The following is a 57,671-nucleotide window of genomic DNA, read 5'->3' as shown; positions in this document are numbered from 1 at the left end:
TTAGGTCTGTGAATAGCCAGCATCAGTTCCCCTTCGAACGTGGCAAACAGCATGCCGTGACCGCCGTCTTGTCCGAATAAAGGCTCGCGGTCTTGCACCCATGGCCCTCTGATGTTACCTGTGTCCGAACGAGCGATACCGATCGCATAACCGTTTACTCCGTGGCTTGACCACAGCATCAGGAGCTCTCCATTTGCCGCGCAGTGCAAGAAAGGTCCATCCGTTACGTAGTTCTTTTTCTCGCCTGCAGCACTATCGCTTCCAATGGTCCACGGCGCATCTGAAGCATGAAATAACAGCACTGGCTCTCCGGCAGCCGATTTCAAATCCTTGGTGAGGGGGATGGCACACATTTCGCCGTCCTGCACCTGCAGCCATTCATGACAAAAGATCATCCAAGGATGGCCGGCTTCGTCCACATACAGTGTACCGTCCAAGCATTCCCAATCCCCGGGAGTAACAGGTCCGTCCGAATGAGGAAGGAAGGGCCCGACCGGATCGTCGGATACGAGAATTTGTGTGCCCCTGCATTTGCCGTCCGCCTTAAAGCTTGCAAACATATAATACTTGCCGTCATAAAGGTACACTTCCGGTGCCCAATAATTCTGATCCGCCCAGAAGCCTTCTTCAGGCCGAAAAGCGGGGAACGGCCCTTCCCATTGTTCAAGGTCGTTGCTTACATACACATCAAAGCCGGTCGCCTTTCCTTCCCATGCATTTTTATCCGTTGTTCCGTAAAGGTAGTATTTTTTTTCATCTTTGACAGCCAGTACAAACGGATCGCGAATTTGAATTTGTTCTTTGGTAGGCATAGTGCACTCCTTATCTACATGAGACAATATAAAAGTTCGTTTTTATTATAACAGAGGTTTTAGGTAAGTTTTAACATCACAGAAGAAAAAGCTAGCCCGTCGGTCATGAAACCGGGGCTAGCCGCCTGACTTCTTGCTCGCTGCTTACTGTTCCGTTATTGTGATATCGGCGCCGCCTATTTAGAATGGAATTTTTGCGCTTGTTTTTTTCATAATTATCCCTCATCCCGGTGATCTGTATGAGCTTCATCACAATAGTTCGTTTTCTCATTTATCCGCCCCTCATTTACGATTGCAGTAATATAACGATTTCCTTGTGCTATTCACTATATCGTGATTACAATTTCACAGGTATAGGGTGAAGTTACGATTTGATCGGGTAATATTACGGTTTATGCATCCGGCTGCTGCAGGGGTAAACTAAACTGCACCGATGTGCCGCCCATCAGTTCGCTTTCGATTCGGATCCCCGGATTATCGGGAAAATGAAGCTTCAGCCGTGCGCATACGTTTTTCAGCCCAATACCGCTTGACCCTTCCTGCGGGCCCAATCCGTCATTCGTGCCATTCAAAGCGGCCTTGACCTCCGCCAATCGTTCCTCGTCCATGCCAATACCGTTATCGCGGATTTCGATATGCAGAAGCTTCTCTTCGCGTCTAGCGCTAATGACAATGCAGGCCCCTTCTTTATATCCGACAAAAGCGTGTTTCATGCTGTTCTCTACGATCGGTTGAAGGGAAAATCTCAGGACGGACGCGTTCATTAAAGGCTCCGGAATTTCAATCATCAAATCGACGATATGGCCGAGCCGCATATTGTGGATCGCGATAAAGTTTTTCACGTGATCGATTTCTTTCTGCAGCGGAACCATAACGGAACCTTTGCCCACACTGTAGCGAAACATATCCGATAAAGTACGGATCATGATGCTGACGTCGTGCATGCCGTGGCGGATGCTTTTCATATTGATGGACTCCAAGGTGTTGTAAAGAAAGTGCGGATTGATTTGCGACTGCAGCATGTCAAATTCGGCCTTAACCTTGAGTGTGTTCATTTCTTTTTCCTTCAGCTTAGATTGAGCGTTTTCTTCGAGAATCGTCATGTTTTCCTGAATCAGATGATTCATTTTGTGAACCATCTCATTGTAATTTTCAATCAGCATCCCGATTTCGCTCTTCGAGCCCCCTTGAACCAGATGGTCGAAATGAACCTTTGAACTATGGTTAATCGATCCCATCAGCCGCTCAATCGGTCTCGACATCAGACTGCTCAGCAAACTTGCGAGCAGAAAGGAAAACAACGATACGCCTAATAGAACAAACAAGAACCGATAAAAATATTCCTGGTACTGCGCCTTGAACTCCTCTTTCGGATACTGAAAGGTCGCGACCATCCCCGTATTGGCGATCGGATAGGAATAGGAGAACATCTTCGGTTCGTAATTATTGGAGTAACTGTGAAAATGATACAGTTCTTTGTTCTGCCCGTTCGTCACCAAAAATCCCGAGGATCCGAATTCCATATTTTCGAAAAGGTTGTCTTTGGGAACGGCCAGCAAATAGTAAGACTGCCCTGTACCAAGAGCTTTGTTCAGGAGCGGAATTCTTTTCACAATTGCCGCACTGTTATGGGCGGTGATGTCCATATAGTCGGACACCACCCAATAGGATGAATCGGTATCCTTGAAGTGTGATTTATTGACCGTAAACAAATTGAGATTATTCGAAAAGATCGAAGAGTAAATCGCCGATCCTTTATTGTCGTACAGAACAAAGTAAGAAAAATTATTGACTCCCGGAAAAGCGGCTATAGAGGCGTAATTGACCTCGAACTCCTCGTAGTAGGGAATATTAAGCGCATAGTTCGGCTTAGTCTGAATTTCCTGCAGCTCCTGGCTGATCGTCATGCGGTTGATTGTATTTTCCAGCCTCTGGACATTAATATGGGCGGAAGTTTCCGTCAGCTCGCCGATCCGGCCTAGAAACTGGTCGGCGGTGTTATTAATGCTTTGCGTCAGCGTGAAGGAAATTAGCATTCCGCTCGCAAGCGTCGGAACAAGTACGGATAGGATAAAGGTGATCAGGATTTTATTTTTCAAGGACAATTCCCGGGAGCCGTTTTTGAACAAATCAGCCGGGATCACCTTCAGGTTCAGGTCATCCGATAAGGATTGCCTGCGTACCGCCATTGAAAACTTGCGAAGGGGCAGAAAAATTTTCTTGGAGCGTATGAAACTGACTCCGAAGGAAAGCACAAGAGCGGCAGCTGCAATCGCAATTAAGAAGGCCGTAACTCTGAGTATAGGGAGATTGAGGTCATTTGCAGCATACAGATAAGTGACCTGATAAGAAAACATGTCCAGCTTGTTTCTGACTGCGACGTAAGTTTCGTTTCCATACGAGAGCCTGCCGCTGCTGACTGTCGCGGCGTGAAGCACCAGGTCCGGATCAGTTATGCTGCTCCATATCGGCTGGCCGCCCTCATCACTCACCACTACGGGCATGTGAACGTCGCCGCGGGCCTCTTCTGCAGCATTAAACAAGTCATCCTGCAATACAAAGATGACAAAGATCCCGATATTCCCGTTATTGATCACCAGTCTGTCGGAGGTTTGAGATACAAAGTCATTCAAGTCATCGTTCATCAACGCCTGATTGTTCCCCCGAAGCTCATCCTGATCGAATCTTACGATTTTTCGCCTATTTTCTAACAGATTATTAGTCCATCCCTGCGAATCGAAGGCTTCCTTATTCAAATTAGGCAGCACATGCAGATCAGGCACGCCGATTTCCTTCCTGAAGGACATCTGGTTTCGGTCCGCGCCGATCAGATAGACGGTTTTATAAAAGGAAGGCGACAGGTTCAGCGCGTTTAATTTATTGTTAAGCTCCTCCGTTGCCTGTTGAATCGTATCTTTTTCCCTTAAAGGCAGGAAACTGGTTGAGTATTTGCGCAGGTCGTTTTTCTCAAACAGGTCCATCGTATTGTTGATTTCGGATATAATTTCTGTCAGGTTTTGCCCAAAAAACGTTTGAAAGCCTTGTTTTTCACTCGCTTGGAGCACTTGGCTGTTTTTATTTAAATAGGAAAATCCGGTCCATACTAGAATCAGCTCCGCGATAAGGCTTAACAGCAGGGCAAGCACAGTTATGCGTTTCGCCGTAGGTTCAAACCTAATAGTTCTTAACAGTTCTTTCATGGATGATCGTCTCCGATTGATGTCTTTTGTAAACTCGTATTATGGTTCCATAGACAATCTGTATTCCAGAGGCGTTTTCCCGACATATTTCTTGAATGTTGCAGAGAAATAAGCCGGGTCAGAGTAGCCGACCATCTCTACAATTTCGTAGATCTTATTCCTGGGGTCTTTAAGCAGCGTCTTCGCCTGCTCGATTCGCAGAGTGGTCATATACTGGATGAAATTTTCGCCTGTTTCTTTGAATAAGGCGCTAAGATAATTCGGCGTCACATGGACATGCTCAGCCACTTTCTTCAAGGTGACGTTGATCGAATAATTTTGGCGGATATATTTCTTCGCTTCCTCGATCATGTAGTGCGTGCCTTTGGTTGTCGGCAGCTCCTGCTTCAGCGGCTCCAAGATCTCGGTGCGACTGTTAACCTCTACATAAGTGCCCATACAAAGCCGATTTCCTTCGCCGGATGAAGCATGGGCGAGCTCGGCAGAGCGGCATGAAACGTGCAACTGCTCTATATTCGTAACGGAGACGCCGATACTGATCGTGAATGTCGATTGCCATAGCCCCATGCATGCAGAGAGCTGCTTTTTCACCTTAAGCATTTCCGTTTGGGAGTCGATATCCCGTCCGATGAAGTAGCATCGGGCGGTTTCTGGATCGACATAGTGGTAACCAAGGTCTCTCGCTTCCCATAGCTCTGACAGCATGTTGTTAAGAGAATAGACAATCAATCGCAGTTCTTTTTTACTGACGCCGGAAAGTCCATTCCGCATGCGATCCAGAGACAAGATGGACACTTGGTAGGCAGATTCCTGCGACAATATGAACTCGGCTTCTGCCGCTGCTTGTTCGATATCTTCCGGGCTCACCATCCCCGCTAGCAGCTCTTTCAAAAATTTCATTCTCAGCATGCGGGAAAGAAGCCTTTCTTTCCGTTCAAGGGTTGCTTGGCGATATTCGACTTGCTTCTCGTTAATCATTTTCTGATGCAGCTCTTTAAAGATGGCGAAAAGGTCCTCGATGATCGTCGGCTTCAGCAAGTAATCCGTCGCTCCCAATCTCAACGCTTTCTTGGCATATTCAAAGTCATCATACCCGGACAGTATGATGACTTTAACATAAGGATATTTCTCTTTCACAGCCTCGAGGAGCTGTATGCCATCCATAAAGGGCATTCGAATATCGGTCAGAATCACGTCGGCAGGTCTTTCCTCCATCAAAGCAAGAGCTTCCAAGCCATGGGCGCCGACTCCAGCAATTTCATAGTCTATTGATTGCCAATCAAGCGATGCAAGGCCATCGCGAATTTCCGCTTCATCGTCGACAATTAATATTGAAAACATAGCAGCACCTGCTTCTTATTGAAAGAAACTGTTTTTTCGTCATCGTTCGACATTAATCGACACAACTCTAGTTTAGCCTTTAACGGCTCCCGCGGCAATGCCATCCACTAAATACCTCTGCCCGAAGAAGAAGGCGGCAATTGTCGGAATCATGAACAGAATCGCCGCAGCCGAGCTCGGCTGCTGGAACACGACTTTCGGGTTTTCAGGCAGGGTATAACCGATCGTGGCTAGTGCGGTGGCTAGCGGATAGTTCGCTTCCTTCAGAAACATGAAAGGCGTAATGAAGTCTCCCCAGGTCCACTGGAAGCACATGATCGCCGTCGTCCAGGTTGCCGGTGTTGCCAAAGGCAGAAAAATCGTCCAGAACATTCTGGGCGTGGAGCAGCCGTCGATCCGTGCCGCTTCTTCGAGCTCCCGGGGGATCGAAGAAAAGAACTGCCGGTATAGAAAAATGAAGAACGGCGCCCCGCCAATACCCAACAGAAGCCATGGAATAAAAGTATTAATAAGATCCAGCTTATGGAACAGAATATAAGTCGGAATTTGCGTCACGATCTGGGGCAGCATCATGGTGGAAGTAATCACTACAAAGAGCAACTTCTTCCCCGGTGCGTTAAGCCGCGCGAACCCAAAACCGGCCAGTGCGCTGGATATTGTCGTCAAAGGCACATAAATTGCACAAATGATGAGCGAGTTTTTCAGAAAGGCCGGAAACTCGATCATGGTCACGGCGAGCTTATAGTTCTCCCAATTGAAAGCCGTCGGCAGAAGGGTCGGCAAGGATTTGAGCGGATTTAACGAATTGATGACCGTCAGAACGAAAGGATAAACAAAAATAACCGTCAATAAAGCGATGAGGCCATACACTGCAATTCGAAGCTGCAGTTTATTGATTCCCGCGTTAACCATACCTACACCTCCTGCTCGGTCTCATAGTAGACCCAGTAACGGCTTGAATAAAAGATCAGTACGGTTAGAAGCAGGATCGCGACAAATAAAACCCACATGAGCGCCAAGCCGTAACCGAAACGTTGAAATGCAAAGATTTGCTGAAAAGCGTGAACCAAGTATAAATAATTGGGTTTAATCGGCGGATCCAGAAGCTTTTGGCCTGTCAATAGGATCGGCTGAATATATATTTGGAGCGATCCGATAATACCCATTATTAAATTAAAGAACAGGATATGGGTCATTAGCGGTAAAGTTACGGTAAAGAACTTACGTACCGGGTTTGCCCCGTCAATCTCGGCCGCTTCATACAAGTCGGCAGGAATACCCTTCAAACCTGCGAGATTGACGAGCAAACTGCCGCCAGCCCCCCACAAAAGCATTACAATCAGTGAAGTTGTCGCATAATCATAGCTTAGCCAATTGACTGCGGGAAGATTAAAACGGGTGAACAGTGCATTGAGCAGTCCGTCGCCGGCAAAAATAAATTTCCACATCAATACGGTGGAAATGATCGGCACAACGGAGGGCATATAGAAAGCAGTCCTGTACCAGGAAAGCCCCTTAATCTTCTGGTTTAGCAGAATCGCCAGAAGCAGACCGATGCCGAGACTGAGCGGGACGTTAATCGCCGTAACCAGCAGCGTGCGGCCGAGCGCATACATGGATTCTGAATCCTGAAACACCGTATTATAATTACTGAGCCCCACAAATTTCAAATGGTTCATGTTAAAGCCCGTGAAATTCGTAAAACTCAGATATAGGCCGTACAGAAGCGGGAATAACCCGAGGAAAATAAAAATAATAAGCCAGGGCGAAAGGAAAGCGTAGAAAGTCCAGTATTGTCTCCATTTTTTTGATTGCAGCATGATTCATCACTCCCATAAATGAAAAAGGGAGAATGCCTTCTCCCTTTTTCCTCTTTAACCGCGCCTTTTACTGAGCGGCATTCATACTTTCTTGAATGATCAGGTTCGCGTTTTTCGTTAATTCCTTCAAGGCGTCATCGAGGTTGGCTTTGCCGAAATAAACCGGCGTCACGTATTTGTCCAGAATGGTTTGGCCGTTAAGAAAGAACGGATTGCTTTCCAAAGGAGTGTTCGAGTACTTCAATTCTTCCTGAAGTTGGTTGTAGACCCTTTTGTCGAAATCGGTTTGCTGCGGCATTAACGGAAGCAGCGATTTAAGCGCCGGTACTCCCCAGCCGGCAGTTGCGCGGTTTTTCGCCGGAGTGCCCCCCATGACAAATTCGAACACCTTCCAGGCCTGCTCTGGATACTTCGTGTTCTTGCTGATCATAAAGCCGGTAGCTGCACCCGTCGGCGACACTCGCTCACCATTCTCGGCAATAGGCGCCGCAAGCATGCCGTAATCTTCGAGGTGCGTCTTCATCTTCTCATCGCCCCGAATCAAGCCGGAGAACCAGTAGCCTGCCATGATCATGGCTGCTTTATTGTTTATGAACAAATCTCCGCCCCATGGAGCGGGATCCTGGTTCACGTCGTTTTTACCCAGGTTATTCTTGACGGCATCCACCCACATGGAAACAGCTTCCTTCACTTCCGGTTTGGTGAAATCGACTGTTTGCATATCTTCGGAGAAAATTTTGACGCCTTTACTTGCCAGATAAAGCATGATGGACTGAAGGTCGGCTTGCGTTTTTGAACCCAATGCAAAGCCGTACTGCTTCACCTTGCCGTTTTCCGTTAGGGTCAATTTTTTGCCCAGTTCCATCAATTCGTTCCACGTGAGCGGCGTATTCGAATCCGGAACCTCCACGCCCGCAGCTTCAAACAACTTTTTGTTGTAGAAGATCGTAAAATCCGGCGACCAATCTTTCGGCATACCGTATATAGGACCTTGTCCTTGAACCTTCCCGTCGAAGCGGTACAGATTCACCGGCGGGAGGAAATCGTCTTCTTTAAGCACCTGGCTCTTCTCTAGATACGGAGTAAGGTCCAAAGCCAGACCCTTAACGACAAACGAAGTCAGGTCTACTGCGCCCTGCACCCGAATCAGGTCCGGCGCATCGTCCGTGGCTAATTGGGCCGCCAGCTTCTGCTGGTCGAGATCTTCCCATTCGATATTGATATCAGGGTTATTCTGTTCAAATTCTATAATTTCGTCATCCGAAATATCTCCCTTATTCGTAGCAACACGAATCGTAACCGGGCCTTCGGATTTGGCAGGCGTTTGCGTCTCGGCGGCAGTCTTCTCCCCCTGATTTTCCTTGCCCGTGTCGGAAGCAGCCCCGCATCCAGCTAATAGCACGCATGTTGCAATGATTGTTGCGATCGATGTCATCATTCTCTTTTTCATGTTAACCCTCCTGTGTTTGACTTCTACATAAGCATAACTTGTACACGCCGAAACAGGTATTCGACAAAACTACAATAACTATGGCTAGATTACAAACTTGGCAGACAAAAGAAGGAACGCGATTGCATTCCTTCTTTTGTCAAATGAAATGATCTATTAAAATCCTACCTTGAACTCTGTCCTTGTTTCGTTAGATAAACAAATTTACTTTAGCATCTGTAGCATCCCCAAGATAGGCAGCTACCCCCGCGTATTCGATTCCATCCAGAAGCTCCTCTTGCTGCAATCCTAGGAGATCCATCGTCATCGTGCAGGCAACAAGCTTAATTCCTTGTTCTTGAGCCAGTTCAATAAGCTGAGGCAAGCTAAGGGCATTATGCTTTTTCATGACATGCTTAATCATTTTGGGTCCCGCTCCACCGAAATGCATTTTCGATATACCCAGTTTATTCGCGCCCCGCGGCATCATCCAAGCAAACATTTTTTCTAGCAATCCTTTTTTTACAGGTACTTGTTCCTCCTTACGAAGTGCGTTTAGCCCCCAGAAAGTAAAGAATATAGTCACCTCATGATCGTATGCTGCCGCACCATTTGCAATAATAAACGCAGCTATAGCTTTATCTAATTCACCGCTAAATAGTACGATTGTTGTTTTTTCAATATTATGTGTCAATATTATTTGTCCCCTTTACATGAACTGCACAACGGTTGGGCCCGATTTCCATTTCACGCTGCTCATCTTCATTTGGGTTAATTTTTCCCGTATTGGTTTGACGAATTTCCTGATACGCATTCGGTTGAGGCGGTAAATTTTCGGTTACCGTTTTACGGAATTCATTCTCATCGTGAATTTGCAGAGCTGGATTATTTTTGTAAAGTTCACCCAGTTTACAAGATACAAGCCCAAACTCTCCAAGCTCGGTTATTTTACCGAAATGAGCGGGAAGAACGATCAAATCCTCGGACATATTTTTATAACGTACATAGAGCGTCTCACGAAGATCTCCTACCCAATCTTCTGCAAGACCGGCCAAATCAGGACGACCTATTGATTGTACAAAGAGAATATCTCCAGATAAAAGGTATTGGTTATCTATGATAAAGGAAGTCGAACCAATGGTGTGTCCAGGTGAGTAGATCGGCTGTACAACAATTCTTTCTTTTCCGACTGTGATGTCTTTACCTTGCTCGAGCTTGTTGTAGTCAAACGTTACTTCAGTTGCATCTTTAGGCGGCAGATGGTACATTGCACCAAATTTCTGAGCAAGCTCTCTTCCTCCAGAAATATGATCGGCGTGAAGATGAGTATCAATCGTATGAACAAGCTTTGCGCTCTTTGCTTGCAAGAAGGTTTCATATTGGCCGATCATACGGCTTGTATCGATAATCGCCGCTTCACCACCAGAGAGTATCATATAGGACAAGCATCCTTTACCTATTCTCACGAACTGATAAAGCTCTCCTCCTCCAATAAGGTCGGCTACTTTTACAGGCTCAAGATACTCGCTCCATGACTTCATCCCACCTTCAAGATAGGCGACATTACTTCTACCTGCTTCAACAATTTGCTCGGCTACGAACAGGGACGATCCTTCTTTTGCACAAACAACTAACACGGGTTTGCCCTCTGGAATTTGTTCAAGAGCAGGATCGATCCCGTCCAACAGATCAAAGTAAGGAATGTTAATGACTTCGACACTTTCGCCCTCAATCTTCCAATCGATAAAATCCGTTTCATTACGTACGTCTAGAATGAAAAGCTCCTCTTTACCGAGAACCATTTTCGTAACTTCTTTTGCACTCATTTTCTTTATCGTATTTGTCTTCAATGTTTCTCCTCCTCACGTTTTTTGTTGGGCTTAGTCTTTTTCCACTTCGCCCGTCCAATCTGTCATTCCCGGGAGGACATTCTTCACATTCTTAAAGCCTTTATCAGTTAAGGTTTGACATGCCCGATCACTGCGGCCGCCAGTGCGACACACAATCAGATATTCATTAGCTGGATTTAATTCTTGAATACGCATATCCAGATCCCCTGCCGGAATCGATAGGGCTCCTGGAAGACGCCCAAACGCATATTCAGCCGGTTCGCGAACATCTACAATATTTAACTTTTCCCCCGCCGACAATCTATTCTTAAGGTCATCTAATGAAATCGTATGAGGGAATTTGCTCTCATTCTTGGTTTCTGAAGGATCTGACTTACGAATATAATGAATGAATACACCATTCTCTTCCTTTAGTCCGATATATTGATGCCCTGTTCCCTTCGCCCATCCTTTGAGATCTGCAACTGACCCTTTGTCGGTTGTCCTAATTTCTAATACCTCACCTGTTTTTAATCCATCCATCGCTTTCTTGGTGCGAACCACTGGCAACGGGCAAGCCAAACCTTCGCATTCCAACGTTCGATTAACCTGTAATGTTGTCATTTATATAACCCTCCTAAGTTAGAATATCAATCCAGATTTTTATGACAGTAGCAACAATAAGAGCAGCCAAGATCCACTGTAATACCTTCGTATTTAACTTTTTGCTAATATTGGCTCCGATCGGCGATGCAATGACACTGGCAATCACCATAGCTGCGGATGGAATTAACAGCATGTGTCCTCCCATTAATTTCCCTGCCGTCGAGCCGATTGACGCAATGAAAGTAATCGCTAATGATGATGCAATAGCTACACGCGTTGGGATTTTCAAGATAACTAGCATCACGGGTACGGTTATAAAAGCGCCAGCCGCACCTACAATCCCGGATAAAATTCCTATAAGAGCGGCCAATCCTGCAGCGAGAGGCTTATTAAATATAAGCTTCGAATAGTCAGCATTGTCATCTCCCTTTTTGGGAAGGAACATCATGATTCCAGCGATCAGAGCGAGAATGGCATAGGTTAGGTTAATCACATCATCAGGGATAAACTTGGAACCGTAGGCTCCAATGAAACTGCCGATGATAATCGCTATCCCCATCGATATGACTAACGATTTATTAATATAGCCGCCTTTGCGAAAGGCGAAAATTCCGGCAAGAGTAGCGAAGAATACTTGTACCGCGCTTATTGCGGATACCTCTTGAGCTGAGAAAGCCACAAATCCTAGAGCAGGCGGAATATAAAGCAGCATAGGGTACTTGATAATAGAACCCCCTATACCAACCATTCCTGATATTAATGAACCAACAAAACCGATTGCAACTAAGATTAAGATCCATGCTATATCCATTGAGCTGTTCCTTTCTACGTTGCAATTCTAAAGTCGAATTGTTTACCTCCTTTTCATCAAATACATATACCCCTATAGGTATGCAAATAATATAATCGATTCCGCCTCATTCGTCAACTCATGCGATATAAGGAAATGCAAAATAAAAAACCGCTATCGGGCTTAAGTTAATACCCCTCAAACGGTTTGTTATTTGTAATTATGAATTCGACTTATCGACTTTTCACAAGTAATTCAACAGCTTCTTGAACCATCTTGCTTGGGTCTCTTCCTGCAGCTTGCTCTTCCATCAAACATCGCTGTAAATTCTCAGCGACAATTTGTGCGATTGCCTTATCGGACGCATTCCGTACGGCAGAGAGTTGATTGACAACCTCTTTACAGGACTTGCCTTCCTCCATTAGACGAAGTACTCCGCGTACTTGACCCTCAATTCTTCTCAACCGTTTTTTCAGTTCATCATTATATTCGTAATCCATCCTCTATCACTCCGTTTCTTATGACCCATACACCTATAGGTATAGTATAAATCAAAAAAATAAACAATACATTCTAAATTAGTTTTCACTAATATTATCGTTTACTAATATAATCATTTGTGTATAATAAAATTTAGCTTAGTTTTAAGTAATGAAAGGAGTGATTCGAAATGACCAATGTCGAGGAAATGTTGGAGTCCCTCAAACTCCTCTCAGATAAAAGCAGATTGACCATACTCGCTCTTCTACGGGAACAGGAAATGTGTGTTTGCGATATTGTCGAGATCTTGGAAACCACGCAATCAAATGTGAGTCAGCACCTTAAGAAACTGAAAACCGGCGGACTTATTAATGAAAATAAGAGAAGGCAGTGGGTTTACTATTCATTGAATTTGGATGACAAGCCTTATTTAATTGAACTTCTAGCCCAGCTCCCATCCATGAATGATAGAATTACCGCACTAAATACACAAAGCTGTAACTAACCTGGAGGACTTATGCTAACGATCGCTTCAATTATTTTTTTAGTTACACTGGTATTTGTTATTTGGCAACCTAAAGGGCTTAATATCGGTTGGTCTGCATGCGGGGGTGCTGTGATAGCCCTAATCTTCGGAGTTGTTAACTTTAATGATGTATGGGATGTCACTCAGATTGTCTGGAATGCTACCCTAGCCTTTGTCGCAGTCATATTAATTTCGCTTATCTTAGATGAGATCGGATTCTTTGAATGGGCTGCACTTCATATGGCCCGCTTTGCTAAAGGTAATGGTAATCTAATGTTTGTGTATGTTATTTTACTTGGTGCAGCTGTAGCGGCATTCTTCGCGAACGATGGAGCTGCATTAATATTAACTCCAATTGTCCTTGCAATGGTAAGGGCGTTAAAATTTGACCAAAAGATGATTTTACCGTTCATTATGGCCAGTGGGTTTATCTCAGATACGGCATCCCTCCCACTCGTTGTAAGTAACCTAGTAAACATTGTATCATCGGACTTTTTCGGGATTGGATTTGTTGAATATGCAAGCCGAATGATTGTGCCTACAATATTCGCTATTGCTTCTAGCTTGTTGGTCCTTTACCTCATGTTTAGAAAAAGCATTCCCAAACAATATGATTTGACTCAATTAAAGAAACCAAGCGAAGCTATTAATGACATTCGATTGTTTCGGATCTCATGGATCGTTCTTGCTGTGCTTCTGATCGCATACTTATCAAGTGAATTTATCAACGTACCCGTATCGATAATTGCCGGTGCAGCAGCGATTGTATTTCTCCTGCTAGCTAGACAGAGCAAGGGCATACATACATGGAACCTAGTTAAAGGAGCACCTTGGGCAGTTGTCGTTTTCTCCATCGGAATGTATGTAGTCGTGTACGGATTACGTAATGTTGGACTAACGGATAAGTTAGGGACTGTGTTCGAATGGGTCGGGGATCAAGGGCTCTTCATTGCAACGATCGGCTCTGGATTTATTGCAGCTATTCTTTCCTCTATCATGAACAACATGCCAACAGTAATGATTGATGCTCTGGCCATTCAGGGTACAAACTCAACCGGAGTCATTCGGGAAGCATTCGTCTATGCCAATGTTATCGGATCTGATTTGGGACCTAAGATTACACCGATTGGATCTTTGGCCACCTTGCTTTGGCTTCATGTGTTATCTTCCAAGGGCGTCAAAATAGCTTGGGGCTATTACTTTAAAATCGGAATCGTCCTCACTGTTCCAGTCTTATTCATTACATTATCTAGCCTCTATTTTTGGTTAAAGCTCATCAATTAACTTCCCTTAAAGGAGAATTTCAAAATGGATAAAAAACTAGTGTATTTCTTATGTACAGGTAACTCTTGCCGGAGTCAGATGGCCGATGGATTTATGACTGAAATAGGTGGACATCTTTATGAAGTGCACAGTGCTGGACTGGAAGCCCATGGACTTAATCCTCGAGCTGTCAAAATCATGGCGGAAGCTGGTGTCGACATTTCGAATAACACTTCTAAGACAATCGACACAGAAATTTTAAATCGTGCGACTTATGTTATCACCCTATGTGGACATGCTGATGAACACTGCCCTGTTATCTCCAATCCGAACGTAATCAAATGGCATTGGGGATTCGACGATCCGGCTAAAGCAACTGGTACTGAAGAAGAAATCATGAACCAATTCCGCACAGTTCGTGATGCCATTAAATCTCGAATCGAGACATTCGTTCTGGAGGGCAAATAAACATGGCAACGATCAGAAGAATGCATGTTGCTGTTAATTGCTCCGATCTTGACAAGTCCCTCACCTTCTATCGGTCCTTCTTCGGGGTTTCACCAACAAAGGTTAAAGACAATTATGCGAAATTTGAGCTGGACAATCCTGCTTTGCATTTCTCTCTGAATGTCCGTCCATTTGAAGATAACGGTGTATTAAATCACCTTGGCTTTCAAGTTGACAACACAGAGGACGTTTTAGCTATGGGTGAGCGGTTGCGGCAGTCTAATCTACTGCTCATCGATGAGATGAACACGACCTGCTGCTATGCGGTACAAGATAAAGTCTGGGTATACGACCCAGATGGCAATGCTTGGGAAATCTTCTACACCAAAGAGGATTCAGAGTTTGAGTCCGCGGGCGACACTCGGGATTTGTCTCTATGCTGCGCCCCTCCTGCCGCACCGGTTGCAGTAGAATTCACAAGTTTTCGCAAAAACAAATAACTTTGGAGGTTGAACTAAATGGAATATAACTACCATTCTCTCCTTGATAATCGAATTTTCATGGGGGGGTCTGCTGATGTTGAAGCAATGGAAAAGAACGAGGGAATCGAGGTTGTAGTAGACTTACGTGCTGAATCGACAGGATGTGCTTATCCGGAGTCTAAAGCGAAATGGATTCAAATCCCTTTAGGGGACAACTCCATAGAAAGTGAACATCTATTATTTAAGCAAGCGATCGATGAAGTCGTTAATGCGTATCATAGTGGTAAAAAAGTGGCGTTCCATTGCGGCGGAGGTAAGAGCAGAACAGGAACTGTTGCTGCAGGTACACTCCTTTCTCTTGGTTTATCGAAAGACATTGAAGAGGCTGAGTCAACAGCAAAGAGTATTCGTCCTAAAATCGATATCAAGCCCATTCAAAAAGAAGCTCTAACCAAAATATTTGTAAAGTAATGATCTGTGCAGCTATTGCGTCCGTCGTAACTTTCCACCTTTAAACACAAGCCAAAAAGCTAATGACAATTCCCCAATAACCCCAGGCACGGCAACAATAAGTAAGAATATAGATTCGTAGTCGGTGTAGTTGGATAAAAGAAAATGAGCAAAACTATCTATTAGATAGCCAAAGCATGCAATCATCAGCAAGACGCCAATTATTGTTGGCATGTAGCCTGATTTAAATATTAAATAACCAATGACAAGCAAATGTAAGCCGAAAAATACTAATCCAATTAGCCATACATTGCTAAACGCATGGATAGATAACATCACCTGAGCGTTTAATTGATCTGCTTCAAATACCTTCAAGTATTCAGCACCACTTAAAAGTTCCAAAACACTCAAAAAATGATAGATGGCGATTCCAAAAATAACTGTGTATATCAACCTTAACCACGCTGCCAGCAATGCAAGATTCTTATTTACGGGCAGGAGAAAAATATAAAGTGCCCAGGCCACCAACACATCAAGAATAAGCACGATTATAAAGCCAATAATACCGCTGCGGAATAATAACCCATTGGTCTTGATGTTATTTGCAGTTGTTGCAGCATCTCCTGGGATAATAAGACTCTCGATAACAAAAAAATTAGCGAACATAGCAAGTATAGCCATGAGCAGCAATCCAAACCCTGCAACTTTTGCATACATACGTGGTGATGTTTCGGCGATACGGTTTGTCATTTCAATGGCTCCTAATCAGTTAGGTTTTTATTATTGTGATCCACGGTAATTACCACATTTCCCTTTTTGCGTCCTGTCTCAACATACCTGTGAGCCTCGGCAGCCTGTTCCAACGGATAGCATCTATCGATGACCGACTTTACCATTCCCTCCTCAAAAAGGTCTTTGAGGAAGGCAAGATTTTCTTTACTCTGCTGTAAGCCCGAGGCTGTGAAAATGGCTTTTTTACTTCCGAGCTTTGAAGTCCATAACATTTGGAGCATAATTCCCAGTGTAGGGACAGTTGAGAGGTAGAACCCTCTTTGCTTTAGCGAGCCTTTACAACTTGAGAATGAACTCTTGCCTACCGCGTCGAAAATAACGTCATAGGTTTGACCGCCTTTGGTAAAGTCCTCTTTGGTATAATCAATGACCTTATCGGCTCCGAGAGACTTCACCAACTGTACATTCGCGGTACTGCATACTCCGGCAACTTCTGCCCCATAGTACTTGGCAAGCTGAACAGCATAAGCACCTACTGCTCCAGAAGCGCCATTGATAAGGACTTTTTGTCCGCGCTGAATCTTTGCCTTATCTCTAAGGAAAGTCAATGCGGTTGGTGCTCCATCACAGATACCGACGGCTTCTTCATAAGTCGCATTGGCTGGCTTTATGCTCACAGGTTTATCTTCGGGCAAACACATGTACTCGGCATGGGTGCCAAAGCTATTCGGACTTATACCAAAAACCTGATCACCTTTCTTAAATAACTTCACATCTTTCCCTACCGATTCAATTTCCCCGGCTAACTCAACCCCTAATATCGTATATTTGGGTCTAGTGAGACCATAAAGTAATCTGACAATAAAGGGGTCTACCTTCGAAAGGCACAGTCCGATGGTGTTACTACTCCCGCGTGTATTCTTATCCGTACCTCATTATCCTTGGGAATAGGTTTTGCTACCTCTTGGAGCTGAAGAACATCCGGCGATCCATATTTGGTGCATACCATCGCTTTCATACGTTTCCCTCCCCGATTGAATTAATTTTGTTCCTCATAAGAGAATACCTCTTCCAACGGTAAGTTGAAGACGTGAGCAATTCGGAAAGCCAATTCCAGAGAAGGGGAGTATTTTTCTTTTTCGATAGCTACGATGGTTTGTCGTGTCACACCTACTTTATCTGCCAATTGTTGTTGGGTCATTTCGTTATGGTTAAATCGTAAGCTCCGAATGTTGTTGTGAATAAGCCATTTGCCCATTTTAGACTCCTCTCTGATAACAATAAAGCTTTGTGATAGTACCGACCACCTCTGACACAAATCCTGAGAAAATAAGGATGATGAACATCACAGAGGGCTGTATTTCCAAGACCAGAGATCCCATCGCTAGAAGAAAGCCTAGTACAAACACATAATGAGAATACCTTGTGGCTTTCAATTCAATTAATTTGTCTAGTTCATCAGCAAATGATGGTTCTGCTTCCTTAGTTGTTATTCTGTAAATGATATTGAATACAATATCAATGATGATCTTTGCAACGATCGTCACTGGAATTAGGATTAAGATAACTGCCCCCCAAAATTTGAAGGTGTCTGTCGTATCCATGCTCCCTACTTGGTACCTTTGAAACACATACAAACAATAGAATCCAAAAATCAATATGGTGCTAGCTAAAGATACGATATTCTTTTTTTCTTGATAGGACATACTTAAATCCTCCTGTACGTTAAGTTTTACTCAGAGTAAAGTAATATATACACAATGTAATATCATTCATACATAATGTCAAGTATTTTTTACACGATAATTCAGATTGATAAAGTTAAACAGCAAAAAAAACGAACCTCTTCAGTAGTGAGGAATCGTCTTTTTGTCTCTGTTAAATTCAGTTGGGGCCATGTTCCAGTGTGATGACTACATTTCCCTTTTTACGCCCTTTTTCTACATATCTGTGAGCCTCGACAATCTGTTCCAGCGGATAACGTCTGTCAATGGCCGACTTTATCTTTCCCGTCTCAATAAGCTCTTTGAGAAAAATTAAGTCTTCCGTACGTTCCTTTGCTACCCCCTGCCCTTCAACCGACACGTATGTCCCGCCCGGAGCTAATGCTTTCTTGCAATTTGATTTTGAATTTTTCCCAACTGCATCAAAGATAATATCATAAAGCTCATCTCTTTTCGTAAAATCCTCTTTCGTGTAATCAATTACCTTATCGGCTCCCAAAGATTTCACCAATTCTAAATTTGTGGTACTGCATACCCCGGTAACTTCTGACCCAAAGTATTTGGCAAGCTGCACCGCTGAAGTCCCTACCGCTCCGGAAGCTCCATAGATAAGAACTTTTTGTCCATTCCGGATATTTCCTTTTCTAAGAAAATGCAACGCTGAAGTTCCTCCAAAAAGAACAGCAGCGGCTTCCTCATAGGTCGTGTTGACCGGTTTCAATGCCACCACACCTCCTTCAGGCAAACATGTGTACTCGGCATATGCACCAAATCTTAATCCGGTTAATGCAAAAACCTGATCACCTTTTTTAAATCGTTTTACATCTTTGCCTATTGCTTCGATTTCTCCGGCTAATTCCACTCCCAGTATAGGTTTTCTTGGTTTTTTGAAACCTAAGACTATTCGCATGGGGATCCAGTACAAGATAGGACATTCGAAATTTCGAACTCTACAGTCCGCTGATGTTACAGTTGTCGCATGAACTTTTACCAGTACTTCATTGTTCTTGGGAACGGGTTTTTCCACCTCTTTAAGCTGAAGAACATCCGGTGATCCGTATTTTGTGCATACAATTGCTTTCATTTGAAGCTCCTTTCATTAAAACCTTTTACTATCAGCCATATTGGAAAAATGATTTCAAATGCTGCCCCAGGAAGATACAGGATCATTCCTGCATTAACGCCGAAAATTTCTAAACAGCTGCTTGCAATTAAAGCTGCATATCCAATAAAACCAATGACTGATATTAACCGCGGAATAAGCTTTGATGTATATAATAAATAACAGAACATCAGGCTGCCTAGGCCAAGAACTAGCATAGCTAATTGAAAGGCTATCTCATGTCCATTTATTACCAGAGTCCCAATAGTTTGATAATATGAACCAGCTGTAGCTCCTATGTTTATGAATTCATTACTTAATGGTATTAATATTAATAAGCTAAGAATACTCACGACGAGAATTACAGACTCCATAACCCTGGTACCAAAGTACCCAAGTGCAATAGCTTCATTATGTTGTTTAAGAATTGGAAACATCAACATTCCAATACCAAAAACTAATGCGGCATCCATGAGCTCAAGGAACATTCCTGCTATTAGTTTTGTTTTGTTGGGATAGACATGGTTAAGATACTCTGGATTGCTAAGGACAGAATCAATAAGCCCGCTTCCTATCATAAATGCAACCGTTGCACCAAGCATTAATATACCCACAGTTATTGCAGTCTTTCTGTATGAATTCATCTTATCTCTCCTACTTGCTCGATTTACAAGTAGTGTACCTAGAAAAAGGTACTGGCGAATATATACTAAAGTATTGTTTAAGGTATTGTTTTAGGTTCTACAATAGACCCAACTCTCGGGCACGTGCTACAGCTTCGGTGCGTCTTTGGACGTTCAATTTACCAAAAATATTACGGTTATGCCCTTTTACCGTACTCATGGCGAGATAAAGGCGCTCGCAAATCTCATGATTTGAGAGACCTTGGGCAATTAGCTGCAGTACGTTTAGCTCGCGCTCGCTTAATGGCTCGATTAGAGGCTGAGCAGGCGGAAATAAACGTAAATCTGATTTATCTTCGCTTTTCTGCTCTTCAGCAGCGAACACATCCAGAAGCCTACCTATATACTCCGGCATAATCCCATGACTAGCTGCTTCTGACAATAGCTCAGCCATCAAAGTACCTTCATCGACAAACATACGGATGAAGCCGCCTTTCTCAGCCTGCTCCAGCGCGGCGGCCAACAATTGCAGAGCCTTGTCCTTTTGGCCATGCCTATATAGAGCAACAGTCTGTAGAACCATAACCTTGAGCTGTTCATCTTTCCAATCCTTTGCTTCCACCTGCTCTTGAAATAACTCCAGCGCTGCCAATGCTGCGGATGTGTCTCCACGGGCAAGGTCCACCCGTGCCTGACTCATGGAGAGATTATATGTTTGAGAAAGATGAGCGGCTGCAGCAAGATTGCCCCGGTGAAGCAACATAAGCACTTGCGCTGCAGCAATCTCAGGTATTCGATAAATAAAGTTATGCTTGCGCACGAAATGACCAGCCTTAGCTAGAATAGCTTCCGCGCCGGCCCAATCTTTTCTTGCAAACTTTACACGAGCGAGAAACACCTCACACGATACGAATCTGTCCGTGTTTTCTAACTGTTGCGCCAGCTGTAAGCTCTCTTGTGCGTGCTGCTCCGCGGAATTCAGGTCATTCCATTCATAGCTTATACGAGCCAATCCAAGATGTGCTTCGAAGGTAACTGGCTGTGGCGGAAAACCTGCTAGTTGCAGAACACGGCGGTAAGTTTGGTCGGCCAGATAGAGCTGATTGTCTCCTTCCAATACGTTGCCAAGTCCTATTGTAGCCGCTAGAGTTACGATATTAGTTTCAAGCTTTAGGCTAATAGAAATAGCATCGGTATAGGCTTGTATGGCCGCGGCACGGTCTCCCCGAAGCTGGTACGCTTGCCCTAGCATCCAGGTAGCAGCAGTACGAACTGGCAGGTTATCAGGATGCAGATACTCTAGAGCGAGGAGCGACTGGACAATGATGGTTTCCACCTGATGCTGATTGACAGCCGAAGTGGCCTGTTTGGGGGCAATAAGTCCTACAAGGTCATTGGTCTTGTCGTCTGACTCCGTTCCTTGGAGGGTTGCTTCGGTAGCTTCAAGTATCTGTTCTACTCCGGTGGTCGGTTGGCCGGTAATGACTAACAAAGCCAAAGTGGCACGTCCTGAGGCAATAAGTCCTATAAGGTCTTTGGTCTTATCGTCTAGCTTGGCGCCTTGCAGGCCAGCTTCAGCAGCTTGTAGTTTCTGTTCGATCCCGGTTGGTTGGCCGGCAATGATTAGCGCCGAGGCGTACATTACCCACAACGAGGGTCTGGCATCCAGCACCGCCGTCGGCAACGACTTCAGCCAGTTCAGTACAGGGGTCACCGCACCGCGAATATGCAGGGGAGTCCCCTCACCTTCAACCAGCCTAGCGGCGCGTTCGATATCATTGGCCGCTGCAGCATGGTGAAAAGCTTCTATATCTAGACCATTATTTTCATACCATTCACTAGCACGTTTGTGTAATTCGGCTACGCTAATACCCTCATTATGTGTAGACAAAGAGAGTTTCTGTTGCAATCTCTGGCGCAATAATTCACCGAAGAGATGGTGATAACGATACCAACGCCGATCATTGTCCAGGGGGACGATGAACAGGTTGGCACGTTCGAGATATTTAAGGGTTTCTTGCCCGGATGATGAGGTGTCAAGCAGAATGGCTTCACAAAGGGGACCGCACAGCCGGCCGAGGATAGAGGTGTGCAGCAAGAAAGTCTGAACGTTTTCGGCTTGCCGTTGCAGAACTTCTTCCATTAGATAGTCCAGCACGTGATGGTGGCTTCCACTGAAGGATTGGATGAAGCTAGTAGCATCTTTATGTCCTTGGATCGAGATCGCGGCCAATTGCAGGCCAGCAATCCAGCCTTCGGTGTGGGTTTCTAAGGCAGCGATGTTATCCGATGAAAGGCTTAGACCCATCACCTGGTTGAGAAATCCGGCGGCTTCGAATGAGTTAAATCGCAAATCGGCGACTCGTAACTCGGTTAATTGATTCCGGACACGCAACCGGACTAGGGGAAAAAGTGGATCCTCGCGAGTAATGATAACCAGGTGCATCTGTGGAGGCAGGTGCTCGAGCAGAAAGGTGAGTGCATGGTCAATTTCTGGGACATCTATAACATGATAGTCGTCTAGGACAAGGATAATATCGTTCGGAATCATGTTGATTTCATTGAGCACGACCGTCAATATCGATTCAATTGACGGTGGTTGAGGGGATTGGAGCGCACTAAACACGCCCTCTCCAATGTTCGTCTCAACCGACTGCAGAGCAGTGAAGAGCAGAGTCAGAAAGCGTGCGGAATCATTATCATTTTCGTCTAACGACAGCCAGGCGGCTGGTCGTCCGCAAACGGCGAGCCATTCGCTGACCAGCGTGGTTTTACCAAACCCGGCAGAGGCAGAGACTAAAGTCAGTTTGCTGTGCAGACCCTCGTTCAGTCGCTCAATCAGTCGTGGACGTAGGACTACTTTATGCCGAGGCGGTGGGATATAAAGCTTAGTTGCTAAAATGGGTGGATTCATAGATCGATTATATCACCATCCTCCTTATTTGAGGTTTGTTGCTGCAGATAAGTTGAATCCTTTAACTATGAGCCATACCGCGAGGATCATTTCATTAGCCGCTATTGGCACCGCCAATAGCCCCCAAACAGAGATTTGTTCAACTACACCGAACATTACTAACAAGGCATTAATAAAAACAAGCGTTGCCCCTGTCATACCCAAGATGGGTATAAACCTAGGTACGAGCTTGGATTTATAAAATATATAACTGTACATCATCGTGTTGATGCCCAGAAAGAAAAGAGGCCCAAGCAGAAAGGTCCAGTCATGTACTGCTTTTAATAATGTACCTGCGGCATGAAAAGAGGCAGTATCCGGAGCCGCTGCTGCTGCAAATTCCCGGCTTAAGGTCAACAGGGACAGTACGCTGATTACACCAATAGTAATAATAACGGCTTCAAGAAACCTAAAGCAAACATGCCAAAGAGCTATAGTTTCATTATATTTTCTTAAAAATGGATACATTGTAGTTGCAGTACCAACCGCTGAAACGACAAGAATTAACTCCATAAGCGCTCCCAGTATCACTTGGTTGGCATGTTCGGAACCTTTCATCAGGTAATCCGGACCATTTAGGATAGGATCGTATAAAATAAGACCTATTATCGCCGTAACCGCCGCAAGTATAAATAGTACCCCCACAATTATTCCAGCTTTTTTGTTTGAAAAATTCATTTGTTTGTCTCCTATCTATAAATAGATTTGATAATCAGATGCGGTTGAGGGCTGCGCTGTCCATCTTCCCTCAGCGCCACCGATCTCCGCGCTTCTTTACATAGTGTGCAAACACAAAGCGCCAAGGAATGACGAAAGGAATAATCACGACCCACAAGCAAGATGAGACGATCGCCCAGGTTGATTCGTCCATTTGACCGGCGGACCACAATGGGAGCGCGACGACGATCAGCCAGATCAACTTCCACACCAATTCCCATAGGAGCAAAGGCAGCATCTGCAACGGATAACGCAGGCCCAGGACTGACAGAGCCGAGAAGGCGGCCAGCATACATTGAACCACTCCTTCCATCAGTTCCCACGGCTCCTCTCGGTAGATGACTCCAGGCCATACAACGATACCGAGCCCCACGACGATAAGAAGGTACATCGCCCTCAGCAAATATAGACGAAACAATGAGACCTCGTTCATACTGGTATCACAGTTATAACCACGTTCCCCTTCTTGTGTTTTTTTTCGACATAGCGATGAGCATCGGCAATCTGTTCAAACGAATAGCGTTTATCGATAACCGGGCTAATCTTTCTCGTCTCACTAAGCTCTTTGAGGAAGATTAGATCTTCAACACGAGGCTTTTGTGACATGTCCACATTCACATATTTTCCGTTCGAACGAAGTGCTCTCTTACATGTTGATTTTGTGATTTTCGATATTTTTTTCCCAACGGCATCAAATATTAAGTCATAACGTTCACCATTTGCTATGAAATCCTGCTTCGTATAATCAATTACCCTATCGGCACCTATCGATTGCACCATTTCAACATTCTTGGTACTGCAAACCCCTGTTACATCCGCCCCATAATATTTGGCAAGCTGTACCGCATAAGTACCTACACTTCCAGAAGCTCCATAAACAAGAACCTTCATTCCACTCGCGATTTTTCCTTTCCTAAGAAAATTCAACGCGGTTATTCCTCCAGTAGGAACAGCGGCGGCCTCCTCATAGGTCATATTGGCCGGTTTTATGGCCACTATTCCATCTTCAGACATACATTTGTACTCGGCATATGCACCAAAGCCAATACCACAGAACGCAAAAACTTGATCACCTTTCTTAAATCTTTTTACGGCTTTGCCTACTGCTTCAACTTCCCCAGCTAACTCAAACCCTAATATCTTTACTTTTTTTGGTCTTATGAGACCATTGTAAAGTCTTGCAAGGAATGGGTCGGCCTTTCGCATGCGCCAGTCCCCCGCTGTTACTGTTGTCGCATATATCTTCACTAGTATTTCATTGTCCTTGGGTGAAGGTTTTACTACCTCTTTCAGATGAAGAACATCGGGCGAGCCGTATTCGGTGTACACAATTGCTCTCATATTCGTTTATCCTCCTTTAGACATAAGTCTTCTTCATCCAATCCGTGATACCAAGACCCTCTGATTCATGTAATTCCGCGACATCAGTCATTCTAATCAATGACCCGTCTTTGATTGCTATGAAGCTATCTAATATCGATTCGATTTCCGTAATCTCATGGCTCGTCATGACTAGTGTCTGAGATTCCAAGTCGACATAGGAGATTATTCCCTTCACGATAGATTGTCGCACTAACGGATCAAGTCCTGATAACGGTTCATCAATTAGGATGAAAGGCACTTCTCTAGCTAGAGTAAGAACGATTTTAAATCGGCCGCGATTTCCTTTGGAGAGATCTCTGATTTTCTTATCAGGTTCCAGCTGCATATCTTTCATGATTTCTTCAGCCTTAGCTAAATTGAAGTCAGTAAATTGTGAAGCCTGAAAGGCCAGCGCTTCTCTTATCGTGAATAGGGGGTAGAAAGAATCATCCGATAAGTAAGAAACAAGCTTACTGATACTTCGATTCGCAGTCTCTCCATTAATGGTTACCGATCCGCTCGTCGGATGCGAAAGTCCCGCAATAAGCTTCAATAATGTTGACTTTCCGCTGCCGTTCTCGCCCACAATGCCTATAATCTTACCTAAGGGCAACGATAATGAAATGTTCCTAATTGCAGAACGCTTCTTATACGTCTTAGATACATTAGTCAATTCAATCACATTACGCATCTCCTTTATCCATTTTGTTTAAGTGGTCTTGTAGCCCTGAGATGATTTCATATGAGCTGTAACCCATTTCCTGCATGACCTGGATAAACGTTTGAATCTGCTCCTCTTTCAAATTCCCACGCAGTTGAATCAGGCGATCCTCTTGTTCTGTGACGAATGTACCTTGACCTCTTCTCGTTTCCAGAATGCCCTCACGCTCCAGTTCACTGTAAGAACGCTGAATTGTATTCGGGTTGACGTTGTAGGTTAGCGCCATTTCACGGACAGATTGCAGCTTCTCGCCAGCCTTTAACTCTTTGCTTACAATCAGTCGATTGATCCGATCTGCCAATTGCAGATAGATTGGTTTTGTAGTATTAAATTCATCCATCCATCGTTACACCTCGACTTTCTTGTCAATGATCCAAGCACTCAAATAAAATAGTCCGATAATACCAATAAAGTGATACAGATATTCTCCTGCAAATGCTGGTATAGGATCTACCCGGAATGTCGGGAAATTCATTTCAAGGCTTCCCCATTGCGTTAATAGCTTATATAGGTTAGAGGATTCGAATAGGGCACCAACCCAGCTTGGTACGATGACCGCACCAAGAAGAGCTAACCAGGTCCAACGCCCAATTCTATATTTTAGCGCATGGTATAGGGACCATAAGAGGATCACCCAGACACCAATCATCATGGAGATCATCATAATATGAGGAAAAATCAATAGTCCCGCCATCCAAGTATCCGTCCAATACGCTTCAATTAAACTGAACCTTGAAATAATCAACGATCCCGCCATTGAATATAGAACAACTAAGGATACAACCATCATGACAAGCCCATTCAATACCTTACTTAGGAGCAAGGTGGCGGCCGGGCGGGGATTATGCATCCAGAGGTGTAGTTGATCGGCCTCAGTTCTCAAGCTGATAAACAACATGACCGGAAGATATAAAATATGAAACACAATAGCAGCTGCCAAGGGTATAAATAGGTAGAGGTTATCACCAGTATTCATATCCACGGACAACGTTAACAATAAAACCAAGAAATTAATGACAAGCCCTACGAAAAAAACAGTTCGTGTTAATCGAAAATCCTTTTTAAATAAAGCTGACCAACTGGTCATTTAAATTTCCCCTTTGTATTTGAATATGAACAATGAATCAGTGTCTTAATGTGATAGTACACTAATCCATTAGTTCATGTCAATAGGCATTAAAAAGACTGACCAGAATCAAATCTGGGCAGTCCGGAGTAAGACGTGACGGATGAAGCTATCGTATAAACTAGGATTTAGCCATTTCAATAATATCTTTGCTATCTAGAATAGATTTGTCATATCCTTTAGTAACGGTATGAATCATTGCAACACCAAGCTCTCTTAAAGACACCGCAACTTTTGGGAAAAATCTTCTGAGAATGGGATAAAGCCAGAGAATTGCGTAATAATATTTATTCGTATTTTTTAATCCCTTAGTTCGATGAATGTAGGCAGGGCGAAACATGTATGCTTTTTTGAAAGGCAGCTGTAAGAGGCGATTTTCTGTCCTGCCTTTCACTCTTGCCCACATGCTTTTTCCTTTCTCTGTGCTATCCGTCCCCATTCCTGAAACATAGCAGAACACCAGATCTGGATTCAAGCTTGCGAGTAACTCAGCCATATATATAGTAAGATCAAATGTTAATCGTGAGTACTCTTCTTCCTTCAAGCCTACTGAGGTTACACCCAAGCAAAAGTAGCATGCATTATAATTGCTTAGTTGAGACTTGATTGCTGATAAATCAAAAAAATCTTTGTGAATGATTTCAGTTAATTTGGGATGTGAAACTCCGCATGGTCTGCGGTTAATTACTAAAACATGTTCCACATCAGGATGCTGCAGGCATTCATGCAACACACCCTCTCCAACCATTCCCGTAACACCCGTAATGATCGCTCTTATTTTCACTATGGATCCCCCTTTTTCCCCATTACTTCTTCTGAATGTACCCTTCCGCTTTAAGAAGCTCGGCAATCAGGACGGCTCCGCCTGCCGCACCGCGCAGCGTATTATGTGATAGTCCAACAAATTTATAATCGTATAGGGAGTCCTCGCGTAATCTGCCTGCCGAGACCCCCATTCCGTGCTCAATGTCGCGATCAAGATTCGTCTGAGGTCTGTTTTCTTCTTCGAAATACGTGATGAATTGCTTAGGTGCACTTGGCAGACCAAGCACCTGTGGACGCCCCTGAAAGTTACGCCAACGATGGAGAATATCCTCTTTCGAAGGTTTGTTCTCGAACTCTACAAAAACCGTAGCCAAATGTCCATCTGTTACCGGAACACGAATACATTGTGTGGTAATTAACGGCGAGCTTGCTTTAATAATTTGATCATTTACGATGCTGCCCCATATGCGCAAAGGTTCTTGCTCGCTCTTCTCTTCTTCACCGCCGATATAAGGGATGACATTGTCTAGCATTTCGGGCCAATCAGTGAAGTTTTTGCCTGCTCCGGAAATGGCCTGATACGTTGATGCAACCACTTTCGTTGGTTTGAAATCCAGCAAGGCATGAAGAGCCGGTACATAACTCTGAATGGAACAGTTGGGCTTAACGGCAATAAAGCCTGTCGATGTCCCCAATCTATTTCTTTGCGCTGCAATCACTTTAATATGCCCTGGATTCACTTCCGGAATGACCATCGGAATATCGGGCGTCCAGCGATGAGCAGAGTTATTCGAGATAACGGGCGTTCCTGTCTTCGCATAGGCCTCCTCCAACGCTTGAACTTCTCCCTTATTCATATCAACCGCACAAAAGATAAAATCGACGGATGAAGCAACCTCTTCTACTTTCGACGCATCCTGAACGACGATCTTTTTCACGCTCACGGGAATCGCAGTGGATAATTTCCATCTTCCTTGCACCGATTCCTCGTATGTTTTCCCCGCCGAGCCGGCACTCGCCGCGATCGCAGTTACCTTAAACCAAGGGTGTTGATCCAGCAACTGTACGAACCTCTGTCCAACCATGCCCGTTCCGCCGACAATACCGACTTTCAGTTTCTCTGTCATCCGATCGTTCAATCCTTTCGTGTCATAGATTTGTGATAACAAAAAAAACCCATCCCTAAGACATAAGTCTCAGGGACGAGATATCATTACTAAAGTTTATTGATTATTTTCCATCCATTGGAAGTGAAAGCTTCCCTTCCGATCAAGCCGCTCGAAAGTATGCGCACCGAAATAATCCCTCTGCGCTTGCAGCAAGTTAGCCGGCAGCCGCTCTGTGCGATAGCTGTCATAGTAAGCTAAAGCGGAAGCGAATGCGGGAACCGGTATCCCCCTGGTCACGGCAATTGCGATGACTTTTCTCCATGCTTCCTGATAGTTACCGACGATTCCGCTGAAGTAATCGTCCATTAACAGGTTGGTCAGAGCCGGATCGCTGTCATAAGCATCCTTGATATTTTGCAGGAACCTTGCGCGGATAATGCATCCCCCGCGGAAGATCATTGCTATCCCGCCGTAATTTAGATTCCAATCGTAGCTATCCGAGGCGGCTCTCATCTGCGCGAAGCCTTGCGCGTACGACGCGATTTTGCTGGCATACAAGGCTTTGCGAACGGCTTCGATGAATTCTTGAGAATCGCCGTCATAGCTTGATACCGCAGGTCCGATCAGTTTCTTGCTTGCGGCCACTCGTTCTTCTTTCATTGCGGAGATAAACCGGGCGAACACGGATTCGGTAATGATGGACAACGGAACTCCCAAATCCAATGCGCTTTGACTCGTCCATTTACCGGTTCCTTTTTGACCTGCAGAATCCAGGATGACATCCACCATCGGCTTGCCTGTGTCTGGATCTGTCTTAGCGAAAATATCTGCCGTAATTTCCATCAAATAACTATCCAATTCGCCGTTGTTCCACTCGGTAAAAATATCATGCAGCTCGTTTGTATTCAAGCGCAATACGTCCTTGAGCAAGTGATACGCCTCGCCGATTAGCTGCATATCGCCGTATTCGATGCCGTTATGCACCATTTTGACATAATGTCCGGCTCCGCCTTCTCCGATATAGGTTGAGCAAGGGTCGCCATTCACTTTGGCTGAAATCGCGGTCAAGATCGGTTCCACAAGCTCATAGGCATCCTTCTGCCCGCCCGGCATAATCGCAGGGCCCTTTAGCGCTCCCTCTTCCCCGCCCGATACGCCCGCTCCGATAAAGCGGAATCCCTTATCCTGCAGATCTTTATTTCTTCTTTGCGTGTCTGGAAAATAAGCATTTCCGCCGTCTATTAGGATATCACCTTGACTCAGGTGCGGCACGAGCTGATTAATAGTATCGTCAGTCGGTTGTCCCGCTTTGACCATTATCAATATCTTGCGAGGAGTCTCGAGAGATTGGACGAATTGTTCGACACTATAAGTGCCTGCAAGATTCTTTCCTTTCGCTTCCTCTAACAGTTCATTTGTTTTCTCCGGCGAACGATTATATAAAGCGACGGAGAACCCTTTACTTTCGATATTCAGGGCGAGGTTCTTTCCCATGACCGCCAAGCCGACCACGCCGATTTGCTGCTTGTTCATTGTTGCTGCCTCCCAATCATTCGTCTTGCCTATTTTCAATTTATCTATTATTGAACTGCTTTTTTCCAATCAGCTGCGAATTTCTCCATCCCTTGTTCCGTAAGAGGATGCTTGGAGATTTGTTCGATTACCGAAAATGGAATCGTAGCGATATGTGCGCCAGCCATTGCAACGCGGGTAACGTGGTCTGGATGACGAACAGAAGCTGCGATGATTTGTGCATCCAAGTTGTGAATACGGAATAATTCAGCGACTTTGACGATCAATTGTACGCCGTCTTCCGAGATGTCATCTAAGCGGCCGAGGAAAGGAGACACATAGGTAGCACCTGCACGAGCGGCTAAGAGCGCTTGGTTTACGGTGAAGATTAGCGTGACGTTTGTTTTTACGCCTTTTTTAGTCAGGTAACGGCATGCCGCTAAGCCAGCTAGTGTCATCGGAAGCTTGATGGTGATGTTCTTGTCGTTATTGTTGATTTTGATCAATTCGTTTGCTTGAGCTATCATTTCTTCCGCCGTAAGCGCATCAGGCGTTACTTCTGCGGATACCGATTCAACCTCAGGCACTTCACGCAAGATTTCTGCAATACGGTCTTCGAACTTCACGCCTTCCTTGGCAACTAGAGAAGGATTCGTTGTAACGCCGGATAAGATTCCGATTTCATACGCTTTTTTGATGTCTACCAAATTGGCAGTGTCGATAAAAAATTTCATGTTTAATGACCTCCGATTATTGGGTTGATTTAATGTTATTTCAGTAATTCTTTCGTCAAGCGAACAACATTGTCAACGGTAAATCCAAAGTAAGCCATAACCTCGCCGCCAGGTCCCGAAGCACCGAACGTATCGATCGACAACACTTTCCCGCTGAATCCCGTATAACGTTCCCAGCCTAGAGAAATACCGGCTTCAATGGAGATACGCTTCGTCACGGAATTAGGAAGCACGCTTTGCTTGTAAGCTTCGGATTGACGTTCGAACAGCTCTCTGCTCGGCATGGCAACGACGCGCACGGAGATGTTATCACGCTCAAGCTCCGCTTTGGCATTCACGGCCAGGGAGACCTCTGAACCTGTACCGATTAGAATGACGTCCGGTTGATTATTGGTTTCCGTCAGAACGTATGCTCCATTGGCAACCTCTTGCTTATTAGCTTTGGTCGCTTCATAGATCGGAAGATTCTGTCTGCTTAGAATGAGGGCCACCGGGCCTTCCTTCTGCTCCAAGGCGTAAGCCCAAGCACTTGCTGTTTCATTCGCATCGGACGGCCGGATGACCGTAAGTCCCGGGATGGTGCGTAAAGCGGCCAATTGCTCAACCGGCTCATGTGTAGGTCCGTCTTCCCCAACAGCAATGGAATCGTGGGTAAATACGTAAATGACAGGCAGCTTTTGCAGCGCAGCCAAACGTATGGATGGACGCAAGTAATCACTGAATACAAAGAATGTACTAACGAACGATTTAACGCCTCCATGCAGAGCCATACCGTTACCGGCTGCACCCATTGCATGCTCACGGACGCCGAAGTAAATGTTGCGGCCAGAGTAAGATTCGATAGCGAACGTTTGCTCACCTTTGATATCTGTCATAGTCGAATGTGATAGATCAGCGCTGCCTCCGAATATAGAAGGAACCATTTTCACGAAATGATTAATCGCTTCACCGCTCGCTATACGAGTCGAAAGGGTCTTAGACTCGTCGAAAGTAAGGATATCAGAAGCAGCAATCGATACGGAACCGTCGATAACTTGCGTAAGCTCCTTACCTTGCGAAGGATATTTCGCTGTGTAAGACACGACAAGGCTGTTCCATTGTTCTTCTTTAGCTGCGCCTTTCTGTTTAAGCTCTTCAAAATGCGCTTTGACTTGTACAGGAACGGTGAACTCTTCCTCATATTCCCAGCCGTAAACTGCTTTAGTTGCTATGGCTTCTTCTTTGCCTAGTGGATTGCCATGTACCTTATTAGTTCCCGCCGCCTTGCTGCCGTAACCGATAATCGTGCGAATCTCGATAAGAGTCGGCTGCGAATCGTTCTGCTTGGCTGCTGCAATCGCTTGGGAGATCCGAGCAACGTCATTGCCGTCTTCAACCCGTAAATAGTGCCAATTCGCTGATTCCGCTCTCTTCTGTATATTTTCCCCGAAGGAAAGGTTAAGATCTCCGTCGAGCGATATATCGTTGGAATCATAAAGCACGATTAATTTGCCAAGCTTCATATGACCTGCCATGGACATCGCTTCGTAAGAGATTCCTTCCATCAAACAGCCGTCACCGACAAGCGCGTACGTATGATGATCAACAACCGGAAAACCGTCTTGATTGTATTTCGAGGCAAGATGAGCTTCGGCCATCGCCATTCCGACCGCCATCGCAAGTCCTTGTCCCAATGGACCTGTTGTTGCATCAACTCCATCCGTGTGCCCGTATTCGGGATGTCCAGGAGTTAGACTGTTCAGCTTGCGAAACTGTTTCAGATCATCGACTGACACCCGATAACCGGACAAATGCAGAAGGCTGTAAAGCAAGGCCGAACCATGACCCGCCGATAGAACGAAGCGGTCGCGGTTGAACCACTTCGCGTTGCCGGGATTATGATTCAATTGCCCGGACCAAAGGGCATAAGCCATTGGCGCGGCGCCCATCGGCAGTCCCGGGTGGCCGGAATTGGCGGCATTGATGGCATCGATAGACAACGTGCGAATCGTATCGATTGCTAACTGATCAATAGTTTGCGTTTGTGTGTTAGGCATATTGTACTCCTTTGCTGATTTCATTATTTTGTTCTGGTTTGGAATCGAACCACCAATGATAGCCGTCCTGCGCGAGCAACGCGTCGGACTCGGCAGGTCCGTATGTGCCCGCTGCGTACAAATGAAGAGGAACCAGGTTCTCTTCGAATGCGTTCAGGATCGGTTGAACCCACTGCCAGGACAACTCAACCTCGTCCCAATGCGCGAAGAACGTAGGGTCTCCGGTTAATGCATCACCGATCAAATTCTCATAAGCTTCGGGAGAATTTTCTTGACTGGCATGCAGATCGATGTGGACGGGCTTGTATGCCCCTTTTTGTTCAGGATCCTTCGCATTGAGCTGCAGCGTAATGCCTTCGTTAGGTCCGATATCAATGACGAGAAGATTCGGCGTTATTCCATCATCATTCTTTGCTAAGGACTGCTTCAACGGTTCCTTGAACTCGACCACGATTCTCGTGGATTTTTCCTTCAATCTTTTGCCGGTACGGATATAAAAGGGAACTCCCCGCCAATAGCTGTTATCGAGCTGTAATTTGGCGGCAATAAACGTATCGTTCATGGAGTCGGGTGCGATACCCGGTTCGGAGGTATAACCGACTACAGGCTTTCCTTGGACACTTCCTTCTTTGTACTGCCCGCGGATAACGTTGGCGACAACATCCCCTTTTTGCAACAGCTCGAGGGACTCCATCACCTTTTTCTTCTTGAAGCGCACTTCCTCGATTGTACTGTCGTGAGGAAGGTGAATCGCCGCCATCATCATCAATTGAAGCATATGGTTTTGGAACATGTCTCTCACGGCGCCGACATGGTCGTAATAACCCGCTCTCTCTTCGACTCCAACCGATTCATTGGCCGTAATCTGCACGTTGGCAATATAACGGTTGGTCCACAAGGCTTGAATGACCGGATTTGCTTGCTGCAGAGATTCCAACCTTTGTACCACTGGCTTGCCGAGATAATGGTCGATTCGGAAAATTTCTTGCTCAGCGAAAGCTTTGCCTAGTTTCAGATTGAGATCCCGGGCCGATTGCAAGTCGTGCCCGAAAGGTTTCTCGATGACAAGACGTTTCCAGCCGTCCGCTGAACCCAGTCCGCTAACCTGGATATTGGCTGCGATCGTTTCGAAATATTCGGGTCCGACGGACAAATAAAAGAGGCGATTGCGCGGAATACGTAGTTCATCTTCCCGACTTTCGGTCAGCTTCAACAGCTTAAGATAATCCTCTTTACGATCGATATCTAGAACGCTGTACCGGAAAACGCGCAAGAAATCTTTCACTAATCCGGCATCTTTCGCTTCGCGTCTGGAAAACTGATGAAGAGATTTCTCGACGTTGGCTTGAAAAGATTCATCGGACCATTCTCTTCTTCCAAGACCGATTACAGAGAATGCTTGCGGCAGCTTTCCATCGACGAACAAATTATAGAGGGCAGGATATATTTTTCTTTTGGCTAAATCCCCTGTCGCTCCGAACAAGATAAAAGTATTTGGCTCCATCATCCTTCTCCTCCCGGAAGAGCACGTTCATCTCTGGTTTATTTTTCGTAGTTTTACTATAATACGAATATGAGCCATACAAGTAATTAATATATTTTACAGGAGCTATAGACGACATCTATGACAAATAACTACGAATTGTACAAAGTTTTTTATTGGGCAGCGAAAATGGGCAGCTTAACACAGGCCGCCAAGGCTTTATATCTCACTCAACCGAGCGTTAGCCACGCCATTAAGCAGCTTGAAGACAACTTCGGCATCACATTGTTTTATCGCAATTCAAAAGGCGTTGCACTTACACAAGAGGGTACCATCCTGTATTCCTATATCGAGAAGTCTCAGATCTTGATATCGTTGGCAGAAGAGAAAATGGCCGCGCTTAAAAACTTGGACAGCGGCGAGCTTCGGATAGGCGGAAGCGACTCGCTGTTCAAGCATTATTTACTTCCATACTTGGAAGACTTTCATCAGAGGCACTCCAGCATCAAGCTGCACTTGAATCACGGTACGACTCCGGAAATCATCGCTTTCCTGAAAGAAGGCAGAATTGATTTGGGCGTCGTCCGCATGCCGATCATCGATTCGCAGCTCGAAGTGAGGGAGAGTTTTCAACTACAGGATTGCTTTGTGGCGGGTGCCCGTTATGCCGAGCTTCAGGACATGGTGCTATCGCTCGATATGCTCCTGCAGCACCCCGTCATCCTTTTCTCCCGGAATAGCCGGGCTCGAATGACGATTACGGAAATTTTTCAAAGCTACGGCCATACTCTGAAGCCTGAAATCGAGGTTGGAAGCGTGGATCTTCTCATCGAGTTCGCGCGAAGGGGACTCGGAATTTCTTACGTGACTAGGGAGTTTGTTTCGGGTGAGCTGGAGGAGGGTTCTCTCTTCGAGATTAAATTAGACGTGCCGCTGCCGCCCTCTCACGTGGGGATTATGACGATGCGAAACATGCCGCTTACCAGCGCGGCAAGCAGATTTATTGAAATGATTCGGTAAACTTGGCTCCGAATACTTCATGCGATATCTATGAGGAGCGATTTTGAACCGTCCTTACCCTTCCGAAGAACTTAACAAAACCAAAACTTAGCAGCACGATGGAGAAGAAAACCAGCCCTATAATTTCAAAGTCAAGATCAACAGTAGAATAGAAGAAAGTGAATGTGTTATAAAACGCAACTCCATAGGCTAAGGTTACGATTAACCAGCCCATCATTCTTGAAGCTTTTCTACCTAATTTACTTGATTGGGTAAGCATCCGATGTGTAAGCCATGAATTTAGTGTATCTGTAATCATCATCCCCAGCATAAAGGCAGGACCTAGGATGAGAGATAAATAACCGCTGGAATTAACCGCGGCTAATGACCAAACTGCCGTTTGACTTACTGTTTCCGCAGCAAGAGCGAATAGTCCACCGATTAAAATGATTAAAAAAGGATTCGTTGTTTCACGCAGCATACGAGGAATAAATCTCCCTTTAATGCCTTTAACATGATACTGGCTATCGGATGCCCTTGTTCTCAGTAAATTAATTAAGTTATAGGTTCCAATAGCCAGTAATGATATAACGGCAATCCACATAGCAAACGTACCAAAGTACGAGGGGAATTCGAAGTTTCTAGTAAACAAACCGAGAATAATGGCGATGATGGCTACGACCAGTCCATGTCCGAATGAAAATAGAGTGCCTACCCAACGAGCAATAGGGCTACCTGCTTGCCAATTGTATCGTGTCTGGCCATCAATAAAGGCGAGATGATCTGCATCTAAGCCATGGCGTATTCCTAAGAAAAAAACAATAAGGATTAAAGTAATTTCTTCCAAGAAAAATTCCCTCCCACAGGATAGGTTTAGATTAGGCAATAAAACGATCAAAGCTATGCGGCTTCAATATAGCGGGTAATTCAATCAGATAACCAGCATCTGCCGATTTCTTAAACCACTCTAATAAAGCAGCATATTGCTCTTCGTCTGCAAGGCCGCCAATCCAGAGTTGCATATCTCTCGTTATAATCCCTATCACATTCTTTAGGTTACAGGGGCCTAGGCAGCCTGTAGTCGAGAGCTGTAAAGCTTTATGGAGCGATAATTGTTTCCAGCTTTTCTGCAGCCACTCCAATGGAACCGGAGCCGCGCCTTTGTCTTCACGACCACAACAGCAGCCTGATGCGCATATTAAAACTTGACCCCAAATTACAGCCATGTTGTTTTATTCTCCGCTCCTGAACGTACAGTCGGATTGGGTTCCGTATCCGGGTAGCCGACAAATATAGTACCGATAATTTTCTTGTTCTCAGGTGAACCAATCAATTGATACATTCGTTCATCACGTACCAGGCCAATTCCTCTTGTTCTCCATACCAAACCAAGACCCAGCTCCTTAGCGAACAGCCACATGGAATGAATAGCACAAGCTGTTGCATACTCATTGTCCTCTGAAGAGGCTTCATCTCCTGGAATGATATCCGAAGTTACCACAATGACAAGCGGTGTTTTCTCCAGCACGATCAACGATTCCTGGATCAAATTAGGTTTGGTCGGAAAACGCTCCTGCAAATATTCCCTCGCCGCTACTTCATAACGCTGCTTAGCTTCCCCGCGTATAACATAGAAATGCCACGGCTCTCGCAGACGATCGTTCGGTGCCCAAGTAGCAGCCTCCAGCAGCTTTGTAATTTTAGCTGTCTCTACCTCAAGGGGCAAATAGTTTCTGACTGCTCTACGTTCTTTCAGAGTTTCTGCGATATTCATTTAGGTGCTCCTCTTCCATTCATGAGTTCTTTAGATTTAAAGATCAGACATTCATCAATCCAACGCTGTACCATATCCGGCGCCGAAGCAAAATGAAAGTGAATGTAACCTGCAACCACATTTAATTGCAGATATCCTTCTTGCTTGGTGCCTCTTAACCCTTTGGTTTGATAGGCAGGCTGAATTTCTTGATCTTCCTTCGGTTCAAATACTGAATAATGAAATTCATGACCTTTGGCCTGATCTAACGGCCCCAGAAGGAAATTCTCCGTGCTGCCGGTCATTTCACGATAACCCAGTGCCGCTAGCTTACGCTGCATCTTTACTTTTCCCGGAACTAATCCGACCATCTCATAGCTGTTTCCTTGTGTATCTATGATTGCCTCACTTAAATACATAAAGCCTCCACACTCTGCGAGGGTAGGAAGTCCGGCTGAGATCTTCTTGACTATTGAAGCTTTAACGTCTTCATTGCGCATTAATTGCTCGGCAAATTCCTCAGGAAACCCCCCGCCAATATAAAGCCCGTCCGCATCTATGGGTAAAGCCTCTCCAGCCAGCGGTGAGAAATAGTGAAGTTCTGCACCGTATGCTTCTAATAGTTCCAAGTTTTCCGGATAATAAAAGTTGAATGCAGCATCTTTAGCAATCGCTATCTTCACCTTTGCCCGCAACGGGATAGAAGGAAATAAAGTTTCATTAAAAGTCACAGGCTTGCTCGAAGATAGCTCGATGAGCTTGTCTAAATCTATGTTGGCAGTGACTAAGTCAGCAAGCTTATCAAATAAAGGGGCTAGCTCCCCTCTCTCAATAGATGGAACTAATCCCAAATGCCTTTCCGGAATTTCAATCAAGTCTTCACGTTTTAGATAACCCAGTACGGGTACATGGCACTCTTGCTCTATTGCTTCCTTAACAATCTTATAGTGTCCCTCGCTGCCGACTTTATTGGCAATCACGCCAACGATTTGGATTGTTGGGGTGAAACATTGAAAACCCTTTACAATGGCCGCAGCGCTACGCGCCATACTCTGGCAGTTAACTACAAGAATGATTGGGGCATCCAGAATCATACTAATTTCCGCAGTACTTCCTTCGTTTGTAAGTGGGCTCTTCCCATCATATAGACCCATTACGCCTTCAATTACACATATATCTGCGTCCTTGCTGCCACGGCAGTAGATTTCCTTCACTATCTCGTGACTGAGCATCCAGCTATCCAAATTCCGTGACACTCTTCCTGTGACGGCTGTATGATAGCTTGGGTCAATATAATCAGGTCCGCATTTGAAGCCTTGAACCGCATAACCCTTCTTGCGCAGAGCTGCCATCAATCCGATAGTCAGCGTTGTTTTACCTACGCCGCTGCCCGTCCCAGCAATGACTAGTTTTCTTTCCATCTAAGAGAGCCTCCAAACTAAATAAAACTATTGATAGTGAATCATTCCGACCGAAATTGTCACGTTTCCTGACTTCTTCTTGTTCACTATAAGCTGCTTATTACCGCTATATAGCTTCGCTGCAGGCTCGCTGACCGCATAGGCTCCTGTATACTTAAACACAGTTTCCGAAGGATCTTCTATGGAAACTTCATTCAGTTGGTCGGCAGAGTAACATACCATCTCCCAGCCGTACTTCTGACAAACCTCAAGCAACCCTGCTTCATCCTGCTTAAGATCAATCGTGCACAACGCTTTTACGCTGTGGATTGAGAATTGCAATTGTGCCAGTGTCTCACGGATAACCGATTCAATTTCTTCTGAAGCTGTACCTCTGTTACAGCCCATGCCGATCACGAGGACCTTAGGACGGTACAACACCCCGTTGTCTAAAATGCTTGTTTCATCCGGTTGGAGTATACGATGCGTGACAACCAAGGCGGCGTTCGGCTTTGCCAGGAAGGCCTCAGCTATACCATTGAAAACATGTATATAGGGTGGCATAGCACTTGGATGAAGCCACCAATTCCTTTCACCCGACTCCTGAACAACCGCAATTTTCTCTTCATTTACAACTGCCGCACTAACCGGTGTAAGCTTATCTTCCGATTTCGATTCCCATTGCCAACCAAACCGGCGACCGAACAAATCAACGGCTATCGTCTTCTGTACATCTGAGGCTGTGGTAATTACGGGCCTTGCGCCAATAGCTGCAGCCACCTCCAGCGTCAGTTCGTTGGCTCCGCCTAAGTGGCCGGAAAGCACACTAATGACGTGTTCTCCCTTATCATCGATGACGACAACACCTGGATCTGCCTTCTTATCTTTTAACAATGGGGCAATCATGCGAATAACAGCGCCTAGTGAAATAATGATGACCAGACCTTTATACGCGGGAAATAAAGCGGGAAACAACAAACGGACACTGCCATCGAACAGCTGAATATTCCGTGCTTCTTCATCGCCGCGCTTAAATTTCCCCATATAATACAAGTCCGCATGGGAGAACTGATTTTGCAGCTTCCGGGCAAGCTCTACACCATGCTTCGTAATCGCAACAATTGCATAATCGGCTGTTCGCTGTATAGATGGAATTTCTCCCTCCAGCAGATGGATGCTCATGTCTTTACCCCTCTGCGGAAGCGGTGCGTAAACTCCTTGTCATAGAGCTTGGATTTGTACTCTTCCTTGTTATGTATGTCAGGGTCCAGCGCCCATCCTGCAAGAATCATGGCATGGGAACGAATTCCATGACGCTTCATATCTTCTTCCAGGTGGGAGAGAGTCGTACGTACAATCAACTGATCCGGCCAGGTGGCTCTTTGCACCACAGCAACCGGAGTATCCACGCTCCAGCCGGCTTCCTCGAAATCCTTAACAACCCTTTTGGTCAATGTCGCACTTAAGAACAAGGCAATTGTGCAATGATGTGATGCCAAATCTCGTAACCTCTCAAGTTCCGGTACAGGTGTTCTGCCTTCTGCTCTTGTGAGAATCAGTGTCTGGGTTAACTCAGGGATCGTTAGCTCAGCCCCAAGAACAGCCGCCGATGCAAAAACAGAGCTCACTCCCGGAATGATCTCATAGCCAATCCCTTCCTTCTTAAGCAGCGCAATTTGCTCCATAATGGCTCCGAATACAGCAGGATCTCCCGTATGGACTCTCGCAACCATTTTCCCCTGTTTAACCCGGTCCGCCATAATGCGAACCATCTCTTCCAAGTCCATGCCTGCGCTTTTCAACACTTCTGCACCCGGCTTTGCTTTGGCAATCAGCTCTTCATTGACCAGTGAGTCGGTGTAGAGGATAACGTCCGCTTCCTGCAGCAGTCTTAAGCCTTTTACCGTTATTAAGTCCGGATCCCCTGGGCCTGCACCGATTATGTATATTTTCATTATTTTCTCACCACCATTAAGGTTAGGTATTCAAGCTCTCGGCCCGCCAAGCTTTCAACATTACGCCAAATCATCTCTTCAGATGACGTTACTTTTGTGATCACGGACGCTTTGTCTAAAATCTTTAAATCTCTCAGAACGGTCAGCATTAAATCAATGACTTTAGCTACCTTGATAAAGACAACGCAATCATGTTCTTCCAAAGCCTTGCGCATCTTATCATAGTCATTTGTTGCTGGCACTATCGCAATTTGATCGTCTCCGTCTGCCAGCGGTATTCCCAAGGCAGATGCAGAGGCTGTAATCGAGGAGATGCCAGGAACCGACCTAATCTCAACTTCTGGATGCTCTGCATTCATCAAACGCATCATATGAATAAAAGTGCTATAAATCATCGGGTCGCCTTCCGTAACGAAAGCAACATCTTTCCCTTCCTGCAGAAATCCCCATACATCCGCCACCGTCTTGGTCCATTGCTTCTCTAGCGCCTCTTTATCCTTCGTCATTGGAAAAGTAAGTCCCAGCATCTGCTTCTCTGCCGGATTCACATAGGCTTCCATAATGGATAGAGCGTAGCTTTTAGCGCCGCGCATCTTACGTGGATAAGCAATCACTGGACATTCCTTGAGAATACGAAATGCTTTAACCGTAATGAGCTCCGGGTCTCCAGGCCCCACTCCCAACCCGTACAATATGCCTAGTTTACTCACTTGCGGCAGCTCCTTTACTCAAACTGTCTTCATTGCCTTCCTGCTTCTTGGCTGTAATGATATACACAGGATTTAACCCCTCAAATCGATTCATATCCAATATAGGCTTGCTTCGCGAAACCTGCTGTAACGTAATCTGCGTTTTGAATCCTTCTTCCGCAAAAGCTTTATTCGCTTCATAAAGGTTTTCAATGGTGACCACATTTAGGACAATAACGCCATCTGCTTGCAGGCGACTGCAGCAAACGTGGAGAAGCTCTTGCATTTCTCCGCCTGTTCCCCCAATAAAGATGGAATTCGGATCTGGAAACTGTTCAAGACCAAGCGGTGCTTTACCATGAATAGCCGTAATGTCTGTGCGAAATCTCACCGCGTTCTGCTTGCAATTGTCCAGATCTGCTTCATTCTTCTCGATGGCATATACCTGACCTAATCGTGCAATACGAGCCGCTTCAATGGCCATTGAGCCCGTACAGGTGCCGATATCCCAGACAATGCTATCCGGACGCAAATTCATATTAGCTATACTTAATACTCTCACTTCTTTTTTCGTAATCAGACCCTTATCTGGCTTTCGTTGCAGAAAATGATCATCCTCTATGCCAAGAGACCATACAGGACCGTCAAATTGTTTCTGCAATATGATAACATTTAGCGCGGAGAACTCGGCCTCTGCCATCCCTTGCAGCGAGTACCAGCCTGTTTTCTCAAGACTTCCCCCCAGATTTTCCGCTACAAAAGCACGGTATTCATTCATCCCGTATTGGAGTAAATACTGAGCGATGACACTCGGACTATTCGCTGCATCTGTTAATAGAGCGATGACCTGCCGTCCGTCGATCCGCTGTGCCAGCCCTTTAATGCTGCGACCATGCACACTAGTCACGTAGGCATCCTGCCAAGCTAGTCCTAATCTTGCGAATGCCAGTTGTACTGAGCTAACATGAGGATAAATTTCAACATTGCCGAGTTTCTGGGTCGCATAGTTGCCAATGCCATAGAACAACGGATCTCCTGAAGCGAGTATGACAATCTTTCTTTCCTCTTGCTTTAATTGTTCAATAAGCTCAGATAGAGGCCCTTTAATGAGTCGCTTCTCACCTTTAAAATCGGTAAAAAATTGCAAATGCCGCTCCCCGCCTACCAGCACCTCACATTGCTCAATCCAATCTAAATAGAGAGGCAGTAAGCTAGCCTTACCGTTATCTCCGATGCCGATCAATTTAATCGCTGGCTTCACTTTAACGACTCCCTTCGTGCCCTTTTTGTCTCCAGCGTGCTCAACCTTGTATCTTCGCCTTGCCAAGCAGATCGGCTTTCATCGATATGATCACCGTCTCGATCTTCATCCCGCCTTCAACCTGCTTTAAGCTTTGTTGGCAGCAATATTCACAGAGCTTCTGGAAGAAGGTTTTATCTTCCAGAGCATTCATCATATCCCCTACTTGAGAGGCTGTATTCGCATTCATTATCTCGGCAACCAGCTCTTCCGATGCACCTGATTCAGCCGCAACCTGGGCCAGGAACCCGAAATCCACTGGAGCACTTTTAGAGTGTACATTCATTACCCCTTGAGCGACCTTCGAGAACTTGCCCATCATGCCTACCAATGTGATCTTTCTTACGCCTTGTCTCTTGGCCATTGTTAAGGCAAATCCAACAAAGTCACCCATCTCCACAAAGGCTTCCTCAGGCAGGTTTGGATACATCGCAATTCCATAGGTTTCCGTTCTGCCGCCTGTTGAGATGACCAAGTGATCGCAACCACATTTAACAGCAACACGAATGGCAAGTGCGACACTGGCCTTGTAAGCAGCTGTTGAGAAGGGAACGACCGTCCCGCGCGTGCCTAGAATGGATATGCCGCCCAATATTCCGAGCCGCTCATTAAGTGTTTTCTTTGCAATTTCCACACCATCCGGTACAGAAATGACAACCTTTACTCCTTGGGTAATATCGAATTCATCCAGAACTTCTTGAACGGCTTCATAAATCATTTTCCGCGGAACCGGATTTATCGCAGCTTCTCCTACTGCTACTGGCAGTCCCGGCTTCGTCACTCTTCCAACGCCGATACCTCCATCCAGCTCAACGCCAGACTTTCCAGTCCAAGTCACCGTAGCAACAATAAGTGCTCCATGGGTAGCATCCGGATCATCCCCGCCATCTTTAATGACAGCAGTTGTCGCCATATCCGATGTAAATTCACATTTTACGAGCTGGAAGGTTACATCTTCTCCAATAGGAATTCGAATACAGCTCTCACTTTGTCGGACCTGCATGATCAAGGCCATCAAGGCAGCCTTGGCCGCAGCAGCAGCACAAGAGCCCGTAGTATAACCATGACGCAGCGGCTTTGGATCTATGGTTTCCATCGTGTTATCCCTAACGCTCCGCTAATAATGAAATGGCATTCAAGGCGGCAACAGCCACAGCACTTCCACCCTTGCGTCCGATATTAGTAATGAAGGGGATATCTAGCTTCGCTAGTTCTTCCTTGGACTCCGCTGCAGAAACAAAACCTACTGGGACACCTATAACAAGTCCTGGTTTTGTGACACCTTCTTTAACCAAGCGAATGAGCTCAAGCAGCGCTGTCGGTGCATTGCCGATCGCGAAGATGCCTCCCTCAGCTTCAAGAATCGCTTTGCGAACCGATACAATAGCTCTAGTCGTATTCAGTCTTTTGGCTTCCGCCATGACATCAGGATCGGAGATATATACTTTAACCTCGCCGCCAAACTGTTCAATCCGTCCTTTACTAATTCCGACCTGAACCATCTGTACGTCGGCAACAACCGTTTTACCGCTGCGAATGGCTTGGATTCCTGCTTGAATTGCATCGGGATGAAAGACGAGACTGCGCCCCAACTCGAAATCGGCTGATGCATGAATGACACGTTGAACGACAGCATACTGCTCAGTTGTGAATGAATGCTCGCCAAGCTCTTCTGTAATCATTTCGAAGCTTTTCTGTTCAATTTCTTGCGGTTGTATGGTCAATGGTTTGAATTCTGTATGGAAATCCATTCTTTATGCCTCCTCTAACAATTGGGTGATATGAGTCAGTACAGCTGAGAAGTCTGAATGCTGATTGCCATAATCAACTGCAGGTCTGCCAATGATGATCGTTTCAATCCCTAGCTTTAATGCCGCCTCTACCTTCTCGTCGACAGCACCTGCCTTGCCGCTTTCCTTCGTAATCATCAGCGTTACTTTATATTGCTTGTACAAAGCGGTATTCAGTTCTTCTATAAAAGGACCTTGCATAGCCACGATATTCTTCTGTTCAAGTCCTAGCTCTTCACACTTCTCCATGTTGTCCTTGCGCGGAAGCATACGGGCAATCAACGTTGTATTCGGCAAGCCAAGAAGCTTATTCGTGAACACCTTCAAGGTTTTGCTGCCTGTTGTCAGCATGATTACGCCTTGCTTAATGAAAGCCATCTCCGCTGCTTGCTCGTAAGTATCGACATAAAATAATTGGGGATGGTCATGGTAGGATAACCTTTCGCGTTCATACCGAATGTAAGGCACGTTAGCCCTGAAGGCAGCAGCAATCGTATTCTTGGAAGCCTCTTCTGCGAATGGATGGCTCGCATCAATAACGACTTTAAAGCCCCCGCTAACTATTAGTTGTACAAGCTCGTCTTCATTCAGTCGGCCATAACGTACGGGTAACCCTGCTTCTTCCATTCCTTTGGCTGCATTCTCCGTTACAACGGAAGTAAGGAGATGATAGCCCGCTCCTTTAATCTGCAAGGCCAATTCTCTAGCATCGCTTGTACCCGCAACCACCAATATCAATAAAGTCCACTCCTTCTACTTTGCTTGGGCCGTTACACTCTCTTTTTTGTGGTCATGATCGTGATGATCGTGGTCATGGTCATGATCGTGATGATCGTGGTCATGGTCATGAGCGTGATGATCGTGATCGTGATCGTGATGGTGGTGGTGCTCAATACCGTCCATAGCAGCAATCCGATAATGGCACATATCGCAATTGACCTTCACTTCGTCTCTTACTGCTTCGTTAACCCGATCTTTAAGAATTTGCTTCAGAATCGGATGGAAGCCGAAATATTCGGCCATCGAGAATTGATGATGGGGATGCTTCAATTTAAACTCATCCAGTATGTGATCCATTCGATTAATTAAGATACCTGTAAATAAGAAATACGGTACAATGACCACATGACGAGCTCCGAGCTTCAAACACTTCTCCATGCCTTCCTCTATAAGCGGAGAAGTCACGCCAATAAAAGCCGTCTCCACCCATTTGACCTTCATCTTCTCCCACAGAAGCCGCGATATCTTGAATAAGTCGCTGTTCGCATCCGGATCACTGCTGCCTCTGCCGACAACAAGAATAGCTGTATCTTCCAGCTCCTCGTCCTTCCCAATTCCCACACCGCTCGTTCTAGAAGTTAGAATATCCAGAACCTTATCGTGAATGCCAATGGGTCTGCCATATATAAATTGAACGAGCGGATACTTAAGTTTGGCTTCATCAATAGCGGCTGGTATATGTATTTTGGCATGTCCTGCAGCGAACAGAATGATAGGGATAACGACAACTCGAGTTGCGCCCTTCTGGATACAAATATCTATCCCGCCCGCAATATTCGGCTTCTCAAATTCTAGGAAACAGGTTTCAGCAATCGGCTGATCTAAGGTTTCAATAACACTCTGTACAAAAGCTCTCACTTCATCGTTTCCATGAGGGTCCCTGCTCCCGTGCCCAACAAATAATACTGCGTTCATAATCATACCCCTCTCAAATTAGTCACCGCATATCGCATTCTCGATGACGAAGGTTGGCACCTCTTGAAATCGATAGCCCTCGAGCTTCTGTACTCTTCTGAAAAATTTATGAAAGCGCTCATTGGGATGTCCTTCCTCAATATAACGGTCGATAATCCGTTCAATGATGCCAACAAGATCCTTCGGTTCAATTCCTTCTGCAACAGGCTGGGCCGCGTGTGCATTTCTACCCACTGTTTTACCGCCTAAGAACAAATCAAATTTCTCCTTGCGATAGACAATGCCAATATCCTCACTAACTGCGTTGTAACAAGTCATTCCACAGCCATTAAAGCCTATTCTCAATTCCTTCGGAACCTTTAGCCCGCCGATCAACTGGTTAATCTCCTCCGCATAGGGAAGTGAATCCGCCTTCTCCAGATTGCAGAAGTCGCACGCCTTCAGTTGAACGACATCTCCAATGGGCTGCAGAAGAAAGCCCTCGCTCCTCAGCCTGCTGGTGATCTGTTCCGGATTGGCAACAGAGACTCGGACAATCAGTTGGTGATGAGGTGTATACTCAATGTCCCCCTCATCTCCAATAACTTCAGCCAACAGAGTCATTTGTTTGGCTGTAAATTTCTTATTGGCTAATCCCGGGCTTACCGCGAACTCCAGAATAGATTGTTGCTTGAAGGAGAGCTGTGGAGATTCAACTTGGGAGTACCGTTCCATTATTCCTTTGGACAGATTCACTAAATTTAGAGCTTCCAGAGCAACAGAGTAAGGCGTTGCCCATTCCGTTGATTCGGCATCACTTAGAGCAACATTGCTCTCATCCTCTATGTCCCACTGCTCCAAAGCCCATGGCTCTGCCTCACTTCGTAAGCGTTGATGAGGTTTTAATCGCTGTACATCGGAATTTAATGTGTACTTTCTCTGATATCCACGCGGAGTAATCATTAATCCTTCATATAGCAAGGTGGTAGAATTACCAATAATTACTGTGGTTAGCATTCCGATATCGTGATTAAGCATATCTTGCAAAGTTGTAATGACCACATGCTCACGATCGCGGTAAGCGCTTTTCACAATCCCCACAGGTGTATCTGGAGATCTATACTTAAGAAGAATTTGTTGTGTCTCTACAATTTGTCTAGTTCTTCGGCCGCTCCGCGGATTATACAGCGCAATAACAAAATCTGCTTGTCCTGCTGCCTCCACCCGCTTGGCTATTTGTTCCCAAGGAGTTAAATGGTCACTTAAGCTGATCGTGCAGGAATCATGCATGATAGGTGCTCCCAACAGAGAGGCAGTCGAATTAATCGCAGAAATGCCTGGAATAACTTCTACTTCCACACCCTCCGTACGCGACCATCCTTTTCCTATTAGAACTTCATATACTAACCCGGCCATTCCATAGACTCCAGCATCTCCACTAGAAATTACAGCTACTTTCTTGCCTGCTTCCGCCTGGCGAACGGCTTCTTGGGCACGACTAACTTCCTCTGTCATACCGGTACGGACTATCGTTTGGCTGCTTAGTAAATCTCTAATCAAATCTATGTAAGTGTTGTACCCAATCACGACTTCACTTTCCTGAATAGCTTCACGCGCTCGTTTAGTGATATGTTCGAAGCTGCCGGGTCCAAAACCGATAATATATAGCTTTCCTCTCAACCTTAATCACTCCCTTTTTATAAAGTATTCAAATGAAAGGCAATAAAAAACACCCCTAACAAAAAAATGTTAGAGGTGCCTGCACATTAATCTATGTAAATAAGCGTATTCACTAGAAATACCGTGCTTATTTCAGAAGATAAAGGGGGCTTCTAACACTCCCTAAATCCACGTAGGTCCATAGTGTTGTTGAAATAGGCAGGTCTCCTGACTTAGAATTTCTCCTCTGGCGCCTTCCCAAGTTTCCTCAGTGACATAAAACCAGAAGATAGCTAATGATCCATTAGCATTCCATTACAGTGGCGGGCCCGTGTCGGTCTATCACCGAACTTCCCTTTTAACCGGACTTGTTAATAGTCCAGCACCTATTTCCTTTATTATATTGCTTTAATGATACCATCTCTGCAAACACTTTGTCCAAGCAATATATTATTGTTCATTGTTATTTGCTTTTTCCTATAACTTTCATACAATATATGAATATTAAAAATCAGTAGAGGAGAAATCACAATGCTTACCGACAATGAAAAAACCGGAGTGTATAGAGCGATCTTCGAAAGAAGAGATATTAGGCAATTTAATAAAAAACTTATAAACGAACATACATTACAAAAAATGATATTAGCCGGTCATCATGCCCCTTCTGTTGGATTCATGCAGCCTTGGGATTTTATCATCATTAAATCACAGGAGGTGAAAGAGCGTTTGGCTAAAGTTTGTCAGAAGGAAATACAAGCTTTATCCATTCATTATGAAGACGAAAAGAAAACAAAATTTCTTACATTAAAGCTGGAAGGATTAAAAGAAGCACCGATAACCATATGTATCACTTGTGATCCCACTAGGGGAGGCGGGCATGTTCTTGGACGTAATTCTATTCCAGAAACAGACATTCTTTCGGTGGCCTGTTGCATCCAAAACATGTGGTTAGCTGCTTATGCAGAAGGAATTGCCATGGGCTGGGTTAGTTTTTATAAAAAACCAGATGTTCGAGAGATTCTGGACATCCCACCGCATATTGACCCCATTGCACTTATATCTCTGGGCTATACGGATCAGTATCCGACAATGCCGATACTTGAGAAAGAAAATTGGGAAAAAAGGCTGTCTCTTAACAGCCTCATTCACCATGATAGCTGGTTAAAGTAGGGAGATTAAAATCAGTTATTCTCAAATGCAGATGCCAACAAAGAGAAGTGGCTTCGATGTTCAGATATACATTGCAAAATCCGGACAAAGAAGTTACAATCCGCGATGAACACGTCTGTGAATAAGCACCAGAGCCTTCTTTCACGAATACCGGAAAGTGCCTGCCCACTTGACCATCTAATTCATCGGCACGCCGTCGATCATGCTGCCCTTGGCACGCTCGAACAACGCTTTAGACCGCGGATGTTCATCCTCAAAACTGAGGATTTCCGCTTCCAGCAGGCGGTTCAACCTATCTCTGTCAATCGTCTTCCCATTCACACATTCAGCCTCCATATCTTTAATTACGGTTGATAACCACCAGCTTGAGCTCCGTCATCTCCTCGATTGCGTACTTCACGCCTTCCCTGCCCATGCCGCTTTGCTTTACACCGCCATAAGGCATGTGGTCTACACGGAAGGTTGGAACGTCGTTTATTATCACTCCTCCAACCTGAAGACGCTCAGCCGCATCCATTGCCGTGCGAAGGTTCTCGGTGTAGATACCCGCCTGCAAGCCGAAATCAGAATCGTTAACCTGCTCAATCGCTTCATCCACCGAATCCACCTTATTAATGAGTACAATCGGAGCGAATACCTCCTTACAGGATACCCAAGCGCGGGAACCGACATGGAGCAGAACCGTTGGGCTCAGTACTCCTTCTTCCGCATGACCGCCTGAGGCAACAACGGCGCCGTGCTGCTTCGCTTGCTCGATCCATTCGAGCGAACGCGTCACATCCTTCTTCGTGATCAGCGCGGAAACGTCCGTGTCCACGTGGAGTGGATCTCCAAGCTTAAGCTGCTGCGCGGCTGCAACGAATTTCTCCGTAAACTCCGTGAATTTATCTCCAACAACGTAGATCCGCTGCAGAGAGATGCACACCTGCCCTTGGTAAGCGAAAGCCCCAGTCACACAGCGAGAAATGATCGGATCGACATTCACGTTATCGTCGATGATCAGAGCGGAATTCGACCCGAGCTCTAGGGTAACGCGCTTCAATCCCGCTTTGGCTCGGATAGAGGCGCCGACCTCCGGACTGCCGGTGAACGTGATCTTCGCCACTCTAGGATCCGTCACAATCAGGTCACCGATAACCTTGCCGCTGCCGGTCACGATATTCAGCGCACCGGCCGGAAGTCCCGCTTCCATCAGCAATTCACCGATGAAGAACGCCGACAGCGGGGTCTGATTGGCGGGTTTGAGGACAATGGTATTCCCCGAAGCAATTGCCGGCCCTACCTTGTGAGCGACTAGGTTCATCGGAAAGTTGAACGGTGTAATCGCCGCCACAACGCCCATGGGTTCCCGCACCGTATAGGCCATCCGGTTGTCTCCGCCGGGTGCGGCATCCATTGGGATTGTCTCTCCCTGGATTCGTTTGGCTTCCTCCGCGGCGAACTTGTATGTCTGTATGGTTCTGTCTACCTCGGCTAAGGCCGTCTTGAAAGGTTTAGCTGCTTCGAGCGCGATGATTCGTGCCCCTTCTTCTCTACGCAGTAATAGCAACGAAGAAAGCTTTTCCAGGATAGCTGCGCGCTGATGAGCGGGCATACGCCTCATGGTTTCCTTCGCCTGTTCCGCTGCTGCGATTGCCAGATCGACCTCCCGTTCTGTTGCGGAGGGGACTTGAGCGATCGCTTCCCCGTTGTATGGGGAATACAGGGTGACATATGTTTCGGCTTCCTTCCATTCGCCGTTAATGAACAGATGTTTCTTCATGCTGCCATTCCCCCTCAATCGTTCTTTAAACTTCAATTGCGCACAGGTTGCGAATGCAGCTCAGTGATCGCTTCCCCGATGATAGCGAGACCTTCTTGCAGCTGTTCGTCTGTCGTGACCAGCGGAGCTAGGAATCGGATTACGTTGCTGTGTACCCCCGCACTCAGCAGAACGACACCCTTGACGAAGCTCGACCGGATAATCTGAGCTGCGAGCTCCTTACCCGGTTTGCCTGTTTCCGGATCGATGATTTCGATCGCGCACATGGCACCCAGTCCCCGAACCTCACCTATACAAGGATATTGCTGCTGTAATACGCAAAAATAATTCCGAATCTTCTCACCCATCTTCCGAGCCCGAGCTGGCAGATCCTCCCGTTCCATTTTCTCAATGACCGCCAGGGCGGCCACGCAGCCTAGCGGGCTGCCGCCATAGGTTCCACCGATCTCACCCGGATTCGGCGCGTCCATGATCTCCGCTCTCCCCACGACCGCGCTAATCGGAAAACCAGCGGCAAGCGACTTCGAGAGTGTCATGAGATCGGGTTCAATTCCGAATATCGTGCTGGCAAACATCTCCCCCGTACGGCCGAACCCGGTCTGGATCTCATCGGCGATGAACAGTATCCCATGCTCACGGCAAATCTGGTAGATACCCTGAACGAACGACCGGAGCGGAACGATGAAGCCGCCTTCTCCTTGCACCGGCTCCATGATGACCGCCGCCACTTCCTCGGGTGCCGCCTCTGTTAACAGGAAATCCTCGAACTGCTTGACACAAAATTCCGAATACTGCTCCTCCGTCATGGCAGCGGGTCTTTGGTAAGGATAGGGGAATTGTGCCTTGTACGTGGATGGAGCGAACGGGCCCATTTGGAATTTGTAAGGCTTCACCTTGCTTGTAAGCGACATGCCGAGCAACGTACGGCCATGGAAACCCCGGGTGAAGGATACGATACCCGGTTTTCCCGTATATTTGCGGGCGATCTTGACCGCATTTTCAACCGCCTCGGCCCCGCTGTTCATGAACATGGCTTTTTTCGGGAAATTCCCTGGTGTGATCTGAGCAAGTTTCTCGGCCAACGCGACATATGGCTCATACATGCCGACATGGAAACAGGTGTGAAGATATTGGTCCAGCTGCTTATGCAGCGCCTCCACGACTTCCGGAGGACAATGTCCGGCATTAACCGTGCCGATAGCGCCTGCAAAATCCAGATACTGATTCCCGTCAACATCGTGCAGAACCGCCCCTTCAGCCTTGTGCACGAAGAGGGGATGATTGTTGCCCACACCCTTAGCCACGGCCTGCTGCCGTCTTTCGATAAGCGCTTGCGTTCGAGGCCCAGGGTTGTCGGATCCTCCGGTTACGAATTTTCGTGAATTGTCCATAGTCGTTTTCTCCTTTGTCAGGAACCATACCAGCCGATCGGTTCGACCTGGAGATTCGTGTTAATTTGCTTGACCTCCGTATATTCCTCAAAACCGAATGTGCCAAGCTCGCGCCCGATGCCGCTCTGCTTGTAGCCGCCCCATGGCGCTTCATTATAAGTAGGATGATAAGTATTAATCCAAGTAATTCCAGCTCTGAGCTTGCGGATCACGCGTTGAGCCTTAGCTCCATTGCTGGTGAATACCGCGCCAGCCAGCCCATAAATCGTGTCGTTTGCCATAGATACAGCTTCCTCTTCGTCCTTAAACGTCTGCACGACAAGCACCGGTCCGAAAATTTCCTCGCGCACGATGCGCATGTCGGACGAAGCATCGGTGAAAATCGTTGGTTCCATGTAATAGCCGCCCTCATATGCGCCCCCGATAAGCCGGTTGCCGCCGCAGAGCAGCGTTGCTCCTTCTGCCTTGCCAATCTCCACGTAACTCAGCACTTTGTCCAGATGCGCCTCCGAGACGAGCGGGCCCATTTCCGTTCCCTCAGCCATTCCGTCGCCAACCTTAATCGCCTTAGTCCGCTGGACTAGTCGTTCAATAAACCGATCGTAAATGGATTCCTCCAGCAGTAGTCGGGAGCCAGCCGCACATACCTGACCCGAATTGGCGAAAATAGCGAATAGTGCGTATTCGACCGCAGCTTCAAAATCGGCATCCGCGAAGACGATGTTCGGGTTTTTGCCGCCAAGCTCAAGCGATATTTTCTTCAGGTTGCCAGTCGCCGCCAGCATGATCTTCCTTCCCGTGGCGGTTCCGCCCGTAAAAGCGATCTTATCGACGTCATCATGGGCTGCTAGAGTTTGCCCGACCGATGGTCCTGCTCCTAACACAAGGTTGACGACCCCAGAGGGAAATCCAGCCTGCTCGAAAATACCAAATAGCTTTACGGCCGACAGAGGTGTGATCTCGGCAGGTTTAAACACCACCGTATTGCCTGCAGCCAGTGCCGGTGCAAGCTTCCAGGCCGCCATCAACAACGGGTAATTCCACGGAATAATCTGACCGCATACACCTATGGGTTCTCTAATGACCACCGCCTGCATAGGATCGGATACCTCATAGGTCTGTCCGTGCGGCTTCGTTGCCAAACCGGCGTAGTAGCGGAAGCAGGCGATGGAATCGTTCACGTCGAATTCCGCCTCACGCAACGGTTTACCGTTGTTGAGGGTCTCCAGTTTAGCGAATTCCTCCTTGCGTTCCTCCAGCAAATCCGCCGCTTTGAACAGCAGACGAGCTCGTTCCGACGCAGGGGTTCCCCACCACCCGCCTTCGTAGAAAGCTGATTTGGCGGCGGCTACCGCGCGGTTGGCATCCTGTTCCGCGCCCTCTGCAGACACAGCGATGACTTCGCCGTTGGCCGGATTTAGAATTTCCCGCGTCTCACCGGACAAAGCCCCGGTCCACTCCCCGTTTATGAACATCTTCAATTCCTGTGCTGCCATTGCTCCCATTCCTCCCCGGTTGGATATCATTAGCCCTGCTTGGGCTGCTGCTGCGTAATGCAGTGAATATTTCCGCCGCCCAATGCGATTTCCCGTGTGTTGACCTGCACAACCTTGCGATCCGGAAACAATCCGGACAATTGATGATAGGTGATCGCGTCATACCGGTCACCGAAAGCCGGGATGATGACGCCCCCATTGCAAATGTAGAAATTCACGTAAGACGCTGCAAAACGGGTTCCCGTTGCCCGGTTGTAGCTCCTCCTCGCCCGATCAATCAGCCTCGCTTCCTCATCCGAGATCGTCAGAGGATCGGGGATGTGAATCTTATGCACTTCAAGCTTCCGACCTTTGGCATCTGTTGCGCTGCTCAATAAATCGAATGCGTTACACAATAGCTCGTATTGCGGGTCGGCAGGATCATCCGTCCAGCTCATGGCCACAACGCCGGGCCGCACGAAGGCGGCCACCTCATCCACATGACCGTCTGTCTCGTCGTACCTCAAGCCGTCCTTAAGCCAAATGATTTTTTCGACACTCAAATACTCGTGCAGCCGCTCTTCAACCTCCTCTCGACTCATGTCGGGATTCCGGTTCGGGTTAAGCAGGCATTGTTCTGTCGTGATCAGTGTCCCTTCGCCGTCCACTTGAATAGCGCCGCCTTCGAGGATGAAGGACTGACTGTCGTAACGGTCTTTGTTTTCAATCTCTAACACTTTCTGTTTCACCAGAAGATCCTGATCCCAGGGAAAATACAGCCCGCCGTTTAACCCGCCCCAAGCGTTGAAGCCCCAATCTACGCCCCTGACATCGCCCACTCCGTTCTTGACGAAGGTCGGGCCGATATCTCGCATCCAAGCGTCGTTGGAAGACATCTCTATGATGCGGATCCGCGAAGGGAAAATGGAGCGCACATGCTCGTACTGGATCGAGGAGACTCCGATGGTAACGGGCTCGAATTCCGATATCGCCAAAGCCACTTCCACGAACGCATCCTGGGCCGGTTTCGCGCCAAGTCTCCAGGTGTCGGTTCGCACCGGCCACAGCATCCATGTACCTTGATGAGGCTCGAACTCGGCCGGCATACGGAATCCGTCTCTTCTAGGTGTGCTCTCCAAGGTCGCCGACATATTCAATCCTCTCCTTATGCCATTGTTCTGCTCAGTACCTGACGGAAAGTCGAGATCACTCGATCAACATCTTCCTTCGAAATGGTCAGTGGCGGTTCAATCCGGATAGTTTTAGAATTTATCAGCGTACCCGCCACCAGAACCCCATCGTCGAACATGCCTTTGGACACTTCGTAACCCACTTCGTCACGGTGGAATTCGATGCCTATCATGAGGCCGATACCTCGAATCTCCATGATTTTATCCTCATGGCCAATGCCCGCCATGCGAAGCTCTTCGAGAAAATAACGGCCGATTTCACCTGCTCGTTCGGGCAGGTTCTCCTCCAGCAGAACATCAATCGTCGCGATGGCGGCCGCGCAGGCCAACGGATTTCCACCGAACGTTGTCGTATGCATGAACGGATTGGGGAAGAAGCTCTTGAACACCTTTTCCTTTGCTACTACCGCACCAGCCGGGATCACACCTCCACCGAATGCCTTGGCTAGACAGAGAATGTCCGGAACGACGCCGTAAAGCTCGGAAGCGAACATTCGCCCCGTTCGGCCCATGCCTGTCTGTACTTCGTCGAAGACAAGAAGGGCGCCGTACTCATCGCATAATTCGCGGACCTGCCGCAAGTACTCCGGAGGAGGAAGAATAATGCCGCCCTCTCCTTGAATGGGCTCCAGAAGTACGGCGGCGATATCTTCACCCACCGCGGCGGAAGTCTGGAACGCGGTACGCATCGCTTCGATATCACCAAAGGGCAGATGCTTGAAACCAGGGATCAGCGGCAGGAAAGGCTTGCGGAACATTCCTTTGGCCGTTGCCGATAACGCGCCCAGTGTCTTGCCGTGGAACGAGCGCGTGGTAGATATAATCGTTGTCCGGTCGCTGTACATTTTGACCAGCTTTAGCGCTGCCTCCACACTCTCCGTTCCGCTGTTCGTGAAGAATGAATATTTGAGGTCGCCCGGCGTGATTTGCTCCAGGATTTTGGCCAGCATGGCGCGCAGCGGATCAAGGAGATCCTGGCTGTGGAGCGCTTGTCGTTTCAATTGATTCTCAACGGCTTTGACGACCTTCGGATTCCGATGCCCGACGTTGTAGATGCCGAACCCTCCTAGACAGTCGATGTATTCTTTGCCGTTCACATCCTTGAAGCAGGAGCCGTTATCGGACCATTCCACTGCGGCGAACTGGCCGCCCTGGGTGACCGTTTTCCGGTATTCGAGAAAACCTGGATTTACGTTCTCGCGAAACCCGTCGACCGTTTCTTTTGTAATCCAATCCGCTTCTTCCTTTGTTACTTCGTTCTTCTCGATCAGTTGCAGCACTTTCTTTATATATGATTTCGTTTCATCCGTTACTACGTTTTGGAGCCCGTATTCTATAGGATTAATGGACATCAAATTTCCCTCCCTGTTTGTGGTTCATGCTCTCGCGTCCCTTTTGAGCAAAGGGGCGTATGTTTCAGGCCGGCGATCTCTTAGAAAATGGAGCAGATGGCGCGCGAAGTCGATTTCCTTCAGATCTACTGTTTGAAGCAGGATTCCTTCCTCCATGTCCAGCGATTGCAGGATCTCGCCCATCGGATTGCTGACGAAACTTCCCCCGTAGAATGTCATGCCGTCTTCTTGGCCGACCCGATTCACTGCCGCTGCGAATACACCGTTGTAGATGCCGTGCGCAGATATCGCTTTTTCCCAGGCCCTTCTAGTGGAGAGTTCCGGGTAATCGGGCTCCGATCCAATGGCAGACGGGAAAAATAAAATTTCCGCACCCTGGAGTGTCAGAATACGCGCTGTCTCCGGGAACCATTCGTCCCAGCAGATACCGATGCCAATGATTCCGAACCTCGTGCGGTATACCGGATACCCCGTGTTGCCTGGAACGAAATAATACTTCTCATGGTATTGCGGCCCATCCGGGATGTGATTCTTGCGGGTAATGCCGAGAAGTGTGCCGTCAGCGTCGAATACGGCCGCACTGTTATAGTAAATCCCCCTGCCCTCCTTCTCGTAGAAAGGGGCGATCAACACAATACCCAATCGGGCCGCCAAGCCGCCCAGACGTTTCAAATTGTCATCTTCTGCTAATTCGGCGAACGCATACCCATCAGGCGATACACGCTGGGGAAAATATCGTGCTGCGTAGAACTCTTGCAAACAAATAATTTGTGCGCCTCTTCCAGCTGCCTCTTCCACTTGCTTAATCGTCCGATTTCTGTTCTCCGCGATATCCGTCCCGCAAGCTAGCTGGATGAGGGCGATCGTCACAAGTTCCTCGTTCATGAGGGCCTCAACTCCTCTCTATGAATGACTATCAGTCATTTTATTTCCGAAAAATGACCGGTTACCCGATCATCTTCCTTCCTATGGATTACTTCGCCGTCAAAGAACGGTGTACGAAATGAAACACCTCGGCCATGGACTGCTCCTTGGTCATGTCTTGATCACGGCCGATAAAGAAGCGCTCTGCCGCATTCTCTACCAAGTTTATGATGAGTTTGCTCGTCCATTGCACATTGGTCTGCGTAATAATTCCGCCTTGCTCAATACCCCGTTTCAATTCGGTTTCGAACCATTCGTAATACGGCTGGTAGATGGATTCCCAGATCTCCATTGAATGGTCAATCGCAAGACCGGAATAGCACAGTACGATGACATCCTTGTACTCATCGGTAATGTTGTAGATCGCCTGGATGAACGTTTGCAGAAAATCGGAGAAATCAGTGTGCTTCTCGGTATTTTCCTTGATCTTCTCCATGGTGATGGAAATTAAGTTCTGCGCGATAGCTGGGATCAGGGCATTCTTAGACCGGAAGTACAGATAGAAGGTGCCTTGGGCCACGCCAGCCTTCTTTACAATGTCGGAGATCGAGGTGTTGTACAAGCCTTTCTCTGAGATGATCTCAATAGCGGCTTGCAAAATCAACTTATATTTGTCTTGCGTTGCGATGCTCAATGAACGGCCTCCCGACTTTTTGACTGAACATCATTCATAATGTTTGTATCTCAAATATATAATATTGGCAAACACATTTCAAGAGTAAGTTTGACGTTAAGTTTAGTTACATGAAAAGGTAGATGAAAGGGCTTGCATGAAAATCTCTAAAAAATAATCGTTGAAAGCGTGAATCATCGCGATATATACTATTACACAGAAAGAACCTTTTCAGATTGCGTTTTAGGAGTGAGTGAGGTGAAGAGCTCTTATTTAGTTAAAAATGACTGACTGTCAGACAGTGTCGACCGCTAAGCGGCAAACTGAAGCAAACCTAAGGAGGAATGGTATGCAAGACAACAGCAGGACACTTAAACGTTCGTTAAGCGTGTGGCAGCTGG

58 protein-coding genes, 2 pseudogenes and 1 riboswitch (1 of these 61 cut by a window edge) are annotated in these 57,671 nt (G+C 46.4%); of the genes and pseudogenes, 8 read left to right on the top strand and 52 right to left on the bottom strand.

The features are described from left to right. Positions 1–2: 2 nt before the first annotated feature. The 12 genes and pseudogenes from ACESLK_RS08150 to ACESLK_RS08095 form a co-directional block, all read right to left on the bottom strand. Positions 3–812: pseudogene (locus tag ACESLK_RS08150) on the bottom strand (glycoside hydrolase family 43 protein); the annotation flags it as partial. Positions 813–915: 103 nt separating this feature from the next. Continuing rightward, on the bottom strand, positions 916–1,083 hold the full coding sequence (locus ACESLK_RS08145; RefSeq protein WP_373228722.1) for a hypothetical protein: 168 nt from the start codon (positions 1,081–1,083) through the stop codon (positions 916–918). A gap of 121 nt (positions 1,084–1,204) precedes the next feature. Next, positions 1,205–4,012: a sensor histidine kinase gene (locus ACESLK_RS08140; protein WP_373228721.1), complete on the bottom strand. Its 2,808-nt coding sequence runs from the start codon at positions 4,010–4,012 to the stop codon at positions 1,205–1,207. Positions 4,013–4,051: 39 nt separating this feature from the next. Beyond that, positions 4,052–5,353 (bottom strand): response regulator transcription factor, encoded by a 1,302-nt coding sequence (locus tag ACESLK_RS08135; protein ID WP_373228720.1) that lies wholly within the window; start codon positions 5,351–5,353, stop codon positions 4,052–4,054. A gap of 72 nt (positions 5,354–5,425) precedes the next feature. Beyond that, positions 5,426–6,265: a carbohydrate ABC transporter permease gene (locus tag ACESLK_RS08130; protein ID WP_373228719.1), complete on the bottom strand. Its 840-nt coding sequence runs from the start codon at positions 6,263–6,265 to the stop codon at positions 5,426–5,428. Positions 6,266–6,267: 2 nt separating this feature from the next. Continuing rightward, positions 6,268–7,173, bottom strand: coding sequence for a carbohydrate ABC transporter permease (locus ACESLK_RS08125; protein WP_373228717.1), 906 nt, complete (start codon positions 7,171–7,173; stop codon positions 6,268–6,270). 67 nt (positions 7,174–7,240) lie between these two features. Continuing rightward, entirely contained in the window at positions 7,241–8,623 is a 1,383-nt protein-coding gene (locus ACESLK_RS08120) for an ABC transporter substrate-binding protein (protein WP_373228716.1), read from the bottom strand. A 190-nt stretch (positions 8,624–8,813) separates the two neighbouring features. Further along, positions 8,814–9,296, bottom strand: coding sequence for a DsrE/DsrF/DrsH-like family protein (locus ACESLK_RS08115; protein ID WP_373228715.1), 483 nt, complete (start codon positions 9,294–9,296; stop codon positions 8,814–8,816). Then, a complete protein-coding gene (locus ACESLK_RS08110) occupies positions 9,286–10,428 on the bottom strand; it encodes an MBL fold metallo-hydrolase (protein ID WP_373228762.1) in 1,143 nt (380 codons plus the stop codon). Before ACESLK_RS08110 ends, ACESLK_RS08115 begins: the two co-directional genes overlap by 11 nt. Positions 10,429–10,482: 54 nt before the next feature. Further along, positions 10,483–11,055 carry a sulfurtransferase TusA family protein gene (locus tag ACESLK_RS08105; RefSeq protein WP_373228714.1) on the bottom strand — a complete coding sequence of 191 codons (573 nt, stop codon included), beginning with the start codon at positions 11,053–11,055 and terminating at the stop codon, positions 10,483–10,485. 13 nt (positions 11,056–11,068) lie between these two features. Further along, positions 11,069–11,848, bottom strand: a complete 780-nt coding sequence (locus ACESLK_RS08100) for a sulfite exporter TauE/SafE family protein (protein WP_373228712.1) — start codon at positions 11,846–11,848, stop codon at positions 11,069–11,071. 212 nt (positions 11,849–12,060) lie between these two features. Continuing rightward, complete coding sequence (locus ACESLK_RS08095) at positions 12,061–12,327, bottom strand: metal-sensitive transcriptional regulator (protein WP_373228711.1); 267 nt, start codon at positions 12,325–12,327, stop codon at positions 12,061–12,063. A 170-nt stretch (positions 12,328–12,497) separates the two neighbouring features. Here ACESLK_RS08095 and ACESLK_RS08090 point away from each other — a divergent pair, with 170 nt between their 5' ends. Genes ACESLK_RS08090 through ACESLK_RS08070 form a run of 5 tightly spaced genes read left to right on the top strand, consistent with a single transcriptional unit; the run spans position 12,498 to position 15,496 of the window. Further along, the gene (locus ACESLK_RS08090; RefSeq protein WP_373228710.1) at positions 12,498–12,812 is read left to right on the top strand and encodes an ArsR/SmtB family transcription factor; all 315 of its coding nucleotides are present in this window, start codon (positions 12,498–12,500) and stop codon (positions 12,810–12,812) included. 12 nt (positions 12,813–12,824) lie between these two features. After that, positions 12,825–14,117, top strand: a complete 1,293-nt coding sequence (locus ACESLK_RS08085; RefSeq protein ID WP_373228709.1) for an arsenic transporter — start codon at positions 12,825–12,827, stop codon at positions 14,115–14,117. A 24-nt stretch (positions 14,118–14,141) separates the two neighbouring features. Beyond that, the gene (arsC, locus tag ACESLK_RS08080) at positions 14,142–14,564 is read left to right on the top strand and encodes an arsenate reductase (thioredoxin) (RefSeq protein WP_373228708.1); all 423 of its coding nucleotides are present in this window, start codon (positions 14,142–14,144) and stop codon (positions 14,562–14,564) included. Positions 14,565–14,566: 2 nt separating this feature from the next. Beyond that, positions 14,567–15,043 (top strand): ArsI/CadI family heavy metal resistance metalloenzyme, encoded by a 477-nt coding sequence (locus ACESLK_RS08075; protein WP_373228707.1) that lies wholly within the window; start codon positions 14,567–14,569, stop codon positions 15,041–15,043. Positions 15,044–15,061: 18 nt separating this feature from the next. Continuing rightward, a complete protein-coding gene (locus tag ACESLK_RS08070) occupies positions 15,062–15,496 on the top strand; it encodes a protein-tyrosine phosphatase family protein (protein ID WP_373228706.1) in 435 nt (144 codons plus the stop codon). Positions 15,497–15,508: 12 nt separating this feature from the next. Here the strand turns inward: ACESLK_RS08070 and ACESLK_RS08065 are convergent, their stop codons facing one another. The 19 genes and pseudogenes from ACESLK_RS08065 to zwf form a co-directional block, all read right to left on the bottom strand. Beyond that, entirely contained in the window at positions 15,509–16,225 is a 717-nt protein-coding gene (locus tag ACESLK_RS08065) for a DUF4386 domain-containing protein (protein WP_373228705.1), read from the bottom strand. A gap of 11 nt (positions 16,226–16,236) precedes the next feature. Continuing rightward, positions 16,237–17,225 (bottom strand): annotated as a pseudogene (locus ACESLK_RS08060) (NAD(P)-dependent alcohol dehydrogenase). A 21-nt stretch (positions 17,226–17,246) separates the two neighbouring features. Continuing rightward, the gene (locus ACESLK_RS08055; protein WP_373228704.1) at positions 17,247–17,465 is read right to left on the bottom strand and encodes a helix-turn-helix transcriptional regulator; all 219 of its coding nucleotides are present in this window, start codon (positions 17,463–17,465) and stop codon (positions 17,247–17,249) included. Position 17,466: 1 nt separating this feature from the next. After that, positions 17,467–17,913, bottom strand: a complete 447-nt coding sequence (locus tag ACESLK_RS08050; protein ID WP_373228703.1) for a hypothetical protein — start codon at positions 17,911–17,913, stop codon at positions 17,467–17,469. Between the two features lie 178 nt (positions 17,914–18,091). Further along, on the bottom strand, positions 18,092–19,015 hold the full coding sequence (locus ACESLK_RS08045; RefSeq protein WP_373228702.1) for an NAD(P)-dependent alcohol dehydrogenase: 924 nt from the start codon (positions 19,013–19,015) through the stop codon (positions 18,092–18,094). Then, the gene (locus ACESLK_RS08040) at positions 19,012–19,677 is read right to left on the bottom strand and encodes a DUF4386 domain-containing protein (protein WP_373228701.1); all 666 of its coding nucleotides are present in this window, start codon (positions 19,675–19,677) and stop codon (positions 19,012–19,014) included. Before ACESLK_RS08040 ends, ACESLK_RS08045 begins: the two co-directional genes overlap by 4 nt. Positions 19,678–19,774: 97 nt before the next feature. Next, positions 19,775–22,570, bottom strand: coding sequence for a winged helix-turn-helix domain-containing protein (locus ACESLK_RS08035; protein ID WP_373228699.1), 2,796 nt, complete (start codon positions 22,568–22,570; stop codon positions 19,775–19,777). A gap of 24 nt (positions 22,571–22,594) precedes the next feature. Then, positions 22,595–23,287: a DUF4386 domain-containing protein gene (locus ACESLK_RS08030; protein ID WP_373228698.1), complete on the bottom strand. Its 693-nt coding sequence runs from the start codon at positions 23,285–23,287 to the stop codon at positions 22,595–22,597. A 70-nt stretch (positions 23,288–23,357) separates the two neighbouring features. Beyond that, positions 23,358–23,759 carry a hypothetical protein gene (locus ACESLK_RS08025; protein ID WP_373228697.1) on the bottom strand — a complete coding sequence of 134 codons (402 nt, stop codon included), beginning with the start codon at positions 23,757–23,759 and terminating at the stop codon, positions 23,358–23,360. Continuing rightward, positions 23,756–24,667 carry an NAD(P)-dependent alcohol dehydrogenase gene (locus tag ACESLK_RS08020; RefSeq protein WP_373228696.1) on the bottom strand — a complete coding sequence of 304 codons (912 nt, stop codon included), beginning with the start codon at positions 24,665–24,667 and terminating at the stop codon, positions 23,756–23,758. The genes ACESLK_RS08025 and ACESLK_RS08020 overlap by 4 nt, the downstream gene beginning before the upstream one ends. Positions 24,668–24,683: 16 nt before the next feature. Continuing rightward, positions 24,684–25,379, bottom strand: a complete 696-nt coding sequence (locus ACESLK_RS08015) for an ABC transporter ATP-binding protein (protein WP_373228695.1) — start codon at positions 25,377–25,379, stop codon at positions 24,684–24,686. After that, complete coding sequence (locus ACESLK_RS08010) at positions 25,372–25,749, bottom strand: GntR family transcriptional regulator (RefSeq protein ID WP_373228694.1); 378 nt, start codon at positions 25,747–25,749, stop codon at positions 25,372–25,374. Before ACESLK_RS08010 ends, ACESLK_RS08015 begins: the two co-directional genes overlap by 8 nt. A 6-nt stretch (positions 25,750–25,755) precedes the next feature. Further along, positions 25,756–26,496: a hypothetical protein gene (locus tag ACESLK_RS08005; RefSeq protein WP_373228693.1), complete on the bottom strand. Its 741-nt coding sequence runs from the start codon at positions 26,494–26,496 to the stop codon at positions 25,756–25,758. A 160-nt stretch (positions 26,497–26,656) separates the two neighbouring features. After that, entirely contained in the window at positions 26,657–27,319 is a 663-nt protein-coding gene (locus ACESLK_RS08000; RefSeq protein WP_373228692.1) for an NAD-dependent epimerase/dehydratase family protein, read from the bottom strand. Positions 27,320–27,341: 22 nt separating this feature from the next. Further along, positions 27,342–28,427 carry an aspartate-semialdehyde dehydrogenase gene (gene asd / locus ACESLK_RS07995; protein WP_373228760.1) on the bottom strand — a complete coding sequence of 362 codons (1,086 nt, stop codon included), beginning with the start codon at positions 28,425–28,427 and terminating at the stop codon, positions 27,342–27,344. A gap of 96 nt (positions 28,428–28,523) precedes the next feature. Further along, entirely contained in the window at positions 28,524–29,942 is a 1,419-nt protein-coding gene (gene gndA, locus ACESLK_RS07990; protein WP_373228690.1) for an NADP-dependent phosphogluconate dehydrogenase, read from the bottom strand. A gap of 47 nt (positions 29,943–29,989) precedes the next feature. Further along, a complete protein-coding gene (gene fsa / locus ACESLK_RS07985) occupies positions 29,990–30,655 on the bottom strand; it encodes a fructose-6-phosphate aldolase (RefSeq protein WP_373228688.1) in 666 nt (221 codons plus the stop codon). A gap of 35 nt (positions 30,656–30,690) precedes the next feature. Then, on the bottom strand, positions 30,691–32,691 hold the full coding sequence (tkt, locus tag ACESLK_RS07980) for a transketolase (RefSeq protein WP_373228686.1): 2,001 nt from the start codon (positions 32,689–32,691) through the stop codon (positions 30,691–30,693). Next, positions 32,684–34,195 carry a glucose-6-phosphate dehydrogenase gene (zwf, locus tag ACESLK_RS07975; RefSeq protein WP_373228759.1) on the bottom strand — a complete coding sequence of 504 codons (1,512 nt, stop codon included), beginning with the start codon at positions 34,193–34,195 and terminating at the stop codon, positions 32,684–32,686. Before zwf ends, tkt begins: the two co-directional genes overlap by 8 nt. 120 nt (positions 34,196–34,315) lie before the next feature. Between zwf and ACESLK_RS07970 the strand changes: the two genes are divergently transcribed. Then, complete coding sequence (locus tag ACESLK_RS07970; protein ID WP_373228684.1) at positions 34,316–35,194, top strand: LysR family transcriptional regulator; 879 nt, start codon at positions 34,316–34,318, stop codon at positions 35,192–35,194. A gap of 28 nt (positions 35,195–35,222) precedes the next feature. Here ACESLK_RS07970 and ACESLK_RS07965 read toward each other — a convergent pair whose 3' ends face one another. From ACESLK_RS07965 to cobJ, 13 genes are read right to left on the bottom strand one after another with little or no spacing between them, the layout of a single operon-like run. After that, positions 35,223–36,020 (bottom strand): HoxN/HupN/NixA family nickel/cobalt transporter, encoded by a 798-nt coding sequence (locus ACESLK_RS07965; protein ID WP_373228682.1) that lies wholly within the window; start codon positions 36,018–36,020, stop codon positions 35,223–35,225. 31 nt (positions 36,021–36,051) lie between these two features. Continuing rightward, positions 36,052–36,399 carry a (2Fe-2S) ferredoxin domain-containing protein gene (locus ACESLK_RS07960; RefSeq protein WP_373228680.1) on the bottom strand — a complete coding sequence of 116 codons (348 nt, stop codon included), beginning with the start codon at positions 36,397–36,399 and terminating at the stop codon, positions 36,052–36,054. Beyond that, positions 36,390–36,947: a nitroreductase family protein gene (locus tag ACESLK_RS07955; RefSeq protein WP_373228678.1), complete on the bottom strand. Its 558-nt coding sequence runs from the start codon at positions 36,945–36,947 to the stop codon at positions 36,390–36,392. The genes ACESLK_RS07960 and ACESLK_RS07955 overlap by 10 nt, the downstream gene beginning before the upstream one ends. Next, positions 36,944–38,347: a cobyrinic acid a,c-diamide synthase CobB gene (locus tag ACESLK_RS07950; protein ID WP_373228677.1), complete on the bottom strand. Its 1,404-nt coding sequence runs from the start codon at positions 38,345–38,347 to the stop codon at positions 36,944–36,946. Before ACESLK_RS07950 ends, ACESLK_RS07955 begins: the two co-directional genes overlap by 4 nt. A 27-nt stretch (positions 38,348–38,374) precedes the next feature. Then, complete coding sequence (locus tag ACESLK_RS07945; RefSeq protein ID WP_373228676.1) at positions 38,375–39,508, bottom strand: cobalt-precorrin 5A hydrolase; 1,134 nt, start codon at positions 39,506–39,508, stop codon at positions 38,375–38,377. After that, positions 39,505–40,281, bottom strand: a complete 777-nt coding sequence (gene cobM, locus ACESLK_RS07940) for a precorrin-4 C(11)-methyltransferase (RefSeq protein WP_373228675.1) — start codon at positions 40,279–40,281, stop codon at positions 39,505–39,507. Before cobM ends, ACESLK_RS07945 begins: the two co-directional genes overlap by 4 nt. Next, positions 40,281–40,991 (bottom strand): precorrin-2 C(20)-methyltransferase, encoded by a 711-nt coding sequence (cobI, locus tag ACESLK_RS07935; protein ID WP_373228674.1) that lies wholly within the window; start codon positions 40,989–40,991, stop codon positions 40,281–40,283. The genes cobM and cobI overlap by 1 nt, the downstream gene beginning before the upstream one ends. Further along, the gene (gene cbiE / locus ACESLK_RS07930; RefSeq protein WP_373228758.1) at positions 40,984–42,231 is read right to left on the bottom strand and encodes a precorrin-6y C5,15-methyltransferase (decarboxylating) subunit CbiE; all 1,248 of its coding nucleotides are present in this window, start codon (positions 42,229–42,231) and stop codon (positions 40,984–40,986) included. Before cbiE ends, cobI begins: the two co-directional genes overlap by 8 nt. 40 nt (positions 42,232–42,271) lie before the next feature. Next, the gene (locus tag ACESLK_RS07925; protein WP_373228672.1) at positions 42,272–43,366 is read right to left on the bottom strand and encodes a cobalt-precorrin-5B (C(1))-methyltransferase; all 1,095 of its coding nucleotides are present in this window, start codon (positions 43,364–43,366) and stop codon (positions 42,272–42,274) included. A gap of 10 nt (positions 43,367–43,376) precedes the next feature. Beyond that, a complete protein-coding gene (locus tag ACESLK_RS07920) occupies positions 43,377–44,021 on the bottom strand; it encodes a precorrin-8X methylmutase (protein WP_373228671.1) in 645 nt (214 codons plus the stop codon). 3 nt (positions 44,022–44,024) lie between these two features. After that, a complete protein-coding gene (gene cobK / locus ACESLK_RS07915; protein ID WP_373228669.1) occupies positions 44,025–44,798 on the bottom strand; it encodes a precorrin-6A reductase in 774 nt (257 codons plus the stop codon). A 15-nt stretch (positions 44,799–44,813) separates the two neighbouring features. Next, the gene (locus ACESLK_RS07910) at positions 44,814–45,755 is read right to left on the bottom strand and encodes a sirohydrochlorin chelatase (protein ID WP_373228668.1); all 942 of its coding nucleotides are present in this window, start codon (positions 45,753–45,755) and stop codon (positions 44,814–44,816) included. Positions 45,756–45,773: 18 nt separating this feature from the next. Further along, entirely contained in the window at positions 45,774–47,414 is a 1,641-nt protein-coding gene (gene cobJ / locus ACESLK_RS07905) for a precorrin-3B C(17)-methyltransferase (protein ID WP_373228667.1), read from the bottom strand. Between the two features lie 180 nt (positions 47,415–47,594). Next, a riboswitch (cobalamin riboswitch) is annotated at positions 47,595–47,798 on the bottom strand. 126 nt (positions 47,799–47,924) lie between these two features. On the opposite strand from cobJ, the gene bluB reads away from it, so the two are divergent. Next, positions 47,925–48,563 (top strand): 5,6-dimethylbenzimidazole synthase, encoded by a 639-nt coding sequence (gene bluB, locus ACESLK_RS07900; RefSeq protein WP_373228665.1) that lies wholly within the window; start codon positions 47,925–47,927, stop codon positions 48,561–48,563. 177 nt (positions 48,564–48,740) lie between these two features. On the opposite strand, the gene ACESLK_RS07895 is transcribed toward bluB, so the two are convergent. The 8 genes from ACESLK_RS07895 to ACESLK_RS07860 form a co-directional block, all read right to left on the bottom strand. Continuing rightward, the gene (locus ACESLK_RS07895) at positions 48,741–48,884 is read right to left on the bottom strand and encodes a hypothetical protein (protein WP_373228663.1); all 144 of its coding nucleotides are present in this window, start codon (positions 48,882–48,884) and stop codon (positions 48,741–48,743) included. 19 nt (positions 48,885–48,903) lie between these two features. Next, positions 48,904–50,325, bottom strand: coding sequence for an aldehyde dehydrogenase family protein (locus tag ACESLK_RS07890; RefSeq protein WP_373228662.1), 1,422 nt, complete (start codon positions 50,323–50,325; stop codon positions 48,904–48,906). Positions 50,326–50,357: 32 nt separating this feature from the next. Then, positions 50,358–51,716, bottom strand: a complete 1,359-nt coding sequence (gene gabT, locus ACESLK_RS07885) for a 4-aminobutyrate--2-oxoglutarate transaminase (RefSeq protein ID WP_373228661.1) — start codon at positions 51,714–51,716, stop codon at positions 50,358–50,360. 17 nt (positions 51,717–51,733) lie between these two features. Beyond that, entirely contained in the window at positions 51,734–53,212 is a 1,479-nt protein-coding gene (locus ACESLK_RS07880; protein ID WP_373228660.1) for an aldehyde dehydrogenase family protein, read from the bottom strand. A gap of 29 nt (positions 53,213–53,241) precedes the next feature. Beyond that, entirely contained in the window at positions 53,242–54,342 is a 1,101-nt protein-coding gene (gene aguA / locus ACESLK_RS07875; RefSeq protein ID WP_373228659.1) for an agmatine deiminase, read from the bottom strand. Between the two features lie 14 nt (positions 54,343–54,356). Continuing rightward, entirely contained in the window at positions 54,357–55,733 is a 1,377-nt protein-coding gene (locus tag ACESLK_RS07870) for a putrescine aminotransferase (RefSeq protein ID WP_373228658.1), read from the bottom strand. Positions 55,734–55,757: 24 nt separating this feature from the next. Continuing rightward, complete coding sequence (locus ACESLK_RS07865; protein ID WP_373228657.1) at positions 55,758–56,618, bottom strand: carbon-nitrogen hydrolase; 861 nt, start codon at positions 56,616–56,618, stop codon at positions 55,758–55,760. Between the two features lie 88 nt (positions 56,619–56,706). Then, entirely contained in the window at positions 56,707–57,291 is a 585-nt protein-coding gene (locus ACESLK_RS07860; RefSeq protein ID WP_373228655.1) for a TetR/AcrR family transcriptional regulator, read from the bottom strand. Positions 57,292–57,619: 328 nt separating this feature from the next. On the opposite strand from ACESLK_RS07860, the gene ACESLK_RS07855 reads away from it, so the two are divergent. Further along, positions 57,620–57,671, top strand: the start of a protein-coding gene (locus ACESLK_RS07855; RefSeq protein ID WP_373228654.1) for an APC family permease. Its footprint extends 1,316 nt past the window's final position; the window shows 52 of its 1,368 coding nt (coding positions 1–52); its start codon is at positions 57,620–57,622; its stop codon lies beyond the right edge, outside the window.

The organism is Cohnella sp. (assembly GCF_041640265.1).
Taxonomy (GTDB): Bacteria; Bacillota; Bacilli; order Paenibacillales; family Paenibacillaceae; genus Cohnella.
The sequence above is the reverse complement of the archived record's forward strand: the minus strand, read 5'-3'. Positions and strand labels throughout refer to the sequence as shown.

Coding starts and splice junctions, on each gene's coding strand:
- ACESLK_RS08145 (WP_373228722.1), bottom strand. CDS start 1,083: ATGAGAAAACGAACTATTGTGATGAAGCTCATACAGATCACCGGGATG.
- ACESLK_RS08140 (WP_373228721.1), bottom strand. CDS start 4,012: ATGAAAGAACTGTTAAGAACTATTAGGTTTGAACCTACGGCGAAACGC.
- ACESLK_RS08135 (WP_373228720.1), bottom strand. CDS start 5,353: ATGTTTTCAATATTAATTGTCGACGATGAAGCGGAAATTCGCGATGGC.
- ACESLK_RS08130 (WP_373228719.1), bottom strand. CDS start 6,265: ATGGTTAACGCGGGAATCAATAAACTGCAGCTTCGAATTGCAGTGTAT.
- ACESLK_RS08125 (WP_373228717.1), bottom strand. CDS start 7,173: ATGCTGCAATCAAAAAAATGGAGACAATACTGGACTTTCTACGCTTTC.
- ACESLK_RS08120 (WP_373228716.1), bottom strand. CDS start 8,623: ATGAAAAAGAGAATGATGACATCGATCGCAACAATCATTGCAACATGC.
- ACESLK_RS08110 (WP_373228762.1), bottom strand. CDS start 10,428: ATGAGTGCAAAAGAAGTTACGAAAATGGTTCTCGGTAAAGAGGAGCTT.
- ACESLK_RS08105 (WP_373228714.1), bottom strand. CDS start 11,055: ATGACAACATTACAGGTTAATCGAACGTTGGAATGCGAAGGTTTGGCT.
- ACESLK_RS08100 (WP_373228712.1), bottom strand. CDS start 11,848: ATGGATATAGCATGGATCTTAATCTTAGTTGCAATCGGTTTTGTTGGT.
- ACESLK_RS08095 (WP_373228711.1), bottom strand. CDS start 12,327: ATGGATTACGAATATAATGATGAACTGAAAAAACGGTTGAGAAGAATT.
- ACESLK_RS08090 (WP_373228710.1), top strand. CDS start 12,498: ATGACCAATGTCGAGGAAATGTTGGAGTCCCTCAAACTCCTCTCAGAT.
- ACESLK_RS08085 (WP_373228709.1), top strand. CDS start 12,825: ATGCTAACGATCGCTTCAATTATTTTTTTAGTTACACTGGTATTTGTT.
- arsC (WP_373228708.1), top strand. CDS start 14,142: ATGGATAAAAAACTAGTGTATTTCTTATGTACAGGTAACTCTTGCCGG.
- ACESLK_RS08075 (WP_373228707.1), top strand. CDS start 14,567: ATGGCAACGATCAGAAGAATGCATGTTGCTGTTAATTGCTCCGATCTT.
- ACESLK_RS08070 (WP_373228706.1), top strand. CDS start 15,062: ATGGAATATAACTACCATTCTCTCCTTGATAATCGAATTTTCATGGGG.
- ACESLK_RS08065 (WP_373228705.1), bottom strand. CDS start 16,225: ATGACAAACCGTATCGCCGAAACATCACCACGTATGTATGCAAAAGTT.
- ACESLK_RS08055 (WP_373228704.1), bottom strand. CDS start 17,465: ATGGGCAAATGGCTTATTCACAACAACATTCGGAGCTTACGATTTAAC.
- ACESLK_RS08050 (WP_373228703.1), bottom strand. CDS start 17,913: ATGTCCTATCAAGAAAAAAAGAATATCGTATCTTTAGCTAGCACCATA.
- ACESLK_RS08045 (WP_373228702.1), bottom strand. CDS start 19,015: ATGAAAGCAATTGTATGCACAAAATACGGATCACCGGATGTTCTTCAG.
- ACESLK_RS08040 (WP_373228701.1), bottom strand. CDS start 19,677: ATGAATTCATACAGAAAGACTGCAATAACTGTGGGTATATTAATGCTT.
- ACESLK_RS08035 (WP_373228699.1), bottom strand. CDS start 22,570: ATGAATCCACCCATTTTAGCAACTAAGCTTTATATCCCACCGCCTCGG.
- ACESLK_RS08030 (WP_373228698.1), bottom strand. CDS start 23,287: ATGAATTTTTCAAACAAAAAAGCTGGAATAATTGTGGGGGTACTATTT.
- ACESLK_RS08025 (WP_373228697.1), bottom strand. CDS start 23,759: ATGAACGAGGTCTCATTGTTTCGTCTATATTTGCTGAGGGCGATGTAC.
- ACESLK_RS08020 (WP_373228696.1), bottom strand. CDS start 24,667: ATGAGAGCAATTGTGTACACCGAATACGGCTCGCCCGATGTTCTTCAT.
- ACESLK_RS08015 (WP_373228695.1), bottom strand. CDS start 25,379: ATGCGTAATGTGATTGAATTGACTAATGTATCTAAGACGTATAAGAAG.
- ACESLK_RS08010 (WP_373228694.1), bottom strand. CDS start 25,749: ATGGATGAATTTAATACTACAAAACCAATCTATCTGCAATTGGCAGAT.
- ACESLK_RS08005 (WP_373228693.1), bottom strand. CDS start 26,496: ATGACCAGTTGGTCAGCTTTATTTAAAAAGGATTTTCGATTAACACGA.
- asd (WP_373228760.1), bottom strand. CDS start 28,427: ATGACAGAGAAACTGAAAGTCGGTATTGTCGGCGGAACGGGCATGGTT.
- gndA (WP_373228690.1), bottom strand. CDS start 29,942: ATGAACAAGCAGCAAATCGGCGTGGTCGGCTTGGCGGTCATGGGAAAG.
- fsa (WP_373228688.1), bottom strand. CDS start 30,655: ATGAAATTTTTTATCGACACTGCCAATTTGGTAGACATCAAAAAAGCG.
- tkt (WP_373228686.1), bottom strand. CDS start 32,691: ATGCCTAACACACAAACGCAAACTATTGATCAGTTAGCAATCGATACG.
- zwf (WP_373228759.1), bottom strand. CDS start 34,195: ATGGAGCCAAATACTTTTATCTTGTTCGGAGCGACAGGGGATTTAGCC.
- ACESLK_RS07970 (WP_373228684.1), top strand. CDS start 34,316: ATGACAAATAACTACGAATTGTACAAAGTTTTTTATTGGGCAGCGAAA.
- ACESLK_RS07960 (WP_373228680.1), bottom strand. CDS start 36,399: ATGGCTGTAATTTGGGGTCAAGTTTTAATATGCGCATCAGGCTGCTGT.
- ACESLK_RS07955 (WP_373228678.1), bottom strand. CDS start 36,947: ATGAATATCGCAGAAACTCTGAAAGAACGTAGAGCAGTCAGAAACTAT.
- ACESLK_RS07950 (WP_373228677.1), bottom strand. CDS start 38,347: ATGGAAAGAAAACTAGTCATTGCTGGGACGGGCAGCGGCGTAGGTAAA.
- ACESLK_RS07945 (WP_373228676.1), bottom strand. CDS start 39,508: ATGAGCATCCATCTGCTGGAGGGAGAAATTCCATCTATACAGCGAACA.
- cobM (WP_373228675.1), bottom strand. CDS start 40,281: ATGAAAATATACATAATCGGTGCAGGCCCAGGGGATCCGGACTTAATA.
- ACESLK_RS07925 (WP_373228672.1), bottom strand. CDS start 43,366: ATGGAAACCATAGATCCAAAGCCGCTGCGTCATGGTTATACTACGGGC.
- ACESLK_RS07920 (WP_373228671.1), bottom strand. CDS start 44,021: ATGGATTTCCATACAGAATTCAAACCATTGACCATACAACCGCAAGAA.
- ACESLK_RS07910 (WP_373228668.1), bottom strand. CDS start 45,755: ATGAACGCAGTATTATTTGTTGGGCACGGGAGCAGGGACCCTCATGGA.
- bluB (WP_373228665.1), top strand. CDS start 47,925: ATGCTTACCGACAATGAAAAAACCGGAGTGTATAGAGCGATCTTCGAA.
- ACESLK_RS07890 (WP_373228662.1), bottom strand. CDS start 50,325: ATGAAGAAACATCTGTTCATTAACGGCGAATGGAAGGAAGCCGAAACA.
- gabT (WP_373228661.1), bottom strand. CDS start 51,716: ATGGACAATTCACGAAAATTCGTAACCGGAGGATCCGACAACCCTGGG.
- ACESLK_RS07880 (WP_373228660.1), bottom strand. CDS start 53,212: ATGGCAGCACAGGAATTGAAGATGTTCATAAACGGGGAGTGGACCGGG.
- aguA (WP_373228659.1), bottom strand. CDS start 54,342: ATGTCGGCGACCTTGGAGAGCACACCTAGAAGAGACGGATTCCGTATG.
- ACESLK_RS07870 (WP_373228658.1), bottom strand. CDS start 55,733: ATGTCCATTAATCCTATAGAATACGGGCTCCAAAACGTAGTAACGGAT.
- ACESLK_RS07865 (WP_373228657.1), bottom strand. CDS start 56,618: ATGAACGAGGAACTTGTGACGATCGCCCTCATCCAGCTAGCTTGCGGG.